The sequence below is a fragment of the Chryseobacterium balustinum genome, assembly GCF_900168205.1.
Lineage (GTDB): Bacteria > Bacteroidota > Bacteroidia > Flavobacteriales > Weeksellaceae > Chryseobacterium > Chryseobacterium balustinum.
This window is the reverse complement of record NZ_FUZE01000017.1, coordinates 57,672-98,266: the sequence shown is the minus strand read 5'-3', so window position 1 is coordinate 98,266 and position 40,595 is coordinate 57,672. Positions and strand designations below refer to the sequence as shown.

Annotated in this window: 40 protein-coding genes (1 of these 40 only partly in view); 8 read left to right on the top strand and 32 right to left on the bottom strand. The window is 33.2% G+C overall.

Annotated features, from left to right (window positions below):
• Positions 1-246 precede the first annotated feature (246 nt).
• Complete coding sequence (locus B5X64_RS16645; RefSeq protein WP_079466314.1) at positions 247-969, top strand: hypothetical protein; 723 nt, start codon at positions 247-249, stop codon at positions 967-969.
• 451 nt (positions 970-1,420) lie between these two features.
• On the opposite strand, the gene dnaN is transcribed toward B5X64_RS16645, so the two are convergent.
• The gene (dnaN, locus tag B5X64_RS16640; RefSeq protein WP_079466313.1) at positions 1,421-2,551 is read right to left on the bottom strand and encodes a DNA polymerase III subunit beta; all 1,131 of its coding nucleotides are present in this window, start codon (positions 2,549-2,551) and stop codon (positions 1,421-1,423) included.
• 83 nt (positions 2,552-2,634) lie between these two features.
• On the bottom strand, positions 2,635-3,249 hold the full coding sequence (locus tag B5X64_RS16635) for a hypothetical protein (protein ID WP_123920897.1): 615 nt from the start codon (positions 3,247-3,249) through the stop codon (positions 2,635-2,637).
• A 75-nt stretch (positions 3,250-3,324) separates the two neighbouring features.
• Here B5X64_RS16635 and B5X64_RS16630 point away from each other — a divergent pair, with 75 nt between their 5' ends.
• On the top strand, positions 3,325-3,681 hold the full coding sequence (locus B5X64_RS16630; RefSeq protein WP_079466311.1) for a diacylglycerol kinase family protein: 357 nt from the start codon (positions 3,325-3,327) through the stop codon (positions 3,679-3,681).
• Between the two features lie 129 nt (positions 3,682-3,810).
• Here B5X64_RS16630 and B5X64_RS16625 read toward each other — a convergent pair whose 3' ends face one another.
• The 28 genes from B5X64_RS16625 to tpx all read right to left on the bottom strand — a co-directional run bounded on the left by B5X64_RS16625 (position 3,811) and on the right by tpx (position 31,392).
• Positions 3,811-4,194, bottom strand: coding sequence for a barstar family protein (locus B5X64_RS16625; protein WP_079466310.1), 384 nt, complete (start codon positions 4,192-4,194; stop codon positions 3,811-3,813).
• 15 nt (positions 4,195-4,209) lie between these two features.
• A complete protein-coding gene (locus tag B5X64_RS16620; RefSeq protein ID WP_079466309.1) occupies positions 4,210-4,932 on the bottom strand; it encodes a DUF4097 family beta strand repeat-containing protein in 723 nt (240 codons plus the stop codon).
• Complete coding sequence (locus B5X64_RS16615) at positions 4,929-5,726, bottom strand: DUF4097 family beta strand repeat-containing protein (protein WP_123920899.1); 798 nt, start codon at positions 5,724-5,726, stop codon at positions 4,929-4,931. The genes B5X64_RS16620 and B5X64_RS16615 overlap by 4 nt, the downstream gene beginning before the upstream one ends.
• Before the next feature lie 130 nt (positions 5,727-5,856).
• A complete protein-coding gene (locus tag B5X64_RS16610) occupies positions 5,857-6,699 on the bottom strand; it encodes a HEAT repeat domain-containing protein (RefSeq protein WP_079466307.1) in 843 nt (280 codons plus the stop codon).
• Entirely contained in the window at positions 6,683-7,255 is a 573-nt protein-coding gene (locus B5X64_RS16605) for an RNA polymerase sigma factor (RefSeq protein WP_079466306.1), read from the bottom strand. Before B5X64_RS16605 ends, B5X64_RS16610 begins: the two co-directional genes overlap by 17 nt.
• 241 nt (positions 7,256-7,496) lie before the next feature.
• Entirely contained in the window at positions 7,497-11,195 is a 3,699-nt protein-coding gene (locus tag B5X64_RS16600; protein WP_079466305.1) for a phosphoribosylformylglycinamidine synthase, read from the bottom strand.
• A 230-nt stretch (positions 11,196-11,425) separates the two neighbouring features.
• Positions 11,426-12,853 carry an adenylosuccinate lyase gene (gene purB, locus B5X64_RS16595; protein ID WP_066678116.1) on the bottom strand — a complete coding sequence of 476 codons (1,428 nt, stop codon included), beginning with the start codon at positions 12,851-12,853 and terminating at the stop codon, positions 11,426-11,428.
• Positions 12,854-12,974: 121 nt separating this feature from the next.
• Positions 12,975-13,433 (bottom strand): DoxX family protein, encoded by a 459-nt coding sequence (locus tag B5X64_RS16590; RefSeq protein ID WP_079466304.1) that lies wholly within the window; start codon positions 13,431-13,433, stop codon positions 12,975-12,977.
• A 125-nt stretch (positions 13,434-13,558) separates the two neighbouring features.
• Complete coding sequence (locus B5X64_RS16585; RefSeq protein ID WP_079466318.1) at positions 13,559-14,011, bottom strand: SRPBCC family protein; 453 nt, start codon at positions 14,009-14,011, stop codon at positions 13,559-13,561.
• A gap of 61 nt (positions 14,012-14,072) precedes the next feature.
• On the bottom strand, positions 14,073-14,501 hold the full coding sequence (locus tag B5X64_RS16580; protein ID WP_079466303.1) for an ATPase: 429 nt from the start codon (positions 14,499-14,501) through the stop codon (positions 14,073-14,075).
• Positions 14,502-14,576: 75 nt separating this feature from the next.
• The gene (locus B5X64_RS16575; RefSeq protein ID WP_079466302.1) at positions 14,577-15,410 is read right to left on the bottom strand and encodes an SDR family oxidoreductase; all 834 of its coding nucleotides are present in this window, start codon (positions 15,408-15,410) and stop codon (positions 14,577-14,579) included.
• Between the two features lie 135 nt (positions 15,411-15,545).
• A complete protein-coding gene (locus tag B5X64_RS16570) occupies positions 15,546-16,409 on the bottom strand; it encodes a VOC family protein (protein ID WP_079466301.1) in 864 nt (287 codons plus the stop codon).
• A 144-nt stretch (positions 16,410-16,553) separates the two neighbouring features.
• Positions 16,554-16,793: a helix-hairpin-helix domain-containing protein gene (locus tag B5X64_RS16565; RefSeq protein ID WP_228418968.1), complete on the bottom strand. Its 240-nt coding sequence runs from the start codon at positions 16,791-16,793 to the stop codon at positions 16,554-16,556.
• Between the two features lie 32 nt (positions 16,794-16,825).
• Complete coding sequence (locus B5X64_RS16560) at positions 16,826-17,239, bottom strand: SRPBCC family protein (protein ID WP_079466299.1); 414 nt, start codon at positions 17,237-17,239, stop codon at positions 16,826-16,828.
• A 71-nt stretch (positions 17,240-17,310) separates the two neighbouring features.
• Complete coding sequence (locus tag B5X64_RS16555) at positions 17,311-17,742, bottom strand: VOC family protein (protein ID WP_079466298.1); 432 nt, start codon at positions 17,740-17,742, stop codon at positions 17,311-17,313.
• 287 nt (positions 17,743-18,029) lie between these two features.
• Positions 18,030-18,554 (bottom strand): hypothetical protein, encoded by a 525-nt coding sequence (locus B5X64_RS16550; protein WP_079466297.1) that lies wholly within the window; start codon positions 18,552-18,554, stop codon positions 18,030-18,032.
• Positions 18,555-18,617: 63 nt separating this feature from the next.
• Positions 18,618-19,079, bottom strand: a complete 462-nt coding sequence (locus B5X64_RS16545; protein WP_079466296.1) for a hypothetical protein — start codon at positions 19,077-19,079, stop codon at positions 18,618-18,620.
• A gap of 4 nt (positions 19,080-19,083) precedes the next feature.
• Positions 19,084-19,491 (bottom strand): VOC family protein, encoded by a 408-nt coding sequence (locus B5X64_RS16540; RefSeq protein WP_079466295.1) that lies wholly within the window; start codon positions 19,489-19,491, stop codon positions 19,084-19,086.
• Between the two features lie 26 nt (positions 19,492-19,517).
• Positions 19,518-19,931 carry a VOC family protein gene (locus B5X64_RS16535; protein ID WP_079466294.1) on the bottom strand — a complete coding sequence of 138 codons (414 nt, stop codon included), beginning with the start codon at positions 19,929-19,931 and terminating at the stop codon, positions 19,518-19,520.
• A gap of 76 nt (positions 19,932-20,007) precedes the next feature.
• Positions 20,008-20,598 (bottom strand): Crp/Fnr family transcriptional regulator, encoded by a 591-nt coding sequence (locus B5X64_RS16530; protein WP_079466293.1) that lies wholly within the window; start codon positions 20,596-20,598, stop codon positions 20,008-20,010.
• A gap of 313 nt (positions 20,599-20,911) precedes the next feature.
• A complete protein-coding gene (locus tag B5X64_RS16525; RefSeq protein ID WP_079466292.1) occupies positions 20,912-22,123 on the bottom strand; it encodes a DUF763 domain-containing protein in 1,212 nt (403 codons plus the stop codon).
• Between the two features lie 216 nt (positions 22,124-22,339).
• Complete coding sequence (locus B5X64_RS16520) at positions 22,340-22,687, bottom strand: VOC family protein (RefSeq protein WP_079466291.1); 348 nt, start codon at positions 22,685-22,687, stop codon at positions 22,340-22,342.
• Positions 22,688-22,770: 83 nt separating this feature from the next.
• On the bottom strand, positions 22,771-23,649 hold the full coding sequence (locus tag B5X64_RS16515) for a YitT family protein (RefSeq protein ID WP_079466290.1): 879 nt from the start codon (positions 23,647-23,649) through the stop codon (positions 22,771-22,773).
• Between the two features lie 7 nt (positions 23,650-23,656).
• On the bottom strand, positions 23,657-24,241 hold the full coding sequence (locus B5X64_RS16510; RefSeq protein ID WP_079466289.1) for an HD domain-containing protein: 585 nt from the start codon (positions 24,239-24,241) through the stop codon (positions 23,657-23,659).
• 157 nt (positions 24,242-24,398) lie between these two features.
• Positions 24,399-26,411 (bottom strand): adenylate/guanylate cyclase domain-containing protein, encoded by a 2,013-nt coding sequence (locus tag B5X64_RS16505; protein WP_079466288.1) that lies wholly within the window; start codon positions 26,409-26,411, stop codon positions 24,399-24,401.
• Between the two features lie 12 nt (positions 26,412-26,423).
• Positions 26,424-28,460 carry an adenylate/guanylate cyclase domain-containing protein gene (locus tag B5X64_RS16500; RefSeq protein WP_079466287.1) on the bottom strand — a complete coding sequence of 679 codons (2,037 nt, stop codon included), beginning with the start codon at positions 28,458-28,460 and terminating at the stop codon, positions 26,424-26,426.
• 10 nt (positions 28,461-28,470) lie between these two features.
• Complete coding sequence (locus tag B5X64_RS16495) at positions 28,471-30,807, bottom strand: adenylate/guanylate cyclase domain-containing protein (protein WP_079466286.1); 2,337 nt, start codon at positions 30,805-30,807, stop codon at positions 28,471-28,473.
• 87 nt (positions 30,808-30,894) lie between these two features.
• Positions 30,895-31,392: a thiol peroxidase gene (gene tpx, locus B5X64_RS16490; protein ID WP_074228029.1), complete on the bottom strand. Its 498-nt coding sequence runs from the start codon at positions 31,390-31,392 to the stop codon at positions 30,895-30,897.
• Between the two features lie 172 nt (positions 31,393-31,564).
• On the opposite strand from tpx, the gene B5X64_RS16485 reads away from it, so the two are divergent.
• Together B5X64_RS16485 and B5X64_RS16480 are read left to right on the top strand one after the other, a co-directional pair.
• Positions 31,565-33,784, top strand: a complete 2,220-nt coding sequence (locus B5X64_RS16485) for an NADP-dependent isocitrate dehydrogenase (protein WP_079466285.1) — start codon at positions 31,565-31,567, stop codon at positions 33,782-33,784.
• A 365-nt stretch (positions 33,785-34,149) separates the two neighbouring features.
• Complete coding sequence (locus tag B5X64_RS16480; protein WP_079466284.1) at positions 34,150-34,767, top strand: hypothetical protein; 618 nt, start codon at positions 34,150-34,152, stop codon at positions 34,765-34,767.
• Between the two features lie 69 nt (positions 34,768-34,836).
• On the opposite strand, the gene B5X64_RS16475 is transcribed toward B5X64_RS16480, so the two are convergent.
• The gene (locus B5X64_RS16475; RefSeq protein ID WP_079466283.1) at positions 34,837-36,021 is read right to left on the bottom strand and encodes an MFS transporter; all 1,185 of its coding nucleotides are present in this window, start codon (positions 36,019-36,021) and stop codon (positions 34,837-34,839) included.
• A gap of 496 nt (positions 36,022-36,517) precedes the next feature.
• Here B5X64_RS16475 and B5X64_RS16470 point away from each other — a divergent pair, with 496 nt between their 5' ends.
• On the top strand, positions 36,518-36,805 hold the full coding sequence (locus tag B5X64_RS16470; RefSeq protein WP_079466282.1) for a GNAT family N-acetyltransferase: 288 nt from the start codon (positions 36,518-36,520) through the stop codon (positions 36,803-36,805).
• A gap of 1 nt (position 36,806) precedes the next feature.
• Here B5X64_RS16470 and B5X64_RS16465 read toward each other — a convergent pair whose 3' ends face one another.
• Entirely contained in the window at positions 36,807-37,901 is a 1,095-nt protein-coding gene (locus B5X64_RS16465) for an MBL fold metallo-hydrolase (RefSeq protein WP_338030631.1), read from the bottom strand.
• Positions 37,902-38,041: 140 nt separating this feature from the next.
• On the opposite strand from B5X64_RS16465, the gene B5X64_RS16460 reads away from it, so the two are divergent.
• The 3 genes in view from B5X64_RS16460 to B5X64_RS16450 are tightly spaced (at most 43 nt apart) and all read left to right on the top strand, a layout consistent with a single transcriptional unit that may run on beyond the window.
• Positions 38,042-39,589, top strand: a complete 1,548-nt coding sequence (locus B5X64_RS16460; RefSeq protein ID WP_079466281.1) for a S41 family peptidase — start codon at positions 38,042-38,044, stop codon at positions 39,587-39,589.
• Positions 39,589-40,149, top strand: a complete 561-nt coding sequence (locus B5X64_RS16455) for a YdcF family protein (protein ID WP_079466280.1) — start codon at positions 39,589-39,591, stop codon at positions 40,147-40,149. Before B5X64_RS16460 ends, B5X64_RS16455 begins: the two co-directional genes overlap by 1 nt.
• Before the next feature lie 43 nt (positions 40,150-40,192).
• On the top strand, positions 40,193-40,595 hold the 5' end (the start) of the coding sequence (locus B5X64_RS16450; RefSeq protein WP_079466279.1) for a helix-turn-helix domain-containing protein. It continues 431 nt past the right edge of the window; only the first 403 of its 834 coding nucleotides appear in the window; its start codon is at positions 40,193-40,195; its stop codon lies off the right edge, out of view.

The following is a 40,595-nucleotide window of genomic DNA, read 5'->3' as shown; positions in this document are numbered from 1 at the left end:
AGATTTTTTTTTGTAGCCATTTTAAAGATTTTTTGTTGTTTTACCAAAGTTAATAAAACAGCGAAGGGAAAAGCTACCGGAGGTTTAGTTCAACATTGTATTGTCAAAATGCTGAGGTTAGGGAAAAGTTGGAGTACTCCATTTTTTTATTCGCCGCTGCTTTTCATATTATTTTTTTCTTTAATTTAGACAATCTAAAAAAAGAATCAGCTTTGTTTAGTCTTTTTCCGTTAGACGCAATTTTTTATGGACACAATAATTGAAAAATTCATCGATATACAAAAAGAAATTTTAAGCAATTTTGCATTAAAGTGGGATGGAGAAAAATCTAAAAAATCCTTTAGAGAAGATGTACAAAAATATTTCTGCTTTGAGAATAAATTCGGATGGAATATTATGCTGAATTCTTATTATGTGATAAATGATACTGAAATAGCTAAAACATCTTTTAATCAATTCGGACTTCAAGGTCCTTCAAGACATAGGGATATTGGTGAAAGATATCTGCGTCTGTATGGATTACTAAATTCTATCTATCAACAAAAAATAGCAATCGAAAATCTGCTTGAAATTTTCAAACTTCCAAATTCTAAAGAATTTATCCAAAACTTAAAGCAATCAGAAATAATTTTGTTAAGAAATAAAATTGCTTCACATCCTTCAAATTACTCTATTATTAAAGAGGATTCAGAACATAAATTTGATGTTTATGAAATTGTAAGAGCAGATTTACAATTTGATAAAATTACGCTATTAAGAAACCAAAATCATTTTGAGTATTATGATTTGGAAAAGTCAATAAAAGCATTTGATAAGATCCTTGAAGATATTTTAGATAAAATAACATCAAAAATTATAAAGAAGCTTTTCAGAAACAAAGGAAGACTGTATGAGGAACTTTTAAAAATTAATTTAATCCGTGAAGGATCTTTCGTAAGTGGCAACACTATTATTAAGTTTAACAAATAATTCTCAACTCTGCTTAACATAGGTTTTTCAAAATACGAAGCAAAGAGCAATTGGAATTTTAGGCTAAATCTAATTTCACATAAGAAACCCAACAATCAAAAATTTCCAAGAATACACTTCCATGCACGCATTAATTTCTTCGGATTAAGCTTCAATCATTCAGTTTAAACAAACAAAGACTTCGTTAGACTGTTCAAGTATTAAGAATGGAGAGCAAACCATTTCGAAGGGATAATCAAGCATTTCGAAGAGTCGTTCCCCCACTCCGAAGAGGGATCTAAGTATAACATACTCTATTTCAATACTTTACATCATTGTCAAAAATTAATACAATTATTTTACGAGTATTTTTTAAGATTAAATCAATTTTCAAATACAAAAATACTGCATAATATACGTAAAAAGGATCTCAAAAATTTGAAATCCTTTTTATATATATTTTTCTTAAATCTTACAATCCGATTACAGGCATTGATAACATTAAGATATTTTCGTTTTCTTCAAGACCATCAAGAGGCTCGATGATTCCCGGTCTGTTTGGCTGAGACATTTTCATTGTGATATCGTCTGCTCCCAAAATGCCCAACATTTCTGTTAAGAATTTAGAACTGAAACCGATATTGATATCTTCTCCGTTATAATCACAAGGAATCTGCATATCTGCTTTGTTTGCATATTCTGTATCTTCTGCGTGAAGGTGAAGAATATTAGCAGATAATTTGAATCTTACCTGATTGGTTGATTTATTAGACATGATCGACGCTCTCTTAATCGCACCTAATAAAAGGTTTCTGTTGATCGTCAAAACATTCGGGTTCTCTTTTGGAATTACCGCAGTATAGTTAGGATATTTTCCGTCAATTAATCTACAAATCCAGATATGTTTACCAAAAGTAAATTTAGCCATATTCTCGTTGAAGTCAATCGTAAGATCTTCATTTGAGCTTGCTAAAATATTTTTGAAAATATTCAACGGTTTTTTAGGCATGATAAATTCCATTGGTTCGGCATTCATCAAATCTGTTCTTTTGTACACTACCAATCTGTGAGAATCTGTAGAAACAAAATTGGTTTCGTTTTCCCCAAACTGGAACAAAACTCCTGTCATTACCGGACGAAGAGAATCGTTACTTGTTGCAAAAAGGGTGTTGGTTAAAGCTTCAGACAAAACTCCTGCAGGCATTGTGACACTTTGAGAAATATCAAATTCCGGAATTTCAGGATAATCATCTGCGTTATCTAAAGCCACAGCAAAATTATCTTTTTCGTCTAAAATTTCAAGCAAACTACCCGTACCTTCAGCATTGTCTTTCACCACCAAAGTAAGAGGCTGCTCGCCGTACGTTTTTATAAAATCTTGAAAAATCTTAGCTGGAACCGCAAACTTACCAGAATCGTCTGACTTTACCTCCAAAGAAGTAATAAGTGTTGTTTCGCCATCAGATGCAGTAATGGTAACGATGTTTTCGTTGAGTTCAAAAAGATAGTTTTCTAAAATCGGTCTCGATTGAGAGCTTGATATTACGCCACTTACAGTTTGCAAAGCCTTCTGCAGTTCACCACTTGAAATAATAAATTTCATAGATTTAAAAATAAGTTTCTACAAATATAACAAATAGAAAACAGATAGAAAAGAATAATCCTGAGAGTTATTAACAAATGTCATTATTCTGTTTTAAGTGTCGAAATAATATTCAGGGTTTTGTAGTCGTTAATTTTCGGATCAAAAATCTCCATCGTAAAATAGCTGATGCTAACTTTTCTGTTCATCAAGGTTTGATATTCTTTAGGTAAATCTAAATTGGAATCTACAGAAGAGATCCAATAAAGCTTATTCAAAATCTTATTTTCTCCTACCACATGGAAAACAATAAAGTTTTCTTTCTCAATTTTAGAGACCGTTCCGTTTATTAAAAGTTCTGAAGACTCTTTTCCTCCCGCTTCCTCATCAGCATATTGAGCTATTTTCAAAAACTCTTCCTGACATTCTTCCGCCATGAGAATTCCCATTTTTATTCCCAACTGTTCCATTTTCTCAGTATCTGCAATATCAGCTGTAGGATCGATATTATAATCTTTTTTGATTTCTTTTGAAAATGGCATTGTAGCTTTAAGCATACATACTCCAAGCTCTGCAGTTATTGCCGAACCATTTTTCCCCTCGGTCTTAATTGACTTCACGCAATCGCAAGAAGATTTAGCAATTTTCTTCTTATAATCCTGTGAAAAAAGGCCGGTAGAAATCACTAAACCTAATAAAAGAAATACATTTTTCATCATTAAAATTAAATTTGTCAAATATAAGAGAAAAATTAAAATCTTGTCCTTTTTTCTATATTTGTAAAAAAGAAAAAAATGCGCAAACCTCCTATTCATAAAAGTTTTCTGAATGCTTTTCGAGGTATTTTCTTTATGCTTAGATCTGAAAGAAACTTTCAGCTTGAAGTTTTCGCCTTTTTCATCAATATTTTTCTGATTTTTTATCTAAAACTGTCAAGTTTTGATACAATTCTCATCCTTATCGTTTGTTTTGGAGTTTTAGCAGCTGAAATTTTCAATACAGCAATCGAGAAAATTTGTGATATCATTCAACCTGAATTTGATAAAAGAATTGGCTTTATAAAAGATGTTTCTGCAGGAGCTGTTACTTTGATGTCGATACTTTCTATGATTGTTGGAGTTTTGGTGTATTGGAAATATATTTTCAATTAAATAGTCATTGCGAGGAGACAAGCGACGAAGCAATATCAAGTCAAACCATTAATTCCCACAGATCTCTCAGATCTTCACAGATATTTTGTGTTATTTGTGCAAAACATTCGTGTAATTTGTGTTTAAAGATCAATCTAAAATCAATGTAATATTTTTATGCGATTCTATGATCTCAATTAAAATTTCAAATAAAGTCTGTCCGTTTCCGGCAATCAGTTCATCCAATTTTTGCTGAATCAATTGTACATTGAAAGGTTTCCCTTGTTTGATCTTATTTTCATAAAATTCTTTAGTTAAATCAAGACCTAAATCTTCTTTCGACTTTTGAGAGTCTTTCCAAGTAATATCTGTTTCAACTCCGTACAGAATATCATCAAAACCATCCAGAGTTCCGACTTTCCAATCTTCATCTTTCATAAAAAGTTGAGAAATTTCTTCGTAAAAGCCTTCCAAATCTGAAAAATGACCGCCATTGATGACAGTCATTTTCTTATGATGAATTTCGTTTTTCATTAAATACTACCAATATTATTTTCTTAGATAAATATTTCCGTATTTGGATTCCAGATTATATTGTGGTCCGTTTCCAAATGTTGCCGTAACTAAAGTACGAAAATCATCCGAATCTTTTCCTGTGAATTTGGTATCTAAATTTGAATAAATTTGTCCAAAATGGGTTTCCGCAGAAAGCTTTCCAACATTTTTATCCAAAACCGTGGCATCAATTCCACCGTATATCGCATTCACATTGATTGTTCCGCCAAAATCTTTCACTTCAACCAAACCATATTGAGATTCTATCTGAGTCATTAAAGATTTCGGAACTTTTATTTCTAATTTGATATCCACATCAACGCCATTGTTCATCGAATTAAACGTTACATTATTTTCTTTACAATACTTTTGATACTCTTCACGAGTTTTAAAAATCAGTTTTTTATTATCTTTTTCAACCTTGATTCGATGAGGAATATTCTTCATTTCAGCTATTTTACCTTCAATAACCAGAGAATTTCCTTCTTTAGATTCTTTTATCTGAAAAGCTTCATTGCTTTCATTCTCATTAATATTAACTGTTCCCAAGATTTGAACTTCAGGCTTATCCCAAGTGCTGATCTTGATCAATTCGGGATAATCAAACTTCAACGATATTTTTTGATTTTTATCTGTAGAAAAACTTTTATTAATCTTTGTTTGTGCTGCACTAAGACCGAAAATCAAACTCACTGCAAAAATTAGTACCGTTCTCATTTCGCTCTTAAATAAACTTTACTGTAATCGGAACGAACTTCAATAGTAGTACCGCCGCCGTTCACTTTTCCAATCAGTTCATCGCCATGACGTACCAAGCCATCTTTCTTCTCAACATCAATTTTAAAATCCGGAGACATATAAATTTCACCATAAGAAGTTGTCGTTTTCAAATTAGCTTTTACCGATTTAGGAAGCGTAACATCAGCAAGACCATACACGGAAATAATCGACAAAGGTCCTTTTGTATTTTGACTAAAAACCGCTTCTACTTTTCCGTAAATAGATTTTACCGTTGCTGGACCCGTAATATTTTCCAGCTTGATATTGTTATATGTGGTTGCAATTTCAATTTCATTCTGAATATTTTTGAAAACTATATCTCCTCCATATTGTGACTGATGTTTAAATGAAATAATAACGTTTTCAGGAACTAAAATTTTTACGTCCGGAAAAGACATTTTTTTCAAAGAATTAACTTCCAATATTCCATCTTTTTCACTTACATTAATTCCAAGTCCTGTATTATCTACAAGTCCTAAAGAATTAACGATTTGCAGCCCTTCGGCACGTTTATCTTCATCCTGATCTTCGCCTTTTACCGAAAAAATGATTTCGCTCCCCTTGTAACCTTCCACCGTTACTTGACCTAAATTAAGGAGTAGTTTGCCTTTACTTTTTTTGATTTTATAAGTTTTAGAACTTTCTTGTGTAGCGTTGGGTTGCTCAGCGTCTTCTTGCGCATGTACAGAAAGCGTCATCAAAGCAAATAACATTAAATATATCTTTTTCATATGCAGATTTTATTGTTTTTTAATTGTCATATGTTATCGCTATATCTTTACACGTGTTTGTATTTTCCAATAATGGCGATTTCATAATGTTTAATTTGTTAATAATTTACTAGTTTATATATAAAAGCTTTTAATATCTCATTAAAACCGCATACGCTTCGTCTTTTACGAAAACAGCCGTTGTAGGATCCAGAGTAAGTTCTTTCAATTTTGCGCTCACTTCACCATTCAATTTGGATAGATTTTTTTCGGATAAAATAGCAATAAGCTCTTTTTGCACAATAGGATCATCCTGATTGAGAAAAATCTGTCGAATATTTTGACTAACCTCTGTATTTTCAATATGTACAGATAAAGCTTCAACAGCAGCCAATCTTACATTTGTATTTTCATCTGAAAGTGCCTTTTCAGATAAAATATTGATAATTTTTTCATCGGAAGCTGAAAAACTCTTCAGTAAATCAATTCCTCGTAACCTTGAACTTGCAGAATGCTGATTATTTATCAATTCTAAAGCTTTCAGCTCATCAAAATTACTTTCGTTCTCAAGATTATCATTCTGAGCAAGACTTTTAGTTTCTACTATTTTCCGAGAATAATCTGAATTATTTTTTGTGAAAGCTTTGCCTGTATTTTGTTGTATTATAGTTTCTATTTTCACAGTTTTCAAATCATTTTTTTGATTTAAAACATCAACTGCACTTCCATTTTCCTTAAGTTTTTCATGAACCGCAATCATTGTTTTTTCACCTTCTCTGTGATTCCAAAAAGCATAAAGTCCAACACTAAAAACTACAGCTACAGAAGCAGCAACACTCCATTTTTTCCACGAAAATAAGGGAACGGTTTTTTCTTCAGAAACTGCTGTCTCATTCAGTCTGGACATTATTTTGTCAAACGTATCTTCCGGAGCTTCGAGCGTATCAAACTCCTCGCGATGGTCTTGAATATATTTTTTAAGCGAATCTTTCATTTTGACATTTTTGAGTTAGTTTTTCAAAAATTTTCTTTTTAGCGCGGTGATAGTAACTCCTTACTGTACCGTGCGGAATATTTAGACTTTTTGCCACCTCTTCCTGCGACATTTCTTCAAACAGAAGAAGATTTACAATTGTCCTTATCTGTAACGGAAGCCCTGCAATAGCGTCCTGAAGTTCTTCTACGCGAGTTTCTAAAGCCAGTTTTTCATCCAATTCATCATCATTAATATCCAACATTTTATCATCATCAATTTCCGCAAAATAAATTTTCTTTTTCCGAAGAAAAGTAAGCGAGTGATTGATTCCTATACGTTTAATCCATCCTCCGAAACTATCGGTATTTTTTAAAGATTTTATTTCAGAAAAAGCTTTCAGAAAAACCTCCTGAAGAATATCTTCTGCATCTTCCCTATCATTCACAATACGAAAAATAGAATTGAAAACCGCTTTGGAATAACGTTGATAAAGCAGAGAATATCCGGAATTGTTTCCGGAACCGCATAGCTCCAACAATTCCCTGTCACTGATATTTACTGTTTTTGTTTTCAAAAATTATTAGTTATTGTTTGTTATTCCTATCTAATAGACGCGATGATATTCTTAATGTTGCAATTTATTTTAAATTTTTCCAGTTATTTGAATTTCATCTTCCTTTTTTAATTTTCTTACTATTCATAAGATGCATCATTCAAAAAAATGTTGCAGATTTTTAAATAAAAAAATGACTGCCATTGATGACAGTCATTTTTTTATTTAAAAATATTTTAGCCTTTAAAAAAGCCTCAATAATCTATTTAAAATATTCAACTCCGTTTTTAAAGATATTGTGATAATTCGCAGTTGGAATGTTTTTCATTAAACCTTCTGCAAAACGTTCAGGATGCCCCATTCTACCATAGATCTTACCACACGGACTTGTGATCCCTTCAATTCCAAACAATGAGTTATTTGGATTGAACGGCATTCCGTGAGCGATGTTTCCGTCTAAATCTAAATATTGAGTGGCAATTTGTCCGTTTTCGTACAACTTCTGAATTTCTGCTTCGGAAGCCATAAAACGACCTTCACCGTGAGAAATTGGAATTGTGAAAACTTGGTCTTTCATTCCTTTCAACCAAGGCGATTCATCATTTAATACTTTCACATTGACCATTTGAGAAATGTGTCTTCTGATGGCGTTGTGAGCCAACGTTGGAGAATTCTCATCCAAATCTTTGATTCTTCCGTAAGGCAACAATCCAGATTTAACCAAAGCCTGGAAACCGTTACAGATTCCGATGATCATCCCATCTCTCTCAAGCAATTCGTGAACGGCATTTTTCATCTTTTCATTCTTCAAAACATTCACGATAAACTTAGCTGAACCGTCCGGTTCATCACCCGCAGAAAACCCTCCGGAGAATGCTAAAATCTGTGACTGTTTAATTTCTTCCACCCACGCATCGATGCTCTCATCAAGCAACTGATGATTGATATTTATTAAAGGTAAACTGCTTACAATTGCACCTTCTTTTTGGAATGCATTCAGCGTATCGTACTCACAATTTGTTCCCGGGAAAACTGGTGCAAAAACTCTCGGTTGAGCAATACCATGTTTGTTGATAATGATATTTCTTGGGTTGATTGAGTTCAGTTTTGAATCTAATTCAACCACTATTTTTTCTTTTTCAACCGTTGAGAAAAGATTTTCAAAAGTTTTCGTATTGACTTCAAGTAATTTTTCTATTTCAAAATCCAAATCACTGATTTTCAAAATATTTGAATTTTTAACCTCACCTATTAATTGAAGTTCAACAGAACTCAATTCTTCAGTTGATTCGATGATTAAACTTCCAATATTTTTAGCTAATAAAACACTCTCGTCAGCAACATTTATTTCAGCTCCCAATCTGTTTCCGAAACTCATTTTTGCTAAAGCAACTGCAACTCCACCTTCTTTAACAATCTTCACAGAAACCACTTTTCCAGCTGTGATATTTTCGAAAATAAGTTCGTAAACATCTTTCAATTTATCATAGCTTGGAAGTCCGTTTTCCTGTGGAATATGATTAAAGAAATACAGTTTATTTCCTGACTGTTTAAATTCCGGAGAGATGATATTTTTCTTTTCTCCATTCGCACAAGCAAACGAAATCAACGTTGGCGGAACATTCAAATCCTGGTATGTTCCACTCATAGAATCTTTCCCTCCAATTGCTGCTAAACCGAAATTGATTTGAGCATCATAAGCACCTAAAAGAGATGCCAAAGGTTTCCCCCACTTTTCAGGATTTTGTCCTAATTTCTCAAAATATTCCTGGAAACTGAATCTGATATTTTTATAATCGCCACCCATCGCAACGATTTTTGCAACACTTTCAACCACTGCATAAGAAGCTCCCAATAACGAGTTTTGCTTTGAAATTTCAGCATCAAATCCCCAACTTGCCAAAGAAACCGTTTCAATATCTTTCGCTCCTAAAATTGGCAACGTCTGAACGCTTCCTTCCATCAAAGTCTGCTGATATTTCCCACCTAAAGGCATCGCAACTGTAGTCGCACCAATCGATGAATCGAACATTTCCAACAAACCTTTTTGAGAAGCAACATTTTTATCGCTTAATATTTTTAAGAAATTCTCTTCATTAAAAACCTGTGCTTCTTCTTTTACTTCATTAAGATGTGTAATCTTAACTTCTTGGCTTTTAGAACAACCGTTTGTATCAAGGAATTCTCTTGAAAGGTCAACAATTTTATCGCCTTTCCAGAACATTTGCATTCTTCCTGAATCTGTCACTTTCGCCACTTCAACAGCGACAATGTTTTCAGCTTCACAGAACTTAATGAATTGTTCTTTATCTTTTGGTTCAACCACAACTGCCATTCTTTCCTGAGATTCAGAAATAGCCAGCTCAGTTCCATTTAACCCTTCATATTTTAAAGGTAAAACATCTAGATTAACTTCCAAAGAATCAGCAATTTCGCCGATTGCAACAGAAACTCCACCCGCTCCGAAATCATTAGATTTTTTAATTAATCTCGTCACTTCAGGATTTCTGAATAATCTCTGAATTTTACGCTCTTCAACCGCATTTCCTTTCTGAACTTCAGAACTCATCGTATGGATAGAAGTTTCGTCTTGTTCTTTAGAACTTCCACTTGCTCCACCAACACCATCACGACCCGTTGCACCACCTAAAATGATGATAGAATCGCCAGCTTCAGGCTTTTCACGTCTTACCCAATCCACAGGAACCGCTCCGGCAACGAAACCAACTTCCATTCTTTTCGCTTTGTAGCCTTCATCATAGATTTCAGAAACCATTGTAGTTGCCAAACCGATTTGGTTACCATAAGAAGAATATCCGTTTGCAGCTTGTTTTGTGATTGTTTTTTGAGGTAATTTACCCGGTAAAGTTTTGTCAACCGATTCTAAAACATCAGCAGCACCCGTTAATCTCATCGCCTGGAACACAAAAGAACGTCCAGATAAAGGGTCTCTGATTGCGCCACCTAAACACGTTGAAGCACCTCCAAAAGGTTCAATTTCTGTCGGGTGATTGTGTGTTTCGTTTTTGAATAATAAATACCAAGGTTCTTTTTTACCATCGTATTCAGCTTCGATCTGGATGGTACAAGCGTTGATTTCGTCTGAAACCACCAAGTTATCAAGCTTTCCGGTTTTACTAAAATATCTTCCGCAAACGGTCGCCAAATCCATTAAAGAGATTGGTTTCAATTCACGTCCTAAGAATTTTCTTTTTTCGATATAATCATTGAAAATAGTTTCCAATGTATGTTTAAACTGTCCTTCAAATTCAATATTTGACAATTCTGTTTCAAACGTTGTGTGACGACAGTGGTCGCTCCAATAAGTATCTAAAACTTTCAGTTCCGTTTCCGTAGGATTTCTTTCTTCAGTTTTAAAATATTCCTGAATGAATTTCAAATCATCCAAACCTAAAGCAAAACCGTGATTGTTAAAGAATTCTTCAAGCTGAGCGTCATCAAAATTGATAAAACCTTCGTGAACAATCACTTTTGACGGCGTTTCTTCCGCAGGAATATTTAAAGTTGATAAATCTTTTTCCTGAGATTCTACTTTATTAATTAAAAGGTCTTTGATTTTTACTAAATCAGATTCAGAAACTCCTTCGAATTCGATAAGTTTACCGCTTCTTACTTTAGACTTCTCATTTTCAGTCAGTAAAGCAATACATTGTTGCGCAGAATCAGCACGCTGATCGTATTGTCCCGGTAAAAATTCTAATGCGAAATGAGTTCCCTGTGCAGGATTTTCTTCGATTAAAATATCAGTAACCGGATCTACGAAAGTGCTGTTTACCACTTTTTCGAATTCACCATCATTTAATCCAAAAATATCGTAAACGTTATATACCTTTACGCTTTGGATAGACGGAACCACCGCTTTTACTTCATCAAAAATTTTTGGACTTTCTACATCGAAAATTCCTCTTTTTTCTACGAAAATTCTTTTGTTATTAGACATTAGATGCCAGATATTTATTAGATTTATTTTTAATTTTTAACTGAAATTTATGTTGGCAATCCCACTTTGCAGCCCGACTTGAGTGGAGCTCTTTTGCCGAAACGAAGTGTAGGCAAAAAGCGGGAACGGAAGGCGGATAAAGCTGCCATAAAAAATCAGTGTTTCTCAAAACTTTGTCAAATCTTAAACTTAACAAAGTAAAAAATGCAGCCGAAAAGACTGCATATCATTTATACTTTAAGATCAGCCTCCAAACCAATCAGGTCTTTATTGGCATCAATGATCGGCTGAACTTCATTGGCAATGAATTCCTCCGTCTGAATTGGTGCAAACCCGATAAAGTTTTTAGGATCTAAAACTTCTTTTAATTTTGACTTATCAAGCTTTAACGAATCATCGTTTAAGATTCTTTCGATAAGATCGTTTTCTTTACCTTCTTCTTTCACTTTTTTAGAAGCTTCCATCGAATGAACTCTGATTACTTCGTGAATTTCCTGACGGTCTCCACCAGCTTTTACCTCTTCCATGATGATGTATTCTGTCGCCATGAAAGGAAGTTCTTCCATAATATGCTTGTTGATTCTGTTCGGATATACCACGATTCCGTTCATAATGTTGTTCCAAATCAATAAGATTGCATCAACAGCCAAGAAAGCCTGAGGAATCGTTAATCTCTTGTTTGCAGAATCATCTAAAGTTCTTTCAAACCATTGCGTTGAAGCGACCATTGCAGAACTTGTCGTTAAAGACATTACGTATTTTGCTAAAGCTCCGATTCTTTCGCTTCTCATTGGATTACGCTTGTAAGCCATTGCAGATGAACCGATTTGGTTTTTTTCGAATGGTTCTTCAATTTCTTTCAAATTTTGAAGAAGACGTAAATCGTTTGTAAATTTATGTGCAGATTGAGCGATATTTCCTAATAAAGCGACCACTTTAGCATCGATTTTTCTGTCATAAGTCTGTCCGGAAACTCCGAAAACTTTTTCGAAACCAAATCTTTTTGACAATTCTTTATCTAAGTGTTTTACTTTAGAATAATCACCGTTGAAAAGCTCAAGGAAACTTGCTGCAGTTCCTGTTGTTCCTTTTACTCCTCTGAAACGTAGAGTTTCTAAGAAGAAATCAAGCTCCTCGATGTCTAGAACTAAACTTTGTAACCAAAGTGTTGCTCTTTTTCCAACAGTCGTTAACTGAGCCGGCTGGAAATGTGTAAATCCTAAAGTTGGAAGGTCTTTGTATTGAATGGCAAAATCAGAAAGATTTTTCATTACGTTAACCAACTTTTTCTTTAAAATTAAAAGTCCGTCACGGATTTGAATTAAATCTGTATTGTCTCCTACAAACGCCGAAGTAGCTCCTAAGTGAATAATTCCTTTTGCTGAAGGTGCAACGTCACCATAAGCGTGAACGTGAGCCATTACATCATGACGGAATTTTTTCTCGTATTCTGCTGCTTTATCGTAATCGATATTATCAACATTGGCTTTCAACTCAGCAATTTGCTCGTCTGTAATCTCAAGACCTAAGTCTTTTTCAATTTCAGCAAGGGCAATCCAAAGCTTTCTCCAATTCTGGAATTTATTGTTATGAGAAAAGTTAAATAACATTTCTTCACTGGAGTAGCGCTCTTCCAATGGATTTTTGTAGGAATTCATTTCTTTACTTTTACTTTTTAGATATGCAAAAATAAGGATTTTCGGTGAGAGATAAAAATCGTGATGTTTGTTTTAAATTTTGTTTAAATCAAACTTATTTTAACCGTTTTAAAAACTCATTTCAGTTCAGGTAAATCCCAAAAAACCATGTCCAGGCTATTAAAATAATCTGCATAGGAATTCTTTCTTTATACAAATAACTCATTCCGGGACCTGAATAATCTGCTTTAAAAAGATTGACTTTCTTTCTTGATGAATCGATATTTGCAATGAAAACCAAAACAAAAAAGATAATTAATAAAATTGAAGTAAGTTCACGAATTGAAGGGATCATTAAGCCGATTGCAGCAGCAATTTCAATCAAGCCTGTAAAATAGACCCAAAACATTTTAGCAGGAATAAATTCAGGAATCATTAAAGCCATTCCTTTCTGGAATTTAAAATGGGCAAAACCTGTAAATAGCATAAAAACCGCCATTCCTAGGTTTCCTGAAAATAGAAGATTCCAATTTCCCTCAAAGATTTTTGTTCCCACTAAAGCTAAAGCAAATGTTATAAAAAGTATGGCCAGTAATTTCATAATTATTATTTTAAAATCCTGCAGATCTCACTAATTCTTCCAGATGATTGAGGATATTTATTTAAAGATAAATAAAAAAAGAGGTTTCCTGTAAAAACCTCTTGATATAAACTATTCAAATCTTATTAATTGGATTCTGCAAGATCTTTCACAATCTGTAAACCTTTGGTAAAACCTTCATTCATATGATCTTTCCATTCGCTCTCGGCCTGAACTTCTGCCTGAAGTTTTACCGTTCCATTATCAAGTGAAATTAGAAAATATTTTTCGAAAGAGCCGTTCCATTCCATCACTTCTTTGCTTTGGGTATCTTCCTTTCCTTCTTTATCAACCATTCCTAAATGTTTAAAAACAATCTGATCAGGTTTCTCCAGACTGTCGATCGTAGAAACCATTCCTTCACCTTCTGTATTTGTAAAATAGGTTTTTCCGCCAACTTTCCAATCAGATCTCATCAATGAAATTGATTTAGGATTGAAAAATTTTGTCCATTCACTGTACGTTTCGGGAGTCCACAAAACATCCCATATTTTTTGTTTTGGAGCATTGATAATAATGTCGTACGATAAGTTTTCCATAATAATGATTTTTGATGTGTGTGATTTGGTTAAAATCATTTGTGTCTTTGCAATCAATCATTTAGAGCTGATTTTCAGCCAGATTCTTTACATTTTGAAGTGCAGCAGGAAATTTTTCTTCAAAAAAATCTTTGAATTCCGATGAAGACTTAATGGTCGCTTTTAATATGGTTTCCTCTTCTGTTTCTTCCAAAATATAAGATTCTGTGGCGTTGCCCCAATCTTGTGGAGCTTCCACACCATCATAAATTTCACCCAAATGCAAAAAAGTCATTTCTTTATTGGGATCATTTTTTAGAACACGGCTGTACATTCCATTGTTATTGGGGTCAAAAAATTTAATGATGCTGTCTTCATCCCAAGTTCCTACATAAAAAGAGCCTTTAGAAAACGCCGAAGTCCATTGTCTATAACTCATATCATCCCAAAGAACCGTCCAAATTTTTTCGGGAGTTGCATTAATCTTAATTTCGAATTCTAAAGTTTCCATAATTTAATTTATATTTAGTTTAGGTTTAGGTTTAGGTTTAGGTTTAGGTTTAGGTTTAGGTTTAGGTAAAAATATTTATCCGCCGACAAAATCACCGCCATTGATGTGAATAATTTCACCCGTGATAAAACTGGAATCTTCCGAAGCCAGAAAAACATATGCAGGTGCAACTTCTGAAGGTTGACCTGCTCTTTTTAAAGGTGTATCTTTTCCGAAAGAGGCAATATCTTCAAAAGTTTCTTTCACTAGCGGAGTCCAAATCGGCCCCGGAGCAACACCGTTGACTAAGATTTTACGCTCAGCAAGATTTGTGGACAATGACCGGACAAATGTTGCAATCGCTCCTTTTGTTGCCGAATAATCAATGAGATGATCGCTTCCGCGATACGCAGTTACAGAAGTGGTACAAATGATTCGTGCGCCTTTATTCATTACCTTCAAACAATCTCTTGTAAAAGAAATCATTGAAATAATATTGACATTAAATGTTTCATTAATCTGATCATCCGAAATTTTTTCAATCTCACTTTTCGGAAACTGAATTCCGGCATTATTGACCAAAATATCAACATTTTTCCAATGTTTACTAATCTTTTCTAAAGTATTTTTTCTAAATGCTTTTTTAGAAATATCACCTTTGAAAAGAATACATTTCTGACCTTCTTTTTCAACCAATCTTTGGGTTTCTCTGGCATCTTTTACACTTTCTTTATAAATAACAGCAACATCGGCTCCTTCTCTTGCAAAATGCACGGCTACTGCCTGACCGATTCCGCTGTCGCCCCCGGAAATAATGGCTTTTTTATTAAATAATTTTTTACTTCCTAAATAATTTTGCCTGATAATCTCAGGATACAAACCGTCTTTAGGTACTTTGGAAAGTGATTTTGACTTGTTCTGCGTCTTCATAAGCAAATCTTTTTATGAATAAACCTCATCAAATCACAAGCCGAAAAGAAAAGTTGGATGATCGAAGCTGGATGTTGGAAGTTGTTTCTGACTTAAAAAGACTTCCAGCCTCCACCACCTGAATTCCAGCAAATTTTAAGAATTATAAGCTTCTTCTAAATCTTTAATTACAATTTTTTGCATTTTCATCATTGCCTGTACTACATTTTGGGCTTTTTGCTGATCAGAATCGCCCATCAACTCAATTAATCTTTTGGGTACAATTTGCCAGCTCATTCCGAATTTATCTTTCAGCCAACCACACATACTTTCTCTACCTCCATCTGCAGTTAATGAATTCCAAAGATGATCTGTTTCTTCCTGATTTTCTGTCATAATAACCATTGAAATTCCCTCATTAAAATCGAATTTATGATCATAAGAGTTATCCATGCAGAATAAAGAATAGCCATTAATCTGAAAATGGGCGTGCTGTACATTTTCCGGAACTTCGTGATTTTCACCATTTACCCCTTCTCCATATTTCAGAACACTTTCTATTTTTGAATTGGGGAAAATTTTGGTGTACGATTCCATTGCTTCCAATGCTTTTCCGTTATTTTGATGAATAAACATTAAAGTCGGAATAATTCTTTGCTCGCTTTTCTTTTCACCTAAATATATTTGCCAAGTAACTCCAAATTTATCTCGGATCCAACCATATTTTTTACTCCAAGGATAAGAATCTAACGCCATCAAAACAATCCCTCCGTCTTCTAATTGATTCCAATATTTCTGAACTTCATCTTCGGTTTCACACATTACCATAAACGAAACGGAAGCATTTTTTTCAAAATGCGGGCCACCATTTAAAAGCATTAATTTCTGCCCGAAAAGTTCTACATTTAAAACTACCGGAGTATCTGCAGTAATTTTTCCGTCAAATATTTTGCAATAAAATTCAGCTGATTCTTTTGCATCACCATCATACCAAAGGCATGGGAAAATATTGTTATTCATTATTTTAAAATTTAGGGTTGATTGAGCTCAAACACGAATTGCTTAAATATTTATTCTGTGTTATTTAGGACAAGATATTTAACGTATTTATGTTTAAAGATTGCTTCGCTTTGCTCGCAATGACAAAGTATGTGTAGTAAATTTTTAATTATTTTTAAAAGAAATCTGATTTTCCTGCATATAGCATTTTAATTTCTCCATCGTGTTTTTTCCAAAACCGTGAAGTTGCATGATTTCTTGCTCAGAATAATCTGAAAGTTTTTCCAAAGAATTTATTTTTTCTTTTTCAAGAGCTCTTCTTGCGGGCATCGCTATAATGCCCTTTAAAAAATCTCCATTCGCAACATAATTAACAGCACAAATAGAGCTTAAACACTTCGCCATTATTATTAAGTTGATCATATTGCAAAAAATTATTAATTGTTTTCTACATATTTATGAAAATTGTTGAGAATCGCATACCATCCTTCACGCTGCATCTCAACTGAATTTTGTTTTTCAGGATCGAAAATCTCGGTTACTTTGGTGGTATTTTCGTCTATTCTCTCAAAAATCACTTCTACTTCTCTTCCGTCTTCAATATGATATTTTATTCTTTCATTCGGAATCACTTCGTCATAAGTTCCTATAAAATCAAATCCGAAGCTTCCGTCTTTTGCTTCCATTCTATTGTTGAATTTCCCACCTACCTTCAAATCATTTTCAGACTTTGGGCAATACCAGCTTTCGTGCGCGAAATTCCATTTGGTAATGTATTTTGGAGCATTAAAATAATCCCAAACTTTTTCTACCGGTGCCAAGATCGTAATGTCAATTTTAACTTTGTCCATTTAATATTTTGTTTTAATGTGTAAAAGGAAGGGTAAACTCACATCTACCCTTTCATTAATTAAATATAAAACTATTTTGTGTATTCTTCGTTATAATTAATCATCCAATGAACACCGAACTGATCCTGAAAGCTTCCGAAATAGTCTCCCCAAAATTGGTCTTCAATTGGCATTTCAATATTTCCACCTTCCGAAAGTCCTTTAAAAATTCTATCCGCATCTTCTCTGGAATCAGGAAAAATTGAAACATAATTATTATTTCCAACGGTTAATTTCTGTCCGAATGACGGCACAATATCTGAAGCCATCAAAAGGTCTCCGCCAATGGGAAGAGCAATGTGCATTACTCTATTTTTTTCTTCGTCTGAAAGATTTTCAGTTCCGGGAGCATTTCCCATTTTGTGAATTTCTCCAACGAACTCTCCGCCGAAAACAGATTTGTAAAATGTAAATGCTTTTTCTGCTGTACCGTCAAAATTCAGGTACGGATTTAATTTTGCCATGATTTTTATTTTTAAAAGTTAGTTTTTTAAACACGAATTTCGCTAATGGTTTTCACGAATAAAACAATTAAATTTATCGTGAAATTTGTGTAAACATTTGTATCATTTGTGTTTATTTAAACGCAAAGAGCACAAAGATTTTTTATCTAATTGAGAATGTTTTTCGTTCGCAAAGGCGTTTGATTCAGCAAAGAAAATAAGTTATATTTTTATACGTTTTGTCATTCTGAACGAAACGAAGTGCAGTGAAGAATCTGTTTTAAATATATTTAAATCTACATTTGATTTTAATACTTCATATTCTCATCAAAATCGTATTTCATTCCTTCGTAATTGAGAATTCTGCGCATCAATCCGATTTGTCCGCACAGATAATCTTCACGACCAATGCACATTCCGATGAAATTGAGTGTGTTTTCCGGAAAAAAATCAATGTTCATTCCCATCGGAAATGCTTTCTCTAAATCTTCGTCTGAAGCTTCCAATAATTTATTGTAAACAAGCGGTGAGATTTTATGAAAAGAATCTTTCAATTGTTGTAAAGACGGGTAATCTAAGTTTGTATCTAACGCTTTTCCCTGAAAGAAAAAATCTTTAAACTCAAATTCTTCATTTAATCCGAGCACGCTTCCCATTGCATAGCGCATATCGAGAAAATTACCTACCATCCAAACGATATGGTTTGTTCTGCCTTCAATTCTTTTCAGCGCATCTTCTTCTGAAATTCCATCAAGAACCATCAGAAAACTCTGACTGTGACCTCGAAATGCAGGAATTATAATTTCTAATTTTGATGATTTTGGTGTATCCATTTTGTTTAGTTTAATTTTGTTTTGAATTCTATGAAATTCGTGTTTAAATTTCCTTCGCAGATTTTATTTTATAGCTCCGGGTTTTCCTAAAACCCTTCTGAGATATCCGAATTGACCGCTGTGATAAATTTCGTGAAGAGATAATCCTGAAACGTCATTAATTATTGCAGAATCAAGACTTTCAAGACTATTCAATTTCATTTCAAACTTATTCTGAGATTCTTTTAAGTACAATTTTAATTCTTCAAAACTTACAAATTCATCTTTTCTGTTCAAAGGAATTTCTCCTCTGTTGTAGCATGAAAATTTTTTGTTGTCCCAAACCGGTTCTTCACCCAAAACATTCAGAAAAGCATTTCTTATGTAAATTAAATGTCCTAAAATCCAATTCATACAATTCGCTTCACCATTAGGAAAAACCATTGCTTCTTCGTTTGAAATATCATTAATATTCATTGAAATCACTTTGTAATTGCTGAATATCAGAAATTTTAGAATTTCAATATCGTTTGATTGCGTTTCCATTTGATTATCTTTGAGGTAGTTGAGACATATCAGCAAACGTCACATTCCATCCGTGTCCGTTGATGTCCCAAAAAGAATTTTGATACATCCATCCGTAATCTTGTGGTTCCTCATGTTGATAAGCTCCGTTCGCTACGGCTGCATTAACAACCTGATCAACTTCTTCACGACTGTTTAAACCAATTGCAACCAGAACTTGTGTTGTATCGCCTTTTGGAACAGGTCTTTCTGAAAATGTCTGAAAATATTCTTTCGTTAAAAACATGACGTAAATAGTATCGTTCAACACAACACAAACTGCTTTATCGTCTGAAAACTGCTCGTTGATGCTGAATCCTACGTTAGTCCAGAATTCTTTTGTTTTCTGAATATCTTTTACCGGAAGGTTCACATAAATTTGATTGACTTTCATTTTGTAATTTTTTATTAGGTGAAAATTTAAAATTCTGCAGGAAGCTGAGACATATCTGAAAAAAGAACTTCCCACTGATGACCGTCTAAATCTGAAAAAGTTTTCTGATACATCCAGCCATAATCTCTTGGCTCACTGTATTTGGAACCTCCATTTTCTGTAGCAGTTTCCACCATTTCATCAACTTCTTCACGACTGTTTACGCCAATCGCAAGAAGCGTTTGAGTAGTATCTCCCTTTGCAACAGGTCTGTCTGTGAAAGTTTGGAAAAACTCTTCTTTTAAAAACATGGTGTAAATATGATCTTGTTTCATGATTACACAGATTGCTTTTTCATCAGAAAATTGTTCGTTGATAGAAAACCCAAGTTTTGTCCAGAATTCTCTCGTTTTCTGAACATCTTTTACAGGAAGGTTTACATAAATTTGATTGATTTCCATTTTGTAATTTTTGATGTTAAACTTTTAACCAAAATTACCAAGTCATTGCGAAAATCAACTTGCCATAAGACAAGATTTAATTTTTCTTTGGATGTGACACCAATTCTTTGCGGATTCTGCTTAATGAAGTGTCGGTAACTCCCAAGTAAGATGCAATTTGTTTTAAAGGAGCAAACTGTATCACCTGAGATTTTTGCTCTAAAAGATGAAGATAGCGTTTGGTTGCAGAAAGCGTGAACATCTCTACTGAACGCTGTTTGTATAAAAAAAGCTGCTGAGACATCCATGCTCTTCCCCATTCTCTGAGATTCGGAATTTTATGAAACAGTTCCTGAAAAACATCAAAATCAAGCTTCCAACATTCGCAATCGGTGATGCAGACAATATTCTCCTGTGTAGGAATTCTTTGAAATAGTGAAGAAACATCAATGATAATTTCGTTTTCTGTAAAAAAGTTTGTCGTTACATCATTTCCGTTGAAATCATTTACAAACGAACGCGCCAAACCTTTTTCTAAAATATAATATTCATTAGCCATTTTGCCTTCCTGAAGGATAGTTTCCCCTTTTTGAAAAATTACTTTTTCGTGCGCCTGAATAATTTCCTCAAGCTCTTCCTGAAAAAAGAAAGGAAAATCGCGGTAAACGTCAAAGGCTTTGCTGGTCATTCAAATACTATTTTAAGATTTTAAAATTAAAATTTTTATTGGAATTGAAAGTGTTTTTTTTTGGATTACCTGAATTTAAATATTGTAATCCTAAATTTTTAATTAATCACAAAGTATTTTTAATACATTAGTTTACCAATTCTGTTGAAAAAACTTATCAAATTTAAATGCCCATTTTGTCATTCCGTAGGAATCTAAGCAAAGAATTTATTTTAAATAGTTGAGATTCCTGCGGAATGACAAACTAGATGCTAATTAAATACTTATTTTTGAGATCATTTAAGGATATTTAAACCAATCTTAGCAAGTAAATTTAAAACAAAGAAAGCTGAATCGGTTTAGGTTTTGAAGGTTTTTCAGCATCACCGAATACTGTTTTACCACCAAATCGCCATGAGTTTTGACGTTCTTCTTCAATCACTTCGTTAATATCAAAATTCGGAGTAAAATTTTTCTCTGCTTCTGCAATAATCGTATGAAGTTTATTGATGGATTGCAGTTTATCTGAATTACCCAATTTAGATTTTTCGATTCCTTTCTGAAGAATATTGATGGTTTCATCATAAACATTAATGGGAACAGGAAACGGATGCCCATCTTTTCCGCCGTGTGCAAAAGAAAATCTCGCAGGATCTCTGAATCTTGAAGGCGAACCGTGAATAACTTCGCTTACCAAAGCAAGGCTCTGTAAAGTTCTAGGTCCTACACCTTTCAATAAAAGCAATTCTTCAAAGTTTTCAGGCTGGTTTTCTCTTGTCATGTACAAAAGTGTTCCGAGTTTTTTCAAATCAACATCAGAAGCACGAACATCATGATGCGCAGGTAAGATCAAATTGGCGAAATCCTGCATGATTTTTTCTGAATTGGTATGGGAAATTTCTAAAATTCCTTTGCGGCTTTCCTGAGCTTCGTGAGCTGTAAGGTTCAGAATATTTCCACGGTTAATTCCCTGAATTCCTTTGTGCGGTTCGTCGACAAAAGATTCCATATTTTCCGAATGCCAATGATATCTTCTTGCGGTTCCGTCGGTATCATTCATTCCCTGTTGTACGACTGCCCAATTTCCTTCATCTGAAAGGATAAAATTATGAAGGTATAACTGATAACCATCCTGAATGGCAGTATTATCAACCTTTGCAGAAAGTTTACTGGCACGAACTAATTCGTTTCCATCTAATCCTGTTTTGTCGGCGATGATGAGAAGTTCATTAGGTGTTTCTTTTGAAAACCTACCTTTTCCGCCACAAATATAAATTCCGAGTTCTTTGGAATTTGGATTGATGCTGCGTTTTAAAGCTCCCATAACAGATGTTGTAATTCCGGAAGAATGCCAATCCATTCCCATCACAGCACCAAAACTTTGAAACCAAAACGGATCTGCTAATCTTCGAAGAACTTCATTTTTCCCGTAATCTGCAAGCATTACTTCTACGATGGAAAGTCCGAGTACAGCCATTCTTTCATAAAGCCAAGGCGGTACTTTTCCGTAGTGAAGTGGTAAAGTTGCGGTTCCGGAACGTTTCATTTGTTATAGTTGAGAGATGATAGTTGATAGTTGATAGTTGATAGTTGATAGTTGATAGTTGATAGTTGATAGTTGATAGTTGATAGTTGATAGTTGATAGTTGATAGTTGATAGGCAAAATTAAAGCCTTACAATTGAAATACATAAGGCTTTAACATTTTTATTTTTTCATGCAAAGATTTTTAATTAACTAAAATCAACAGAATAATATTAAAATTACTGATGTGAAAGAATATTGACTAATTTACCGAATGGATCTTTGACAAAGAATCTGCGGACACCCCAATCTTCATCGATCAATTTGTAAGTAATTTCAAATCCTGAATTGTTCATCTTTTCATACATTTCATCCACATCATCAACTTCGATAGAAAGATCAGGAACTTCAGTATTGTTTCCACCTTGAGTTGCAAAACTGATCTGCACTTTTGTATTTTCTTCATTGCCAAAAGTTTTTATCCAGCCGTGATTCATCAATGTTTCGAGACCTAAAATATCATGATAAAATACATCAGCTTTAGATAAATCTTCTGCTTTGATATTAGCAACAATTCTTTTTACCATTTTCTTAAAATTTAGATTTAAAAATAAAAAAAGCCTTGTGAAAAATACAATTTCACAAGGCAATATAATTATTTATTTAAAATTTAATGCTTTATAATTTCCTTTACAATTCCGCCTTGAGGCTCTCTTACCGTTTGCGTGAAAATAAATGCTTTCGGATCGATAGAACGGACTATATTTTGTAGTTTTCTAACTTCCAATCTGGTAACAATGGTGAAAATAATATCAGCTTCTGCACTTTGCTCAAAAGATTCTTTCATAAAGCCTCTTTCGCCTTTGTACACCGTGATTCCTCTGTTCATCGTTAAAACCAAAGCTTTTTTGATTTCTTCACTGTTTGCAGAAACGATGGTTACGCCAGTGTAGGCTTCAATTCCTTCAATTACATATTTGGTAATCTGACTAGCCACGAGATACGTCATAATTGCATACAAAGCAGTTTCAAATTTAAGAAAAACGGTTGCGATGATAAAGATAATCACATTCATTCCTAAAATAATTTCGGTAATGCTAAAACTGCTTTTTTTGAATGTTAATAAAGCTAAAACTTCCATTCCGTCGAAAGTTCCGCCACCTCGCATAGATAAACCGATTCCAATTCCCATGAAAAATCCGCCAAACACAGCGACCAATAATTTGTCATGGGTCACTTCCGGAAAAGGGACGAAAAAAATGGTGATGATGATTAGTAAAATCGTTAAAAAACTTCTGATCGCAAAGTGTTTTCCGATTTGGAAGTACGCCAGAATGATAAATGGTAAGTTTAAAACCAATAGAATGACTCCGAGATTCCAATGGTAAACTTCGTGAAGTAAAAGTGAAACACCGGTAACACCACCATCTAAAAAGTGATTAGGAACGAGGAAAGATTTTAAAGCAAAACTCGCAGAAATAACTCCTAAAACGAGATAAATAATATCTGAAAGAGTAAATAGCGGGCCATGTTTAGTTGCTGAGCTCATAAAGTGATCAGTTATTTTTTAGTTTTGTTTTGATAATATCCAGGTTATCCTGTTTTTTTTGATTTCTGCTGTTGATGGCTGTTTCTGTGAAATAATGATGGCTTTCTAAAAACTTTTCCTGTAATAAATTCCAGTCGCGCTCAGAATTTACGATTCCAAACATAGAAAGTTCTTCAAACAATTTATCTCCAATCACAAAAAAATCGTCTCTTCCCAAATAATCTAAATCGGCATCGGCAACGATTTGCTCTAAATGATTTTTTGGAGTCTGAGGAATTTTTGTCGCCATGATCATCCCTTTGATTTGCTCAATCTGTAAGTCTGAATATCCATTATCCGAAAGATATTCTACGGCAATCTCACACGATTTTTCCTCATGATTTTTTGATCCGTATAAAAATCCAGTATCGTGAAACAACGCAGCGGTTTTTAGCAATACTAAATCTTCATCACTAACTCCTTCAGATTTGGCAATTTTTTCGACAGCATCGATAACGTCTTTTACGTGCATCACACTGTGATAAGAAAGATGCTCAGGAAGGTTTTCTCTGAGTCTTTTTAATATTATTTTATTTAATTTTTCGTATTCCATATTTTAAAATAGAAAATGTGTTTAAAATTTTAATTTTTCTAATGCCGCGGAATTTAAACGCAAAGTTCACACAGATCTTTGAATATTATTCCGTGTATTTTTCATTCGCAAAGGCGTTTCACTCAGCAAAGCTCTAAAATTTTCAGACTTAAATTATTTATAAATCTTTTTTAGTTTCAATGGCAAAATACATATCCATCTCGCCTTTTCCTTTGGTGTGGATTTTTCCTCTGTATTCGCAGATGATTTTTTCTTTTACCAACTGATAGGTAGATTCAGAAATATTTATTTTTCCTTTTTCACTATTCTGCTCCATCCTTGCAGCCGTATTTACAGTGTCTCCCCAAATATCGTAAGCAAATTTTTTCACTCCAACAATTCCGGCAATTAAAGAACCCGAATTGATTCCGATTCTAATATCTAAAACATCAGGATTGGTCTTCTTCCTTTCTTCAATAAAATGAATAATATCCAAAGCTACCAATACCGTTTTGTAAGCATGACATTCATTTTTCATAGGTAAACCGCAAACCGCCAAATACGCATCACCGATGGTTTTTATTTTTTCTAAACCATGCTTTTCCATGATCATATCGAAAGCGGTAAAACATTCGTTCAATTCAATCAACATTTTCTCGGCACCCATTTTCTCAGAACTTTGGGTAAAATTAACAAAATCGGTAAATAAAACACTGACCTCGTCATAATATTTAGCTTCAGAGCTTCCGTTTTCTTTTAATTCTTCAGCAACTTCATGCGGAAGAATATTTAGAAGTAAGTTTTCTGTTTTTTGCTTTTCTTTTTGCAATTCAAAAGTACGCTCATCAACCTGTTTTTCAAGCAGATCATTTTGGTCTTGAAGAATCTGCTGTTTTTCCTGTTCCTGTTTTAAATTAATATCAGAAAGGCGGTTGACTTCATCCAATTGTTTTAATAAACTTAAATTGGTTGATGCAAATTGCCATCCAAGGTAAGCAGAAATAGAAATAGGAAAACTTACGAAAATAAGAACTAAAATAAATATGCCAAATTCATCTCCCGAAAATATTTTGGGCATTGCAATATTTAAAGAATCTAAAATATTAGCAATGATGGTTAAAATAATAATTAAAAAGAAAGTAAGAATTCCGCCTCCAACTATAAATGCTGATTTTTCTCTTCTTATCATCGCTCGAATGATGAGATATAATGACTCAAACCAAACGAAAAATATATAAAAAATAAGAAGGCCAAAAGCCGTTTTCACAGAAAAATAATAAAGAATAAGTAACAATGCAGCAAGAATCAGCATAATCTTTAATCTGATTTTACTCCGTCCAAATAAGGTGTTGACAAAACCTGTAAGCGAAGCACCAAAAACAAGTATCGCAAGGAAAGAAAAGAAACCGTAAATCTCAATACTTTTCGGATCTGTCATCTGGTAAAATAACAAAACCATATAACTCAGCAAGCCGATGGATAGATTGTACGTAGAGAAATAAAGATTGTAGATTGCCTTTCTGTAAAATAAAAACAACAGTAAATGGATGAATCCCAAAGCTGAAAACACACCGCAGATGAGCATAGTCACAAAATTGAACCCCCGCATCATTCTAACATTTTCATCCAAAAACTCGTTGGCAGAAGCCAGCTCTACATCGAGTGCTACAGGGCTATAATTGATGCTTATTTTTTTACCACCCACGATGGGTAAAAAGCGAATAGCCAAAACGTTGACATCTGTATTATTTAATGAAAATAACTGAGGAACTTCATTTTTTATTTTAAATACTCTGATCTTGGGATCACCTATTTTGCCGATCGTCTCGATTTTTTTACCGTTCAGATAAATTTCAGAAGCACCTACCTGTTTCACATCAAAACACAATGACTCATTAATCATTGTAGAATCAATCTTAAAATAATACCTAATCCAATAGGGTTGATCTTTATTATAATTTTTTTTAGATGAAATCTTAATATTTTTCCAGCTAGAGTCATCAAATTCTACAGAAGAAAAAGCCGGATTGTCGCCTGCAAAGAATTTACTCTGTTCATCTATTTCTACACCGTTTTTTATTTCCTTTTCGGTGAAAATTGCAGGTTTTTCACGAGAATTTTGGGCAAAACAAAAATTTTGCAGCGCGATAAAGGCAAAAATTAAAAATGTAAAGAGTATATTTTTTTTCAAAATTGTTATAAATTAAATTTGAGATTTGGTTGCAAAATACATATCCATTTCGCCTTTTCCTTTGGTATGAATCTTTCCTCTGTATTCACAATTGATTTTTTCTTTTACCAACTGATAGGTAGATTCAGAAATATTTATTTTTCCTTTTTCACTGTTTTGTTCCATCCTTGCCGCAGTGTTTACGGTATCACCCCAAATATCGTAAGCAAATTTTTTCACTCCGACAATTCCTGCAATCAATGAACCTGAATTAATTCCGATTCTGATATCCAAAGTATTAGGATTTGTCTTTTTTCTTTCTTCAATAAATTTAATGATATCCAAAGCTACCAAAACTGTCTGATACGCATGACATTCATTTTTAAGCGGTAAACCGCAAACTGCTAAATAGGCATCACCAATGGTTTTTATTTTCTCTAAACCATGTTTTTCCATGATCATATCGAAAGCAGTAAAACATTCATTAAGCTCAACCAACATTTTTTCGGCGCCCATTTTCTCTGAACTTTGAGTAAAATTAACAAAATCAGTAAACAAAACACTTACTTCGTCATAATATTTGGCTTCAGAGCTTCCATTCTCTTTCAGTTCTTCGGCCACTTCATGCGGAAGAATATTTAATAATAAATTTTCGGTTTTTTGCTTTTCTTTTTGCAATTCAAAGGTACGCTCATCAACCTGTTTTTCAAGCAGATCATTTTGATCCTGAAGAATCTGCTGCTTTTCCTGTTCCTGTTTTAAATTAATATCAGAAAGTCGGTTGACCTCATCAAGCTGTTTTACCAAGCTTAAATTGGTTGATGCAAATTGCCAACCCAGGTAAGCAGAGATAGAAACAGGAAAACTGATAAAAATAAATATGAGAACATATCCTATGAAATCATCGCCGAAAAGCTCATTTATATCTATGGTATTCAATTTATTTAAAAACATAAAAATAATGACCATTACAATAAAAAGAAAGAACACCAAAACTCCACCTCCAACAATGAAAGCCGATCTCTCTCTTCTGATCATCGCTCTAATGATCAAATAAAAAGATTCGAAAGCAACAAAAGAAATATAAAAAAATGCAAAAGTGGCTGCAGTTGTAGCGCTAAAATAATACAACAGAACAATAGAGGCAGAAATGATCAACAATACTTTCAGCCTTTTCTTTATTCTTCCAAATAAGGTATTGACAAAACCTGTAAGCGAAGTACCAAATAACATCACTGCGAGAAATGAAACAAAGGTATAAGTATCTAAATCTAAAGGATTTGTCATTTCAGAGAAGAGCAATGTTAAATAGCTCATCAAAGAAATGGAAATATTGTACGTAGAGAAATATAGATTGTAAATCGCTTTTCTATAAAAAAGAAACAACAGTAAATGAATAAATCCTAATGCGCCAAATATCCCGCAGATCAGCATCGTGTAGAAATTAAAATCTTTCCACAATGCTACTTTATCTTTAATAAATTCGTGAGCAGAAACAAGTTCCACGCTTATTGCTACGGTACTTATAGTGACCGTCTTTTTTTTATTTTCAATGATCGGCAAAAAACGGATCGCCAAAACGTTTACATCCGTATTGTCTAAAGAAAACAACTCTGGAATTTTATTTTTAATCTTAAACTCTTTCGATCTTATATTCCCGATGCTTTCTATCTTTTTACCATTTAGATAGATCTCTGAAGCACCAAGTTGACTGATATTCAAACATAAAGGTTGATCCAGTAATGTAGAGTCTATTTTAAAATAATAACGAACCCAATAGATCTTATTTTTTTTAGAAGCATTTCCAGAGCTTAATTTGAGAGGATTCCATGAGTACACTTTTTTAGAATTAAAATTCACATGTTTCCATGAAGAATCATCAAATTGTGGCAAAGCAAAAGCAGGGTTGTCTCCCGCAAAAAATTTACTGCCTTCATTGATCGGTGCACCCGTTTTAATTTCTTTTTCAGTGAAAATTTTAGGTTTTTCAAAAGAATTTTGTGCAAAACATAAATTTTGCCATCCGATCAACAAGAAAAGTAAAAATGTTAAGAGTAGATCTTTTTTCACTCTGATAAAATTAAATTTGATTTACAAAATACATATCCATCGCACCTTTTCCTTTGGTCTCGATCTTTCCGCGATGCTCAAAATTAAAGTCTTCTTTTATTAACTGATGGGTTGCTTCAGAAATATTTACTTTTCCCGGTGAACTGTTTTGCTCCATTCTTGCAGCCGTATTTACGGTATCTCCCCAAATATCGTAAGCGAATTTTTTCACGCCCACAATTCCTGCGATCACCGGTCCGGAATGAATTCCTATTCTGATATCTAAAGCATTGGGATTATCTTTTTTTCTTTGCTGAATATAAGAAAGAATTTCCAAAGCTGCATTCACTGCATTTGTTGCATGCTGCTCATTAGAAATCGGTAAACCACTCACTGCTAAATAGGCATCCCCAATGGTTTTTATCTTTTCTAAGTTGTATTTCTCCATGATTCTGTCGAATTCGGTGAAGCAAATATTTAGTTCATTCAAAACTTCCTGCACACCAATTCTTTCGGAATTTGCTGTAAAGTTGACAAAATCTGTAAACAAAACCGAAACCTCATCAAAATGTTTGGCGTTAGTTTTTCCTTTTTCTTTTAATTCTTCAGCAACTTCATACGGAAGAATATTAAGCAGTAAATCGTCTGATTTTTGTTTTTCTTCAGCAATTTTTTTGTTGTCTTTTCGCTTCTGATTATAGGAAAACCCAGCAAAACCTAATAACAGCAAAGATAAACCAGCTCCAATTGCCCACATATTTTTTTGAGTTTTAGAACTTTCTAAATCTGCTTTTGCAATGGCATCTTTTTTCTCCTGATTGATTTTGGCAATATTTTTTTCCTGAGAATATTTTAAAGTTACAGCTTTTTGCTCTTCATCAAATTTAATCTGAATTTCTTTTCGTTTTAAATCTTCTTCAAGCGCCAATCTTTTTCTTTCTTCTTCCGTTTTTGCAGCCGCTTGTTTTTTTTCGTATTCCAAACGAAGCGCTTTTAATTCTATTTCTTTCTGAAGCTGAATTCTTTTGGTATCTTCTTCAAGTTTTATACGGGTTCTTTCGTTGGCTAGCTCGGTCTCAGATTGTACAGAAGAAAGCGCCTTCATTTTGTCGATTCCATAAGTTTCTTCTTTCTTATCATACATCTTTTTTAAATATGAATAAGACTGATTATAATCACCTAAAAAAGCATAGGCCCGATGCAATACCTCATAATTTTGTATGAAAATTTCTGGAGAAACATAAGTTTTCAATTGAGTAAAATACTCAAGATTTTTTACCTGTTCTTTGGTTTTAATTTCCAATTCAGAAAGCTTTGAGGGACTATTTTTTAGCGAAAGACTGTCTTCCATAATTTTCTTTAGCCCGATAAATCCTTCATGATTTTTGTAATACTGATACATCGGGTCATTTTCATCACTCAATTTCATCACTTTAGCGGCGTAGTCTTCAGCTTTTACAAAATCTTTTTCTTTAGAATAAATATCCGAGAAATAGTAATAAACCAGAGGTAAACTGTTTTTCAAATTATGAGATTCATAATAAGCTTTAGCCTCATTCAGATATTTTTTCGCTACTTCCAGTTGATTCATTTCAGAATAAACATTAGCCATAAAAATTTTCGCTTCTGCTATCTGCAAATCATTACGGCTCTTTTGGGAAACATCCAACCCTTTTTGGAAATATTCCAGCGCTTTTTTATTATCTCTACTGGTTAAGAAAAATGTTCCTGCACTTCTGTATGCAGGATATAAATTTTCAGGATAATTTTTTTTTACAAAATCAATGTAGGTATACAAAGCTGTATAGCTGTCTGCATATTCCTGCTTTATAAAGTTGTTGGCAAAAAGACCTTGGTAAGATTCCATTACAAGATTTTTGTCTATTTTTCTGCCTTCTTTATTATATTTTAAAATTTCATTGTAATATTTTGTAGCAATATCACTTTTTTTATTAACAGCATTCAGTCGTGCCATCCAAAAATTGAGAAGAGCTCTCTTTTCGTAATTTTCAGTTTTATGGAGATATTTTTCGGCTTCTAACAAGTATTTTTCAACCGTAACTAAATCATTTTTTTGCAAAAACAAAGTCCCTATAAACAAATTTGCTCTTCCGATTTGTTCAATATCATTGTTTTTTAAATAAATGGATAATGATAATTTGGAATATGAAATTGCACTGTCTGCATTTTTATTTTGAGAATAGATATTACCTAAATCTCCAAAAATCTTTGCTCGTTCTTTGTCAGACTTAGTCAATTTCAGCTGACTTTTAAGATTATTAATCTCAACAGATTCCTGTGCTTTAAAAACTGTGTTCCCACAAAAGAGAAAACAGATAATTGCAAAAGAGGTAAATTTATTCTTCAATGGCTGGTTATTGCGTTGATGTACAAAAATAAAAAAATCATTCTATTAAATAACAGAATGATTCAAATTGATGAGAAATATTTTCATTTATTTCAAAGATGCGATAGCAGCTTCGTAATTAGGCTCTTGTCCGATTTCAGGAACTTGCTCTGTATAAATTACTTTAGCTTTTTCATCTAAAACAACAACAGCTCTGCTCAAAAGACCCTTTAAAGGTGAATCTGAAAGCGTTACACCATAATCTTCCCCGAAATTTCCTCTGAAATCTGATAACGTTTCAACATTATTTAAACCTTCAGCTGCACAAAATCTTGATAATGCAAAAGGTAAATCTCTAGAAACATTAATAACAACTGTATTGTCAAGGTTTGACGCTTCTTCGTTGAATTTTCTTGCTGAAGCAGCACAAATTCCTGTATCGATGCTTGGGAATATATTTAATACTACTCTTTTTCCTGTGTAATCTGCAAGATTTTTTTCAGATAAATCTGAAGATACCATAGTAAATTCCTGAGCCTCTCTTCCAACTTCTGGAAGGTTTCCGATTGTATTGATTGGGTTTCCTTTAAACGTGATTGTAGACATTTTTGATAAATTTATAATTTTCATCAAATTTATTTAAATTCTAAATGATTTTGTTTGAAATAAAGGTTAAATAATTCTTAAAGTGGAAAATCTCATTGACTATTAAAGCGAAAAAAATTAAAATTTAACTAAATTTGTGAGACTAAAAATTTAAATAATAAATAACAGTATAATGTCAGACAAATCAAAAATCTATTACACCCTTACGGATGAAGCTCCAATGTTGGCAACACACTCGTTTTTACCGATTGTAAAAGCTTTTACAAAATCAGCAAACATTGAGATCGCAGTTCCGGATATTTCTTTGGCAGGAAGAATTTTAGCAAACTTCCCAGAATTTTTGAAAGACGATCAGAAAATCGTTGATGCTTTAGCTCAATTAGGAGAATTAGCAACTCAACCGGATGCAAACATTATCAAATTACCAAATATTTCAGCTTCTGCTCCTCAATTAGATGCTGCTATTGCTGAATTGCAAGCTAAAGGTTTCGCAGTTCCAAATTATCCTGCTGAACCTAAAAATGATGAGGAAAAAGCTATCAAAGCTAAGTATGCTAAAGTTTTAGGAAGTGCTGTAAACCCTGTATTAAGAGAAGGAAATTCTGACAGACGTGCTCCAAAAGCTGTTAAAAACTACGCAAAAGCAAACCCTCACAGAATGGGTAACTGGGCTTCAGACAGCAAAACTGACGTTGCTCACATGAACAGTGGAGATTTCTACGGAACTGAAACTTCTACTACTCTAGAGAATGCTACAAAATATAAGATTGTTTTCAAAGGAAATGACGGTGCTGAAACTTTATTGAAAGATTTCGCAGGTCTTCAGGCTGGAGAAGTGATCGATTCTTCTGTAATGAATTTAAATTCTTTGAAATCTTTCGTTCAGGAAGCTATCGAAGAAGCTAAAAACAGAAACGTACTTCTTTCTGCTCACCTGAAAGCGACGATGATGAAAATCTCAGATCCAATCGTTTTCGGAGCAATCGTTGAGACTTTCTTTAAAGATGTTTTCACTAAATATGCTGAAACATTTAAATCTTTAGATGTAAATCCAAACAACGGTTTGGCTGATCTTTTTGATAAAATAAAAGGAAATGCTCAGGAAGCGAATATTAAAGCTGATATTGAAACTGCTTTAGCAAACGGACCAAGAGTGGCAATGGTAAATTCTGATAAAGGAATTACGAATTTCCACGTTCCTTCAGATATTATCGTTGATGCTTCTATGGCTGCTTTGGTAAGAGGCGGAGGAAAAATGTGGAACAAAGACGGAAACGAAGAAGATACTGTTTGTATCATTCCAGACCGTTCTTACGCAGGTTTTTATCAATCAGTTATTGATGATATGAAAGCGCACGGAAAATTAGATCCTACAACAATGGGTTCTGTTCCTAACGTAGGTTTGATGGCTCAAAAAGCTGAAGAATACGGTTCTCATGACAAAACTTTCCAGGCATCTGCTGAAGGAACAGTTGAAGTTCAGGACGAAGCTGGAAACGTTCTTCTTTCTCAGAAAGTTGAAGCGGGTGATATCTTCAGAATGTGTCAGACTAAAGATGCTCCGATCCAAGACTGGGTAAAATTAGCGGTAAACAGAGCAAGACTTTCTGATACTCCTGCTATTTTCTGGTTAGATAAAGGAAGAGCTCACGACAGAGAAATGATCAAAAAAGTTGAAAAATATTTAGCTGATCACGATACAAACGGACTTGACATTAAAATTCTTGATGTAAAAGACGCAATGACGGAAACGTTGAAAAGAGCAAGAGAAGGAAAAGATACTATTTCTGTTTCAGGAAACGTATTGAGAGATTATTTAACTGACCTTTTCCCAATTCTTGAACTTGGAACTTCTGCAAAAATGCTTTCCATCGTTCCATTGATGAACGGTGGTGGTTTGTTCGAAACAGGAGCTGGAGGTTCTGCTCCAAAACACGTTGAGCAATTCTTGGAAGAAGGTTATTTAAGATGGGATTCTTTAGGTGAATTCTTAGCTTTACAAGCTTCTTTAGAACATTTAGCACAAACTCAAGGAAATACAAAATCTCAGGTTTTAGCGGATGCATTAGATGAAGCAAATGCTAAATTCTTAGCGACTGACAAATCTCCTGCAAGAAAAGTTGGACAAATCGATAACAGAGGTTCTCACTTCTATTTGGCAATGTATTGGGCTGAAGCTTTGGCAAACCAAACAGCAGATGCAGAATTAGCTGAACAATTTGCTCCGGTTGCAGAAGCAATGCACGAAAATGAAGAGGTAATCAATGCTGAATTGATCGGTGCTCAAGGTAAGCCTCAAAACATTGACGGCTACTTCAAAACCGACACTTACAAAACGTATGAGGCAATGAGACCAAGTACTGTTTTAAATGAAATTATTGACGGAATTTAATTTTCAGATTTAATATAAATTGAAAGCTCCTTTTTTAAGGAGCTTTTTTGTTTTATGGCTTCCCATAATTTACTTAATGCAATTTTTTTTAATTTTCAATAGTTTTTTAATCGATATTACTTATTAAATACACCTAATAAACTTTAAAAACCTTTATGATAACAACAATTTTAGCTAATAATATATCATTTGGTATATGGGAAATATTTTCGACAATATTTATAATATTATTTATTCTTTCTTTATGTATATATTTTTACAGGATTTCAAAATATAAGCGATATAAGAATTCGAAATATGCACTTACTTCTCTTTCAATCCTATTATTTTTACATTTAATCGCATTTCCTTTTATATACACTCTAATGCTTAAAAATAATCCTGATAGTTTTGAATTTAGAACATCTATTCATGATAATCAAAAGGAAATAATACTTAATGAATGGGCAAATGATTCGAAATCTCTCCCTAGCGAAATTAAAAATCTTGAATATATAAAAATTACAAATAGCGTTATTTTTCATAAGTCATTAAAAGAATTAAAAAGACTAGAATTTACTAAAAACCACATAATCCATTCTGATTTTAATTCCGATATTCGTGGTAACCTTATAGCAACCATTTATATATTTAATAAAGAAGGTATTTTAAAAAATAAATTATATAAAAGTGGTAGTCAAACCGAATTGGATTCTACTAAATTTGGAAGTGTAATAAATCAACAGATAAATTATCTTAAAAATGAACTTCAATATTACAAAACTAAAAAAGTACAATTAGACAGGAATAATATTTGGACTTATACTTCATTACTTCCCTATAGCACATCTTCAATATTTACAGGAAATATGTCTCCCATAACACCTACTGCTAATATATTTTATTCAATTCATTATTTTATAATTTACTGTATTGGAATAGGTGTGTTTCTTCATTTTTTAATCGTAAACATAACTCTTCTAATTAGAAATCGAAATTTTTAATTTCTTTTTGTGAGTTTAAATTTTAAGTTTTAGGCTTGTATGGAATTTTTAGTACTTATAACACAGTAATCAAACATGCGCTTTTCTCCATTTAATCATACTTAAAATAAACAGCCCTAAAACTCCCATTACAAAATATCCTTCCGCAACTTCCAGTTGAATCTGAGGTTTGATGAGCGCTACAATTCCGTAGCTTATTGCAGAAGTGATAATAAACACGACTCCACCGGTCATTCCTCCTGCAAGTCCAGCTGAATTGGGGAATCTTCCGATACAGTACGAGAAATAATTATTAAAAATAAATCCGGCAGTCACATGAATGACGAATGCAAAAGCAACCAAACTGTAAATATTATTTGAAAAATAAGATGCAATAAACATCAAAACAATCAGCAGCAATTGAATAAAATTGGCATTTCTAATTTTAGGTAAAAATGCTTTATTGATTAATGCTTTTCCTAAAAAACCTCCCGCCATCCAGGCAAAACCAAGAATCAGGGAAACATATCCCGCAACAACTTCAGAATACCCCATTTTATGCTCGATAATGAAAGAACCACACAAATTGAAAAACATAATCATCGAGTAACTCAATCCGCACATCACCATTCCGTAGAAAAAATCTTTCGCTTTAAACATCGAGTCGTATTCTTTCAGCAAAAATTCAACATTGAAAGGATTTCTTTTCTTTAAAGTTTCCCCTGAAAAAATCAATTCAAAAATTAAAAGAACCAAACTATATCCCGCCAAAACATAGAAATTAGATTGCCAACCGAAAATTTTCTGTAAATAACCTCCGATAAACGGCGCGATTATCGGACCAACTGACCATACAATCGTCATAATACTGAGATAATGTTTCCGCTCATCACCTTCATAAACATCCACAAAAAAAGCACGTTTAGAAACCACTGCAAATCCTGACAAAATCCCCTGCAAAACCCGCATTGCATAGATTACCAAGATATTTTGAGTTGTCGCAGTAATCAGGAAAGAGACAATAAATAAAGCCAAAGAAGCCATTGAAATTCTGTATCGTCCGAAAGAATCAACAATACTTCCTGCAAAAAACTGCGTGATGCCATAACTTATCAAAAATATCGATAAAGTAAGCTGAATATTGCTTTCGGGTTGGTGAAGTTCGGTCGCCATACTCGGCATTGAAGGCAGATAAATATCTGTTGCCAAACCCGACATCGGAATCATTGCAAAAGCAAGAATCGTTGCAATAAATTTATTTTTCTCTTTTAACATCCGAATGAAATTTTCAAGCCCCAAAAGTCCGACTTTTTATTTGTTCAAGCGTGTTTCTTTAGATTAATAATTCTGAAATAATATATAATTAAATTCAATCGTAAATGTAATGTGATTTGCTGTTCGGCATTTTATGATGATTACCAAATAACGCAGGAAATTTTCGTTATTATATTATTACTTATCAATTAATTTAGGGGAAAGTGGAAGTTTGCTTTAGAAGTAGTTTTAAATTTTTGTATTTCTTAGCTTCTAAGAATCGCAAGGTTAAAACAAAGTTTTTTTTGTAAATAATTATTCATAAAGGTAAAAAAGCCAATTCATTTAAGAAAGAAACAAAAAATACGATAGATTTACAATCAAAAAGTTGAGATTATTAAACCCTAATAATTTAATTTAAATCATTATAAATTATTTTAAAATTCTTAAAATCTTCGCTTTGTAAAAATTTAATTTGTAATTTTAAGGAAGAGTTTCACCAAAAGCATCAGAAATTATGGAAAGTATAAAGTTTGAAATCACCCCTTACCAAGATGAATTACAGCTGTTAATTGATGGCAAAAAAGTAGGTTATATGTCGATTTCCGTTGACGGACGACTGCTTAATGTGTATTATACCAAAATTGATGAAAATCTGGAAGGTCATGGCTACGCCAAACTTCTTTTAGACAGATTGGTAAGTTTTGCCGAAGAAAAAGATTTGATGATTGACCCTGAATGCGATTTCGTAAGACAACAGTTAGGAAATCATCCGAAAAGATATAAAGGAATTTGGCACGAATAGATTATTCCCACCAATTTTGAAAATGATACGATGTGTTATTTAAATCTAATTTTTCACCGATTTTCGGAGTGAGAATCTGTAAATTTTTCTCTTTTCCGAGCGTCGTTACTTTTTGCAATGGCTCATTCCAAGGATGTAAAGCCAGAGCAAATTTCCCGGAATGAACAGGAATAATATTTTTTGCCTGAATATCTAAACTTGCCTGAATAACATCTTCCGGCAAAGCATGAATGTATTTCCAAGCCGGATTGTATTGCCCGTTTTCAATGATTGCAAAATCGAATGGACCGTATTTTTCACCAATTGTTTTAAAGTGAGTATCATAACCGCTGTCGCCACCTAAAAATATTTTTTTCGTGGGCGTTTCAAGAACATAAGAAGTCCACAACGTCGTATTTCTTTGGAATTTTCTTCCCGAAAAGTGTCTTGCCGGGGTAAATGTGATGTTAAAACCATCTTTTAAAGCGACACTTGCACCCCAATCTTCTTCGATAATCTGATTTTCAGAATATCCCCATCTTTCAAAATGTGCTCCCACTCCCAAAGGCATAATTGCTTTTCCTACTTTCTCACGGATTGCTTTTACCGTCGGAAAATCTAAATGATCGTAATGATCATGTGTAATCACCAAATAATCAATATTCGGAATATCTTGAGGTTTAAACAAATCTGACCCCTCAAAAGCTTTATTGAAAAACTTAAAAGGCGAACCAAATGTGCTTAAAACCGGATCAATCAAAAATGAAACTCCATCGATTTTTATAAAATAAGAAGAATGCCCCATCCAAATGAAAACATCTTCGTTAGCTGAAATACTATTTAAATCTGTATGAATCGTCGGAATTGCCTGTAAAGGCTTCAGTAACGGATCTTTTTTACCAAATAAAAAATCGAACATTACTTTTGGCATAGAAAAGCCCTCAGCAATTTGTGGGGTAAAACTCTGATTTTGAAATTGCTTATCTTTATAATTCTTAGAATTAAGTATTTTTTCCAGACGTTTTCCTTTCGGTGCTGCTCCAAAAACTTCCTGAGACATTACAAAATAAGTTGCTGCAACCAGTACTGCGATCAATATAATTAAATAAACCATCATTAAAATTTGATATTCAAATGTAAAAAACTTTCTTTAAGTTTAGAACTCTTTCATCAATGACGCATGAAAGTAAATTTTACTTTTTTTTCATTTAATTATTTAAAAGTTTTTAAATTCGTTTACTCAAAAAACTTCTTACTTTGAAATATTTTATATTCATTTTGATCATTTTAAGTTTTGCTTCTTGTACTTCTGTAAAAAAGTATAATGCGCAAAGATTAAGCCTGATTTCTCCCGAGAAATTGCGTGATGATATCGATTTTACTTATCAAAAACTTCAGGAAATGCATCCGAATTTAAACTGGTATATTTCAAAAAAAGAACTCGATTTTAAATTTGACAGTTTAAAATCGACCATCAACAAACCTTTAACTCCCAAACAGTTTTATTTTAAACTACAACCTGTCATCGCACAAATCCGTGAAGGTCATTTATCATTGAAAATTCCGGCAAAAAGGTTTTCAAAAAAAGAAATTAAAGCTTTAAAGAACAAAAAAGGTCTCTTTGGAAGATTTGAATACCAAGTAGAAGACGATCATTTGTATTTCATTGAAAATAAAGATTCTATTCAGAACATCAAACCGGGAACTGAGCTTTTAAGTATTAATGATGTCCCTGTCTCAAACTATCTTAAAAAATACCGTGAATTAATAAGCAGTGACGGCTACAACACTACTTTTTATCCTTATTATCTTAAGGATGTTTTCTTCAACTTTTTTGTTGCCGAAAAAGGAATAATGGACAGCGCGAAAATTGAAACTCTTTACAATGACAAAAAACAAACTCTGATTTTAAAACGGGAAAGCAAAAACAAACAAGAAATTGAAAAAGACAAGGCTGGTAAAAAACGAACTCCCGAAAAAAAGCTCAATGATTACGTGGCTTCAACAAGTTCTTACAACAGAAGTTTTAAATTTTTAGACAAAGACAGTACAGTTGCTTACATGAAAATAAAAAGTTTCTCAAGATCATTTTCAGATAAATTTTACAAAGAATCTTTTACAAAAATCAAAAATGCAGAATCTTCTTACCTCATCATCGACATTCGCGAAAATTATGGTGGTTCGCTGTACGAAATCAATCAACTCTATTCTTATCTTGCTCCTGAGCCTTTTGTTTTGATAAAACCTTCACAGCTTACATCAAGAGTAACACCACTTAAAACCAATTATTTCAGAAAGTCAAATCCGTTGCAATACACTGTTAAAAGTCTGGCTTATCCCGGATATTTCTTTTATCAGGCTTTGAATGTTTACAAAGGAAAAGATGGTGTTGCTTACTATAAAATGAAGGAAAACAAACCGACAAAACCTAAAGAAAATGCTTTCAAAGGGAAAGTGTATTTTTTGATTAATGGCGGAAGTTTTTCGGCATCATCTGTTATTTCCGCTAAATTAAAATTTGACAAACGGGTAACCTTGGTTGGCGAAGAGACCGGTGGTGCCAATGACGGAACGGTTGCAGGGTTTTACTCTTATCAACAGCTTCCCAATTCTAAAATAGATTTACCGATTGGATTGCTTTTAATACAACCCAATATCACTTTTGAAAATACAAAAAAAGGAGTCACTCCCGATGTGGAAATTACGCAAAGTATGCAGGACATTATTGATCAAAAAGATTCGCAACTGGATTGGGTGAAAGCAGAAATTAAGAAAGAAAAAGAAAGCTTAAAAATTGCAGATTGATGAAAAACTTAATTAAATATTTAAAGTTTGTTGTCATCCTGATTATTTCTTGGTTTATAGTTCATACCATCTACATCGTAATTGATGGATTGTATGACAGCGGTGAAAAAGCAGATATTTCTATCATCCTCGGAAGCAAAGTAAACGAAGACGGAACTTTATCCGCAAGACTTGAAAAGCGTTTGGAAACCGGAATTGAATTGTACAAAAATCAGCGGGTTAAAAAAATTCTGGTGAGTGGTGGTTTAGGTAAAGAAGGTTTTTATGAAGGTGATAAAATGAAAGAATTTTTAGTAAAAAATTTAATTCCTGACTCTGTAATTCTTGTGGATAATTACGGCAATAACACAAGATTGACCGTTGAAAATTCTTTAAAATTTCAACAAAAATATAAGTTTAAAAGCATCATCGTTGTTTCTCAGTATTTTCATGTGACCCGCACAAAAAAACTTTTTAAAGAGAAAGGTTTTACGGATGTGAAAAGTGTAAGTCCGAGATATTTTGAATGGCGAGATTTATATTCTATTTTAAGAGAATTTCCGGCTTATTATACTCAGTAGAGTTTTCATAAATCTTTAAAAGAAAATTCTGTAGTTTTAGGATATGAAAAGTACATTTTTTTCCGTTCAGAAAAAGAGTTCAGCGTATTTTGAAAATACCTTCAGTGACTCAATGTATCATATTTTCTTGTTTAATGGAAGCGGAAAAATCGTTGTTGATTTTATAGAATATAATTTTACAGGAAAAACGGTATTTTTCACTTCACCTTTTCAGAATATTCATATTTTAAGTGAAAATGAGATGGAGGCTGAAGTGTTGAACTTTCATGGTGATTTTTACTGTATAGAATTTCATAAAAAAGAAGTGGCGTGTAACGGTTTGCTTTTCAATAATATTTATCTTTTTCCGCATTTTTCGTTAACCGAAGAAGTTTATCAGGAGATTTCAGATTATTTTTTAAAAATTCAGGACGTAAATCATAATGAAGATTTTTCAGGTTCGGTTT

What these genes read in the sequence shown, in the direction of transcription:
- dnaN (WP_079466313.1), bottom strand. Translation starts at nt 2,551, where the DNA reads ATGAAATTTATTATTTCAAGTGGTGAACTGCAGAAGGCTTTGCAAACT.
- B5X64_RS16480 (WP_079466284.1), top strand. Translation starts at nt 34,150, where the DNA reads ATGCTTAAAAATAATCCTGATAGTTTTGAATTTAGAACATCTATTCAT.
- B5X64_RS16585 (WP_079466318.1), bottom strand. Translation starts at nt 14,011, where the DNA reads ATGGAAAACTTATCGTACGACATTATTATCAATGCTCCAAAACAAAAA.
- B5X64_RS16565 (WP_228418968.1), bottom strand. Translation starts at nt 16,793, where the DNA reads ATGGCGAAGTGTTTAAGCTCTATTTGTGCTGTTAATTATGTTGCGAAT.
- B5X64_RS16625 (WP_079466310.1), bottom strand. Translation starts at nt 4,194, where the DNA reads ATGAAAAACGAAATTCATCATAAGAAAATGACTGTCATCAATGGCGGT.
- B5X64_RS16455 (WP_079466280.1), top strand. Translation starts at nt 39,589, where the DNA reads ATGAAAAACTTAATTAAATATTTAAAGTTTGTTGTCATCCTGATTATT.
- B5X64_RS16485 (WP_079466285.1), top strand. Translation starts at nt 31,565, where the DNA reads ATGTCAGACAAATCAAAAATCTATTACACCCTTACGGATGAAGCTCCA.
- B5X64_RS16535 (WP_079466294.1), bottom strand. Translation starts at nt 19,931, where the DNA reads ATGGAAATCAATCAAATTTATGTAAACCTTCCTGTAAAAGATGTTCAG.
- B5X64_RS16600 (WP_079466305.1), bottom strand. Translation starts at nt 11,195, where the DNA reads ATGTCTAATAACAAAAGAATTTTCGTAGAAAAAAGAGGAATTTTCGAT.
- purB (WP_066678116.1), bottom strand. Translation starts at nt 12,853, where the DNA reads ATGAATTCCTACAAAAATCCATTGGAAGAGCGCTACTCCAGTGAAGAA.
- B5X64_RS16550 (WP_079466297.1), bottom strand. Translation starts at nt 18,554, where the DNA reads ATGGATACACCAAAATCATCAAAATTAGAAATTATAATTCCTGCATTT.
- tpx (WP_074228029.1), bottom strand. Translation starts at nt 31,392, where the DNA reads ATGTCTACAATCACGTTTAAAGGAAACCCAATCAATACAATCGGAAAC.
- B5X64_RS16530 (WP_079466293.1), bottom strand. Translation starts at nt 20,598, where the DNA reads ATGACCAGCAAAGCCTTTGACGTTTACCGCGATTTTCCTTTCTTTTTT.
- B5X64_RS16475 (WP_079466283.1), bottom strand. Translation starts at nt 36,021, where the DNA reads ATGTTAAAAGAGAAAAATAAATTTATTGCAACGATTCTTGCTTTTGCA.
- B5X64_RS16570 (WP_079466301.1), bottom strand. Translation starts at nt 16,409, where the DNA reads ATGAATAACAATATTTTCCCATGCCTTTGGTATGATGGTGATGCAAAA.
- B5X64_RS16630 (WP_079466311.1), top strand. Translation starts at nt 3,325, where the DNA reads ATGCGCAAACCTCCTATTCATAAAAGTTTTCTGAATGCTTTTCGAGGT.
- B5X64_RS16465 (WP_338030631.1), bottom strand. Translation starts at nt 37,901, where the DNA reads ATGATGGTTTATTTAATTATATTGATCGCAGTACTGGTTGCAGCAACT.
- B5X64_RS16520 (WP_079466291.1), bottom strand. Translation starts at nt 22,687, where the DNA reads ATGGTAAAAAGAATTGTTGCTAATATCAAAGCAGAAGATTTATCTAAA.
- B5X64_RS16575 (WP_079466302.1), bottom strand. Translation starts at nt 15,410, where the DNA reads ATGAAGACGCAGAACAAGTCAAAATCACTTTCCAAAGTACCTAAAGAC.
- B5X64_RS16615 (WP_123920899.1), bottom strand. Translation starts at nt 5,726, where the DNA reads ATGAAAAAGATATATTTAATGTTATTTGCTTTGATGACGCTTTCTGTA.
- B5X64_RS16525 (WP_079466292.1), bottom strand. Translation starts at nt 22,123, where the DNA reads ATGAAACGTTCCGGAACCGCAACTTTACCACTTCACTACGGAAAAGTA.
- B5X64_RS16515 (WP_079466290.1), bottom strand. Translation starts at nt 23,649, where the DNA reads ATGAGCTCAGCAACTAAACATGGCCCGCTATTTACTCTTTCAGATATT.
- B5X64_RS16470 (WP_079466282.1), top strand. Translation starts at nt 36,518, where the DNA reads ATGGAAAGTATAAAGTTTGAAATCACCCCTTACCAAGATGAATTACAG.
- B5X64_RS16555 (WP_079466298.1), bottom strand. Translation starts at nt 17,742, where the DNA reads ATGGCAAAATTAAATCCGTACCTGAATTTTGACGGTACAGCAGAAAAA.
- B5X64_RS16510 (WP_079466289.1), bottom strand. Translation starts at nt 24,241, where the DNA reads ATGGAATACGAAAAATTAAATAAAATAATATTAAAAAGACTCAGAGAA.
- B5X64_RS16610 (WP_079466307.1), bottom strand. Translation starts at nt 6,699, where the DNA reads ATGAAAGATTCGCTTAAAAAATATATTCAAGACCATCGCGAGGAGTTT.
- B5X64_RS16545 (WP_079466296.1), bottom strand. Translation starts at nt 19,079, where the DNA reads ATGGAAACGCAATCAAACGATATTGAAATTCTAAAATTTCTGATATTC.
- B5X64_RS16580 (WP_079466303.1), bottom strand. Translation starts at nt 14,501, where the DNA reads ATGGAAACTTTAGAATTCGAAATTAAGATTAATGCAACTCCCGAAAAA.
- B5X64_RS16590 (WP_079466304.1), bottom strand. Translation starts at nt 13,433, where the DNA reads ATGAAATTACTGGCCATACTTTTTATAACATTTGCTTTAGCTTTAGTG.
- B5X64_RS16645 (WP_079466314.1), top strand. Translation starts at nt 247, where the DNA reads ATGGACACAATAATTGAAAAATTCATCGATATACAAAAAGAAATTTTA.
- B5X64_RS16540 (WP_079466295.1), bottom strand. Translation starts at nt 19,491, where the DNA reads ATGAAAGTCAATCAAATTTATGTGAACCTTCCGGTAAAAGATATTCAG.
- B5X64_RS16620 (WP_079466309.1), bottom strand. Translation starts at nt 4,932, where the DNA reads ATGAGAACGGTACTAATTTTTGCAGTGAGTTTGATTTTCGGTCTTAGT.
- B5X64_RS16635 (WP_123920897.1), bottom strand. Translation starts at nt 3,249, where the DNA reads ATGATGAAAAATGTATTTCTTTTATTAGGTTTAGTGATTTCTACCGGC.
- B5X64_RS16560 (WP_079466299.1), bottom strand. Translation starts at nt 17,239, where the DNA reads ATGGACAAAGTTAAAATTGACATTACGATCTTGGCACCGGTAGAAAAA.